At 69.3% G+C, this 55,516-nt stretch carries 56 protein-coding genes and 1 pseudogene; 29 read left to right on the top strand and 28 right to left on the bottom strand.

Annotated elements, in window-relative coordinates; all coding sequences use genetic code 11:
- The first annotated feature begins 155 nt into the window (after positions 1-155).
- From B1759_RS00290 to miaA, 4 genes are read left to right on the top strand one after another with little or no spacing between them, the layout of a single operon-like run.
- Positions 156-1,109, top strand: coding sequence for a tyrosine-type recombinase/integrase (locus tag B1759_RS00290; RefSeq protein WP_095513032.1), 954 nt, complete (start codon positions 156-158; stop codon positions 1,107-1,109).
- Positions 1,110-2,642 (top strand): NAD(P)/FAD-dependent oxidoreductase, encoded by a 1,533-nt coding sequence (locus tag B1759_RS00285; RefSeq protein WP_095513031.1) that lies wholly within the window; start codon positions 1,110-1,112, stop codon positions 2,640-2,642.
- The gene (locus B1759_RS00280; RefSeq protein WP_095513030.1) at positions 2,639-3,706 is read left to right on the top strand and encodes a ThiF family adenylyltransferase; all 1,068 of its coding nucleotides are present in this window, start codon (positions 2,639-2,641) and stop codon (positions 3,704-3,706) included. The genes B1759_RS00285 and B1759_RS00280 overlap by 4 nt, the downstream gene beginning before the upstream one ends.
- A complete protein-coding gene (gene miaA / locus B1759_RS00275; RefSeq protein WP_158225033.1) occupies positions 3,703-4,617 on the top strand; it encodes a tRNA (adenosine(37)-N6)-dimethylallyltransferase MiaA in 915 nt (304 codons plus the stop codon). Before B1759_RS00280 ends, miaA begins: the two co-directional genes overlap by 4 nt.
- Here miaA and B1759_RS00270 read toward each other — a convergent pair.
- The 13 genes from B1759_RS00270 to B1759_RS00210 form a co-directional block, all read right to left on the bottom strand.
- Entirely contained in the window at positions 4,533-5,828 is a 1,296-nt protein-coding gene (locus tag B1759_RS00270; protein WP_143537212.1) for a hypothetical protein, read from the bottom strand. The two genes, miaA and B1759_RS00270, sit on opposite strands and share 85 nt — an antisense overlap.
- Positions 5,829-5,860: 32 nt before the next feature.
- Complete coding sequence (locus B1759_RS00265) at positions 5,861-6,250, bottom strand: ATP-binding protein (RefSeq protein WP_095513027.1); 390 nt, start codon at positions 6,248-6,250, stop codon at positions 5,861-5,863.
- Positions 6,243-7,094 (bottom strand): glycosyltransferase family 2 protein, encoded by an 852-nt coding sequence (locus B1759_RS00260; protein WP_158225031.1) that lies wholly within the window; start codon positions 7,092-7,094, stop codon positions 6,243-6,245. Before B1759_RS00260 ends, B1759_RS00265 begins: the two co-directional genes overlap by 8 nt.
- Entirely contained in the window at positions 7,091-8,152 is a 1,062-nt protein-coding gene (locus B1759_RS00255; protein ID WP_095513025.1) for a glycosyltransferase family 4 protein, read from the bottom strand. The genes B1759_RS00260 and B1759_RS00255 overlap by 4 nt, the downstream gene beginning before the upstream one ends.
- Positions 8,152-9,219 carry a Xaa-Pro peptidase family protein gene (locus B1759_RS00250; RefSeq protein ID WP_158225030.1) on the bottom strand — a complete coding sequence of 356 codons (1,068 nt, stop codon included), beginning with the start codon at positions 9,217-9,219 and terminating at the stop codon, positions 8,152-8,154. Before B1759_RS00250 ends, B1759_RS00255 begins: the two co-directional genes overlap by 1 nt.
- The gene (gene guaB / locus B1759_RS00245) at positions 9,216-10,682 is read right to left on the bottom strand and encodes an IMP dehydrogenase (RefSeq protein WP_095513024.1); all 1,467 of its coding nucleotides are present in this window, start codon (positions 10,680-10,682) and stop codon (positions 9,216-9,218) included. The genes B1759_RS00250 and guaB overlap by 4 nt, the downstream gene beginning before the upstream one ends.
- A gap of 69 nt (positions 10,683-10,751) precedes the next feature.
- The gene (locus tag B1759_RS00240) at positions 10,752-11,594 is read right to left on the bottom strand and encodes a pseudouridine synthase (protein WP_158225029.1); all 843 of its coding nucleotides are present in this window, start codon (positions 11,592-11,594) and stop codon (positions 10,752-10,754) included.
- Complete coding sequence (gene scpB / locus B1759_RS00235; RefSeq protein ID WP_095513022.1) at positions 11,575-12,228, bottom strand: SMC-Scp complex subunit ScpB; 654 nt, start codon at positions 12,226-12,228, stop codon at positions 11,575-11,577. Before scpB ends, B1759_RS00240 begins: the two co-directional genes overlap by 20 nt.
- Positions 12,228-13,007, bottom strand: a complete 780-nt coding sequence (locus B1759_RS00230; protein WP_095513021.1) for a ScpA family protein — start codon at positions 13,005-13,007, stop codon at positions 12,228-12,230. Before B1759_RS00230 ends, scpB begins: the two co-directional genes overlap by 1 nt.
- 141 nt (positions 13,008-13,148) lie before the next feature.
- Positions 13,149-14,111: an NAD-dependent epimerase/dehydratase family protein gene (locus B1759_RS00225; protein WP_095513020.1), complete on the bottom strand. Its 963-nt coding sequence runs from the start codon at positions 14,109-14,111 to the stop codon at positions 13,149-13,151.
- A 111-nt stretch (positions 14,112-14,222) separates the two neighbouring features.
- Complete coding sequence (locus tag B1759_RS00220) at positions 14,223-15,476, bottom strand: pitrilysin family protein (RefSeq protein WP_095513019.1); 1,254 nt, start codon at positions 15,474-15,476, stop codon at positions 14,223-14,225.
- A gap of 60 nt (positions 15,477-15,536) precedes the next feature.
- Positions 15,537-16,997 (bottom strand): hypothetical protein, encoded by a 1,461-nt coding sequence (locus B1759_RS00215; RefSeq protein ID WP_095513018.1) that lies wholly within the window; start codon positions 16,995-16,997, stop codon positions 15,537-15,539.
- Positions 16,998-17,111: 114 nt separating this feature from the next.
- Positions 17,112-19,169, bottom strand: coding sequence for an acyl-CoA dehydrogenase family protein (locus tag B1759_RS00210; protein ID WP_095513017.1), 2,058 nt, complete (start codon positions 19,167-19,169; stop codon positions 17,112-17,114).
- Positions 19,170-19,332: 163 nt separating this feature from the next.
- Here B1759_RS00210 and pyrF point away from each other — a divergent pair, with 163 nt between their 5' ends.
- From pyrF to B1759_RS19535, 9 genes are all read left to right on the top strand, one after another.
- Entirely contained in the window at positions 19,333-20,160 is an 828-nt protein-coding gene (pyrF, locus tag B1759_RS00205; protein WP_095513016.1) for an orotidine-5'-phosphate decarboxylase, read from the top strand.
- 63 nt (positions 20,161-20,223) lie between these two features.
- A complete protein-coding gene (locus tag B1759_RS00200; protein ID WP_143537210.1) occupies positions 20,224-20,790 on the top strand; it encodes a hypothetical protein in 567 nt (188 codons plus the stop codon).
- A gap of 104 nt (positions 20,791-20,894) precedes the next feature.
- On the top strand, positions 20,895-21,359 hold the full coding sequence (yiaA, locus tag B1759_RS00195; RefSeq protein ID WP_095513014.1) for an inner membrane protein YiaA: 465 nt from the start codon (positions 20,895-20,897) through the stop codon (positions 21,357-21,359).
- A 45-nt stretch (positions 21,360-21,404) separates the two neighbouring features.
- Positions 21,405-21,911, top strand: coding sequence for an RNA polymerase sigma factor (locus B1759_RS00190; protein ID WP_095513013.1), 507 nt, complete (start codon positions 21,405-21,407; stop codon positions 21,909-21,911).
- Positions 21,908-22,660 carry a zf-HC2 domain-containing protein gene (locus B1759_RS00185; RefSeq protein WP_095513012.1) on the top strand — a complete coding sequence of 251 codons (753 nt, stop codon included), beginning with the start codon at positions 21,908-21,910 and terminating at the stop codon, positions 22,658-22,660. The genes B1759_RS00190 and B1759_RS00185 overlap by 4 nt, the downstream gene beginning before the upstream one ends.
- A 4-nt stretch (positions 22,661-22,664) precedes the next feature.
- Positions 22,665-23,210, top strand: a complete 546-nt coding sequence (locus B1759_RS00180; protein ID WP_095513011.1) for a DUF4252 domain-containing protein — start codon at positions 22,665-22,667, stop codon at positions 23,208-23,210.
- Positions 23,203-23,814, top strand: a complete 612-nt coding sequence (locus B1759_RS00175; RefSeq protein WP_095513010.1) for a DUF4252 domain-containing protein — start codon at positions 23,203-23,205, stop codon at positions 23,812-23,814. The genes B1759_RS00180 and B1759_RS00175 overlap by 8 nt, the downstream gene beginning before the upstream one ends.
- Positions 23,811-24,461: a hypothetical protein gene (locus B1759_RS00170; RefSeq protein ID WP_198948700.1), complete on the top strand. Its 651-nt coding sequence runs from the start codon at positions 23,811-23,813 to the stop codon at positions 24,459-24,461. The genes B1759_RS00175 and B1759_RS00170 overlap by 4 nt, the downstream gene beginning before the upstream one ends.
- A gap of 77 nt (positions 24,462-24,538) precedes the next feature.
- Positions 24,539-25,057 carry a hypothetical protein gene (locus tag B1759_RS19535; protein ID WP_095513009.1) on the top strand — a complete coding sequence of 173 codons (519 nt, stop codon included), beginning with the start codon at positions 24,539-24,541 and terminating at the stop codon, positions 25,055-25,057.
- 16 nt (positions 25,058-25,073) lie between these two features.
- Here B1759_RS19535 and B1759_RS00160 read toward each other — a convergent pair whose 3' ends face one another.
- On the bottom strand, positions 25,074-27,074 hold the full coding sequence (locus B1759_RS00160) for a thiamine pyrophosphate-dependent enzyme (RefSeq protein ID WP_095513008.1): 2,001 nt from the start codon (positions 27,072-27,074) through the stop codon (positions 25,074-25,076).
- Positions 27,075-27,143: 69 nt separating this feature from the next.
- Positions 27,144-28,607, bottom strand: a complete 1,464-nt coding sequence (locus tag B1759_RS00155; RefSeq protein WP_095513007.1) for a sugar transferase — start codon at positions 28,605-28,607, stop codon at positions 27,144-27,146.
- Between the two features lie 121 nt (positions 28,608-28,728).
- On the opposite strand from B1759_RS00155, the gene B1759_RS00150 reads away from it, so the two are divergent.
- Positions 28,729-30,414: a capsule assembly Wzi family protein gene (locus tag B1759_RS00150; RefSeq protein ID WP_095513006.1), complete on the top strand. Its 1,686-nt coding sequence runs from the start codon at positions 28,729-28,731 to the stop codon at positions 30,412-30,414.
- Positions 30,414-31,397 (top strand): phosphatidylglycerol lysyltransferase domain-containing protein, encoded by a 984-nt coding sequence (locus B1759_RS00145; protein ID WP_095513005.1) that lies wholly within the window; start codon positions 30,414-30,416, stop codon positions 31,395-31,397. Before B1759_RS00150 ends, B1759_RS00145 begins: the two co-directional genes overlap by 1 nt.
- Here the strand turns inward: B1759_RS00145 and B1759_RS00140 are convergent.
- From B1759_RS00140 to rsmB, 4 genes are all read right to left on the bottom strand, one after another.
- Positions 31,384-32,154, bottom strand: a complete 771-nt coding sequence (locus B1759_RS00140; protein ID WP_095513004.1) for a hypothetical protein — start codon at positions 32,152-32,154, stop codon at positions 31,384-31,386. The genes B1759_RS00145 and B1759_RS00140 overlap by 14 nt on opposite strands.
- 4 nt (positions 32,155-32,158) lie before the next feature.
- The gene (locus B1759_RS00135) at positions 32,159-33,226 is read right to left on the bottom strand and encodes a PorV/PorQ family protein (protein ID WP_095513003.1); all 1,068 of its coding nucleotides are present in this window, start codon (positions 33,224-33,226) and stop codon (positions 32,159-32,161) included.
- Between the two features lie 102 nt (positions 33,227-33,328).
- Positions 33,329-33,883, bottom strand: a complete 555-nt coding sequence (locus tag B1759_RS00130; protein WP_095513002.1) for a DinB family protein — start codon at positions 33,881-33,883, stop codon at positions 33,329-33,331.
- Positions 33,880-35,211 carry a 16S rRNA (cytosine(967)-C(5))-methyltransferase RsmB gene (rsmB, locus tag B1759_RS00125; RefSeq protein WP_095513001.1) on the bottom strand — a complete coding sequence of 444 codons (1,332 nt, stop codon included), beginning with the start codon at positions 35,209-35,211 and terminating at the stop codon, positions 33,880-33,882. Before rsmB ends, B1759_RS00130 begins: the two co-directional genes overlap by 4 nt.
- A gap of 73 nt (positions 35,212-35,284) precedes the next feature.
- Here rsmB and B1759_RS00120 point away from each other — a divergent pair, with 73 nt between their 5' ends.
- Positions 35,285-35,521, top strand: a complete 237-nt coding sequence (locus tag B1759_RS00120; protein ID WP_095513000.1) for a hypothetical protein — start codon at positions 35,285-35,287, stop codon at positions 35,519-35,521.
- Here the strand turns inward: B1759_RS00120 and B1759_RS00115 are convergent, their stop codons facing one another.
- Entirely contained in the window at positions 35,522-37,180 is a 1,659-nt protein-coding gene (locus B1759_RS00115; RefSeq protein ID WP_158225025.1) for a BamA/TamA family outer membrane protein, read from the bottom strand. It lies immediately after the preceding gene.
- 89 nt (positions 37,181-37,269) lie between these two features.
- Between B1759_RS00115 and B1759_RS19530 the strand changes: the two genes are divergently transcribed.
- From B1759_RS19530 to B1759_RS00100, 3 genes are read left to right on the top strand one after another with little or no spacing between them, the layout of a single operon-like run.
- A complete protein-coding gene (locus tag B1759_RS19530; protein WP_158225024.1) occupies positions 37,270-37,545 on the top strand; it encodes a hypothetical protein in 276 nt (91 codons plus the stop codon).
- Positions 37,545-38,702, top strand: coding sequence for an A/G-specific adenine glycosylase (gene mutY, locus B1759_RS00105; protein WP_143537209.1), 1,158 nt, complete (start codon positions 37,545-37,547; stop codon positions 38,700-38,702). The genes B1759_RS19530 and mutY overlap by 1 nt, the downstream gene beginning before the upstream one ends.
- 53 nt (positions 38,703-38,755) lie before the next feature.
- Complete coding sequence (locus tag B1759_RS00100) at positions 38,756-39,355, top strand: hypothetical protein (RefSeq protein ID WP_095512997.1); 600 nt, start codon at positions 38,756-38,758, stop codon at positions 39,353-39,355.
- Positions 39,356-39,736: 381 nt separating this feature from the next.
- Here the strand turns inward: B1759_RS00100 and B1759_RS00095 are convergent, their stop codons facing one another.
- Positions 39,737-40,081, bottom strand: coding sequence for an iron-sulfur cluster assembly accessory protein (locus B1759_RS00095; protein ID WP_095512996.1), 345 nt, complete (start codon positions 40,079-40,081; stop codon positions 39,737-39,739).
- Positions 40,082-40,280: 199 nt separating this feature from the next.
- Here B1759_RS00095 and sufB point away from each other — a divergent pair, with 199 nt between their 5' ends.
- The 6 genes from sufB (at position 40,281) to B1759_RS00065 (ending at position 46,197) form a co-directional block, all read left to right on the top strand.
- Entirely contained in the window at positions 40,281-41,744 is a 1,464-nt protein-coding gene (gene sufB, locus B1759_RS00090) for a Fe-S cluster assembly protein SufB (RefSeq protein WP_095512995.1), read from the top strand.
- Between the two features lie 88 nt (positions 41,745-41,832).
- Entirely contained in the window at positions 41,833-42,597 is a 765-nt protein-coding gene (gene sufC, locus B1759_RS00085) for a Fe-S cluster assembly ATPase SufC (RefSeq protein ID WP_095512994.1), read from the top strand.
- Between the two features lie 84 nt (positions 42,598-42,681).
- Positions 42,682-43,992 carry a Fe-S cluster assembly protein SufD gene (gene sufD, locus B1759_RS00080; protein WP_095512993.1) on the top strand — a complete coding sequence of 437 codons (1,311 nt, stop codon included), beginning with the start codon at positions 42,682-42,684 and terminating at the stop codon, positions 43,990-43,992.
- A gap of 61 nt (positions 43,993-44,053) precedes the next feature.
- Positions 44,054-44,410, top strand: coding sequence for an iron-sulfur cluster assembly protein (locus tag B1759_RS00075; protein WP_095512992.1), 357 nt, complete (start codon positions 44,054-44,056; stop codon positions 44,408-44,410).
- A gap of 125 nt (positions 44,411-44,535) precedes the next feature.
- Complete coding sequence (locus B1759_RS00070; protein WP_143537208.1) at positions 44,536-45,534, top strand: hypothetical protein; 999 nt, start codon at positions 44,536-44,538, stop codon at positions 45,532-45,534.
- A 243-nt stretch (positions 45,535-45,777) separates the two neighbouring features.
- Positions 45,778-46,197 (top strand): VOC family protein, encoded by a 420-nt coding sequence (locus B1759_RS00065; protein ID WP_095512990.1) that lies wholly within the window; start codon positions 45,778-45,780, stop codon positions 46,195-46,197.
- A 50-nt stretch (positions 46,198-46,247) separates the two neighbouring features.
- On the opposite strand, the gene B1759_RS00060 is transcribed toward B1759_RS00065, so the two are convergent.
- Genes B1759_RS00060 through B1759_RS00035 form a run of 7 tightly spaced genes read right to left on the bottom strand, consistent with a single transcriptional unit; the run spans position 46,248 to position 51,611 of the window.
- A complete protein-coding gene (locus tag B1759_RS00060) occupies positions 46,248-47,180 on the bottom strand; it encodes a YgcG family protein (protein ID WP_095512989.1) in 933 nt (310 codons plus the stop codon).
- Positions 47,180-47,833, bottom strand: coding sequence for a TPM domain-containing protein (locus tag B1759_RS00055; protein ID WP_198948699.1), 654 nt, complete (start codon positions 47,831-47,833; stop codon positions 47,180-47,182). Before B1759_RS00055 ends, B1759_RS00060 begins: the two co-directional genes overlap by 1 nt.
- Positions 47,833-49,035 carry a hypothetical protein gene (locus B1759_RS00050; protein ID WP_095512987.1) on the bottom strand — a complete coding sequence of 401 codons (1,203 nt, stop codon included), beginning with the start codon at positions 49,033-49,035 and terminating at the stop codon, positions 47,833-47,835. The genes B1759_RS00055 and B1759_RS00050 overlap by 1 nt, the downstream gene beginning before the upstream one ends.
- 25 nt (positions 49,036-49,060) lie before the next feature.
- Positions 49,061-49,702 carry a molybdenum ABC transporter permease gene (locus B1759_RS00045; protein WP_095512986.1) on the bottom strand — a complete coding sequence of 214 codons (642 nt, stop codon included), beginning with the start codon at positions 49,700-49,702 and terminating at the stop codon, positions 49,061-49,063.
- On the bottom strand, positions 49,699-50,385 hold the full coding sequence (modA, locus tag B1759_RS19525; protein WP_158225023.1) for a molybdate ABC transporter substrate-binding protein: 687 nt from the start codon (positions 50,383-50,385) through the stop codon (positions 49,699-49,701). The genes B1759_RS00045 and modA overlap by 4 nt, the downstream gene beginning before the upstream one ends.
- 14 nt (positions 50,386-50,399) lie before the next feature.
- Complete coding sequence (locus B1759_RS19520) at positions 50,400-51,296, bottom strand: zinc ribbon domain-containing protein (protein ID WP_158225022.1); 897 nt, start codon at positions 51,294-51,296, stop codon at positions 50,400-50,402.
- A gap of 3 nt (positions 51,297-51,299) precedes the next feature.
- On the bottom strand, positions 51,300-51,611 hold the full coding sequence (locus B1759_RS00035) for an HU family DNA-binding protein (RefSeq protein WP_095512985.1): 312 nt from the start codon (positions 51,609-51,611) through the stop codon (positions 51,300-51,302).
- A 121-nt stretch (positions 51,612-51,732) separates the two neighbouring features.
- On the opposite strand from B1759_RS00035, the gene B1759_RS00030 reads away from it, so the two are divergent.
- From B1759_RS00030 to B1759_RS00015, 4 genes and pseudogenes are all read left to right on the top strand, one after another.
- Positions 51,733-52,503: a glycogen/starch synthase gene (locus B1759_RS00030; protein ID WP_095512984.1), complete on the top strand. Its 771-nt coding sequence runs from the start codon at positions 51,733-51,735 to the stop codon at positions 52,501-52,503.
- Positions 52,504-52,667: 164 nt separating this feature from the next.
- A complete protein-coding gene (locus B1759_RS00025) occupies positions 52,668-53,855 on the top strand; it encodes a hypothetical protein (protein ID WP_095512983.1) in 1,188 nt (395 codons plus the stop codon).
- Positions 53,852-55,207, top strand: coding sequence for a hypothetical protein (locus B1759_RS00020; RefSeq protein WP_095512982.1), 1,356 nt, complete (start codon positions 53,852-53,854; stop codon positions 55,205-55,207). Before B1759_RS00025 ends, B1759_RS00020 begins: the two co-directional genes overlap by 4 nt.
- A gap of 38 nt (positions 55,208-55,245) precedes the next feature.
- A pseudogene (locus tag B1759_RS00015) lies at positions 55,246-55,516 on the top strand (hypothetical protein); the annotation flags it as partial.

Genomic DNA, 55,516 nt, shown 5'->3' with positions numbered 1-55,516 from the left:
CGAGCGCAGGCCGCCGAGCTGCCGAGGCGGGGCAACCCACCGACAGGAGCACTGACCTGTCCCCAATTCCCGATAACACTAATTATCGAACTGGCGCAGGGCTGCCGAAGCGCACCGGCTCTGCGTAACGTGTCCGTCCCCCGGATGAGATCGCAATGGATGCCCCCGACCCCTCAGCGGTAACCCTGCCGACGGTGCACGCCCGCCTCGGCCGCGCGTTCACGGCCCAGTCCGATCTGGTTCCGCTGTTTCTGCTCCGGTACGATCGCGAGAACACACGCCGCGCCTACGCCCGAGACATCGAGTCATTTTTCGGCTCGGCCACGGTCACGCTGGAGATGGCCGCGACCGTGACGTTTACGGACGTCAACGAGGCGCTTCATGCTCTGGACTCTCAAGGCAAAAGCCCTGCGACACAGCGACGCTTTCTCGCATCGCTCCGGGGGTTCTTCGGATGGCTCGCAGCCCTCGGCTTCATCGACCTCAATCCCGCCGATCGACACCTCGTCCGACGCATTCCGAAGTCTTCGGATGCCGACCGACTGGTGACCGTCCTTACCCGCGAACAGGCATCCAGAATGATGGATGCGATCGATCTGTCGAAGCCGTCGGGTGAGCGCGACTACACGCTCGTTCTGACTCTCCTGCACTGCGTACTGCGCCGTTCTGAGGCTGCAGCCCTGAATGTGGAGGATCTCGGCGCGATGGACGGCCACGCGATCCTCACCCTCCAGCGAGCGAAAGGTGGTGCCAATCAGATCGTCAAGGTCCCGAGACATGTTGCCACCCGACTCAATGTGTACATACGTAATAACGGATACATATCAGGGCCCGTCTGGCGGTCTGTGTCGAATCGAAATCGAGGTGAGAGACTCTCCGGCTCGGCGATCTACAAGATCGTCAGCGGGCTGAGCAAAGCGGCCGGTATCCGCAACAAGGTGGGAGCCCACACTCTTCGCCATACGGGGTGCACCCTCGCCATAGAAGGTGGCGCATCTCTTCAGCAAGTCCAGTCGCACGCCCGTCACAAAAACATAGAGACGACCATGCGATACATCCACCAGCGAGACAAGCTCGCGAACAGCGCGGCTGACTTCATCGACCTCTAAATGGACTACGACCTCATCGTCATCGGCGCGGGCCACAATGCCCTGATCTCCGCCGCCTACGCGGCCAAGGCCGGGTACCGGGTCGGCGTCTTCGAACGGCGGGCCATCGTGGGCGGCGCCGTGTCCACGGTGGAGCATGTTCCGGGCTACCAGTTCGACCTCGGGGGCTCCGCGCACATCCTCATCCGGCTGACCCCGATTGTTGAAGAGTTGGGCTTAGAGGATTACGGACTCGACTACCTCGAAGTAGACCCGTTGTTCTTCGCCCCGTACGAAGACGAATCGTCTGTATTCATCCATCGAGATGTCGACAAGACGTGCCAGGGGCTAGACCAACAGTTCCCCGGCGAAGGCGAGCGCTACCGACGCTTCGTGGACACGTGGCGGCCCTTCTCCCAGACCGTCCGCGACGTCTTTCTGTCGACCCCCAGTCCTCTCGAACTCGGCAAGGCGTTCGCCTTCGGTCCCTCCGCCGATCTCGACTGGCAGCGAGCGCTGACGGCGATCACGAAGCCATACGGCGAGGTGGTGGACCAGTACTTCACCGAGGAGAAGGTGAAGACGCCGCTCGTCTGGATGGCGGCGCAGAGCGGCCCCCCTCCTACCGAGACGCTGAGCGCGCCGTTTCTGCTCTGGCACCCGCTTTACCATGAGAGCGGCGTTGCCCGACCACGGGGAGGATCGGGGGGACTCACCAAAGCATTGGCGGCCATGATCCGCGCCCACGGCGGCGACGTGTTTACCTCGTCCCCCGTAGAGCGGCTCCTGGTCGAGCGGGGAAAGGTGGTCGGAGTCGAGGTCGATGGCGAGCCTGTCCTCGCAAAGGCCGTTCTGTCCGGGACCCACGTCCTGGAGACCCTCGACAAGCTGCTCCCGTCTGTCCACCGGCCTGCCGAGGCAGACACCATGCGGGTCGGGAACGGCTTTGGAGCCATCCTGAGGCTTGCGCTCGACCGGCCGCTGCAGTATGCCGCCAGTCCCGGGCTCGAGTCGCGAACGGCGCTCCAACTCGTCTGTCGGGACCGCCAGCAGATCCACGACGCGTATGCCGACTATCTGAAGGGACATCCAGCCGAAGACCCGCCCATCGTCGGGATGAGCTTTTCTGCGGTCGACGACACCCTGGCTCCGCCGGGCGGCGAGGTGCTCTGGCTCTGGGCCCAGTACTTCCCATACGAGATGACCGGCGGACGCACCTGGGACGCGATCGAGGATGAGGTGGCAGATCGGATACTCGACACGTTCGAGCCGTATGCACCCGGGACCAAGGCCTCGGTCGTGGGCAAGCTGTTCCAGCACCCCCTGTGGCTGGAGCGAGAACTGGGCCTGTTCCGAGGTAACGTGATGCACCTTGAGATGACCATCGACCAGATGTTCAGCCTGCGGCCTTCCATGGGCCTCAGTGACTACCGGGGCCCGGTCGACGGCCTCTTCCTGACAGGTGCCAGCATGCATCCTGGTGGCGGCATCATGGGTGCATCCGGGCGGAATGCCGCACGTGTCGTTTTGAAGTTTCTCGATTCCACACCATGACCGCTCCAGACACTCTCCGCTACGCCCGTCAGATCCGGCTGCCCGAGATCGGAATCGAGGGCCAGGCCCACCTGTCAGAGGCCTCCGTTCTGGTGGTCGGCGCGGGCGGGCTCGGGGCACCCGTGTTGCATCATCTCGCTGCATCAGGGGTGGGCAGAATTGGGATCGTCGAATTCGACGACGTGGACCTCACGAACCTGCACCGGCAGACCCTGTACGCGACTCCCGACGTGGGGCGGCCGAAGATCGAGGCGGCCCAGGAGCGTCTCCGCCTGATCAACCCTTCTGTCACAGTGGAGGCGCACGCGGCCCGGCTCACGGCCGCCAACGCGGATCTCCTCATCGGAGGCTACGACCTCGTGCTGGACGGTTCGGACACGTTCCCGACACGCTATGCGGTCAACGACGCGTCTGTGCGCACCGGCACGCCGAACATCTTTGCCTCTGTGAGTCGGTTTTCGGGACAGGCCTCGGTGTTCGGCACGGAAACGGGGCCGTGCTACCGGTGTCTTTTCCCTGAGCCGCCTCCGCCAGACCTGATTCCGAACTGCGAAGAAGGCGGAGTTCTGGGCGTCGTGCCTTCCCTCCTGGGCATGATTCAGGCCGCCGAAGCCATCAAGTGGATTCTTGGGATCGGCACGTCGCTCGTCAGGCGCCTTCTTCTGGTGGACGCGCTGACGATGGAGTTCCGCGAGATCGCGGTCGAGAAGGACCCCGGCTGTCCGGCATGCGGTTCTGGAGAGCTGCAAACTCCGGAGGCGGAGGTCGTCAGCGAGATCACTGTCGGCGATCTCCGAAAACGACTCGTCACCGGTGCCGGTCCAGTTCTCGTCGACGTGCGCGAGGCCACCGAACACCACGCCGACAACCTGGGCGGCCGGCTGATCCCGCTCGGGCAGCTAGACATCCGAGCGTTCGAACTGGACGACGTCCGTGACCGGGACATCGTGGTGTACTGCGCCTCGGGCGGCCGGTCGGCACGCGGCGCACAGGCTCTCCGGGATCGCGGATTTCGAGCCGTGTCGCTTCGCGGCGGCATGGAGGCCTGGAACGCCACGTCGTGAGCCCGCTCCTCATCATCGCCGGGCCGACCGGCGTCGGCAAGTCGTCACTCGCCCACGAGGTGGCAGGAATCGTCGGGGCGGAGATCCTGTCGGCCGACAGCCGTCAGGTCTATCGCGGGATGACCATCGGAACGGCGAAAGCGTCGGATGACGAGAGGGAGCAGCATCCGTACCACCTCGTGGACATTCTGGCCCCGGGCGTCCGCTGGTCTGCGGGTGGTTTTTTGGAAGTTGCCCAGAAGGCAATAGCGGACATTGAGCAGAGGCAACACCCCGTCGTGGTCGCCGGAGGATCGACGCTGTACGTGCATGCACTTCTGGAGGGGCTGGCCGACCTCCCCGCTGTCTCCCCATCGCTCGAAGCCCAGCTTCTGGAAGAGGTCGCCCAGCCCGACGGCGCCGAGCGTCTGTATGAGGAGTTGAGAACGGCCGATCCGGTAGCCGCTGACACGTTGGACCCATCCAAGACTCACCGATTGATTCGATTCGTCGGTCTGTGGCGCGAAACCGGGCGTCGGCCGTCTACCGCGTGGGAAGGCGTGGCTCCTCCCCATCCAGCGATCCTGGTCGTCCTGACGCGACCTCGGGACGAGTTGTACCGCCGCATCGACGCGCGAGTGCTTGACATGATCGAGGCGGGTCTGATGGACGAAGTGCAGTCGATCCTCGAGGCATCGCCCCATGCCCGGCCGACGCTGGAGGCGACGATCGGGTACCGCGAACTGCTTCCCGTCCTGGATGGGGAGCGACATCTCGACGAGGCGATCCGGCTGATCCAGCGCAACTCCCGCCGGTACGCAAAGCGACAGCTCACCTGGTACCGCCGCTACCCCGAGGCACGCTGGGTCGACGCGTCAGCCACGACGGCCGCTTCGCTGCTCGCGGAGCTCGCCCCATGGCCTGCAGGCTGAGGTCGGTCTTTCCAGGCCAGCACGGCGGCCCCACCCCACCCGACGGTGAGCACCAGCAGATCGGCTCCAGGAAGCACGTAGGGGATGTATCCGAGGGTTGATGTTGCGCAGATCCACCAGATCCAACGGTTTTCCAATAACGGATACAGGAACAGCAGGGGAAGCCAGTACCAGGGGTGCAGGGTGGCCGCTGTAAGCGTGAACCCCACCACCACGAGAGCGAGCGAGAGCAGCATGCCGCGTCGGGTCCCGTCGTCGACCAGCAGAGCGACACCGGCGGTACTCGCGAAGACGGCGGTCAATGCACCGCTCGCCCACCGCCCGGCGGCTTCACCGACGAGCGGATACAGGAGCGCTTTCAACGCCCGGTACGGTGCCGCGAAGGCATCAAGGGTGCCCAGGAACAACCCCAGCGACTCCCGAACGTGGCTCCCCGCGTCGGGCGACCAGACCGGGGCGGAGAGCAGCACGGCCAGGGCCGCGGAGGCCACAAAGCCCCACACCCCATCGCGTCGCCATGCCATCGGAAGTAGCGCGAACGGGTACAGTTTGGCGAGGGCCGCCACCATGACCCCGACCGAGGCCCAGGGCATGCGCGTGGCTCCAGCCCACAGCGCGGCCCCGAGTCCCGCGACGACGAGCGCCTCGGTGTGCCCCTGGCCCGCGATCTCGACCACAGCGAGCGGACTCCAGGCGTAGTACGCCGCTCGCGTTGCCCCGACCCGCCGAGCCAAAGCGACAATTCCTACGCCTTCGGTCAGGACGAGCAGCAGCTTCAGCATCCACCAGCTCGCTTCCCATCCTACCGTCCGGTACCCGAGTGTGGACAGACGGAACACCGCCTGGGATGCGGGGGGGTACACCGAGTAGTACGCCGGCGAGTTCATGGCCTCGAACACCGTCTCGCTCTGCCACGGGGCGAGAACAGGGTCAGAGGGGCGATAGTCGTATGGAGATACCTGCGCCTCTTGCGCGACCAGCCCATCCCACAGGTACCGGTATCCGTCGTCGGAGAGCGTCGGGAGCATGGGGAGCGCCAGCAAGCGCAGCACGACGGCCACACCGATCAGTCGACGCACCGATACGGTCGCCCTTCGCAGATACACGAACAGGCCTGCGCTGCCCACGAGGTGGATGGCGACGAACGCGACCCGCCACCCGGCACCTGCCTCGGGGATGCGAGCCGTCATCACGAGGGAGAGCACCAGCACGGCTCCGACCCCCAACGGTACCCACCGACGACTCATGAGCGCGCGCATACCGTCACGCACAGCCCCCCTCGGGCGTCGACCCGCACGGCGTCGGCGACGGTCCGAAGGATGTAGAGTCCCCGTCCTTCGGTGGCGAGAGGGTCGGATGGAAGTTCGGCGTCTGCGAGTCGGTCGGGGTCGGGACCGTCCCCGCCGTCGGACACGCAGACATCCAGGGTCGCACCGTCCAGGTCGAGGCGCACGCGGAGCAGATCGTCTTCGCCCCCGCCGTGCTCGACGGCATTCGCGAGGGCCTCTCCCATGGCCAGAGCGACGCGGGTCCGGTCTGCAGGAACCCAGCCTGCCTCGGTGACGAGCGCATCCGCGACCTCACACAGCTCGGCCACGGACTCGACGCGCCGGGGACGGCAATACTCAGGCACGGCGGGCGGCGCTCAGCGCGGTGGATGCGAGAAGGTAGCGAACCGCACGGCGTCGCCCGGGGCCGGCCGGGAGCACGCGTACTCCAGCGCGCAGCACGCCAGCGGCCAGAGGCGCGGCCCAGCCCAGGGCCCGCGCGCGACGGAAACGATCCAGGGCCCCGCTCGGGCAGGGCTCCTCGAACGCGGCAGCCGCCCGACCGAACGCGGCAGCATGGGTGAGGGCAAGCCGCAGATCCCCGAGGTCGTGCAGGCGCACAGTCGTGTCGGCGAGCCGGAGTCCATCCGGGTGCGCTCGGGCCAGACGACAGGCAAGCGCGACGTCTTCCCCGTAGGGCACCTCGGTCGGAAACTGCCCGCCGGCCTCGAACGCGGATCGACGGACCGCGCAGGCTCCCGACAAAAAGAACCGCCACGCGACCGCAACGCCTGGTGGGAGGCTGCGGGCAGGTCCGCGCGGGTGGTGGCAGACGTAGTCCTGAAACGGGTCGTCGGGATGCGAAGGCACGGGGTCGAGACGCGCCACGCTGGCCACGCCATCCGGCCCCATCGCCTCGGCGAGCGCGAGTGCAGACCCGGGGTGCGGCTCCACGTCGGCGTCGAAGAACACCAGCACGTCCCCGCGCGCTTCGCGAGCGCCTGTGTTGCGCGCGGCAGAGCGCCCCTGGTTCGCTTTCAGGGAGACCACCCGGAGGCCGGGCGTATCGGCAAGCAGAACCGCGGTCGAGTCTGTCGACCCGTCATCGACGACCACGACCTCCCCGACTCCTTCCAGCGCTGCGAACGCTGGCAGCGTGGTCGGCAGAATGGGCGCGCTGTTGTAGACAGGGACGATGACGGAGATCACGATGTCTCGAGGATGCGCAGCAGGGCCGACTCCAGCGCGTCGGCGGAGGCGGACCAAGACGTGCGGTCGACGGCGTCGCGGCCAGCCTCGGCCAGGCGAATCCGTAGGGCATCGTCCGCGAGGACGTCGAGGGCTCCTTGCCCCAACGCCTCACCGTCCCCGACCGGGACCGCCTGCATCGAGATACCGGCGGTGAAGCACTCCGAGACGCCGGGGTTCGCGCACGCCACGATCGCACACCCGCAGGCGGCGGCCTCCATCGGGACGAGCGGCCATCCTTCGCTCCGGCTCGGGTGGAGGAGCACCGCGGAGTCATTGTACAGGTCGCGGAGGTCAGCGAGGGCCGGGCGAATGTGGACCTCCACCCTTTCGGGGAGCCGATGGGACGGCGGACGGGCAGCGAAGACACGAATCGGAAGATCTGGCCGTACGCTGCGAATGTGCTCCAACGCCCTTAGGAGCACGTCCGGCCCCTTCACTGGATGTCGATGATACAACGCAATAACGGAACATTGTCTTTCGCCGAGAGGACGATCGAGTGCGAAGTCCACGGGGTCGATGGCATTTGGCAACACGGCCTCCACGGACTCGCCCGCAGCGTGGACCGCCTCGGCGAGCCAGGACGCGCAGGTGAGCCGTCTCATCGGGAGGTGCCAGGTTTCACGCGCCGTCGGGTCGGCGAACGTCTCGTCCCCCTGGATGAAGTAAACCGGCGCCCCGGCGGCCGGCGGCAGAGCCGCGACCGGCCGCGCCGTCTGGACGCCCGTCGCGATCACCACGTCGCCCGGGGGCACGGTCGTTCCACCGAGGCGGGGCACCACGACACTCCGTACTCCCGGTGCCGAGTAGTAGGCGTCGGTGCCCACTCCGTGGATCCGGTCGCGGACCTGCACCGCCCAGTCCACAGCGACGCCACCGAGCCCGGGGCGGGTCCGCCTCGGGGATACGACGGTGACCTCGTGGCCGCGCGCCGCGAGCATCCCCGCGTAGCGGTACACGACGGCCGCACCACCCATCGGAATGCGGATCGGGGCGGGCAGTGCGAACGTGATCCGCACTACAGCGTGAGGAGGTCCGTCGGTAGCGGCGTCAGGTTCTCACAGCCGCCCTCCCGGAGCACGATCACGTCCTCGATGCGGATGCCGAACCGCTCGGGGAGGTACACGCCCGGCTCGACGGTGACGGTGGCCCCGGCAGGCAGCGAGTGCGCGACTTGCTGCGAGAGCCGAGGCCACTCGTGGACCTCGATGCCCACGCCGTGCCCGAGACTGTGAGAGAAGTACTCCCCCAGTCCGTCCGCCTCGATGACGCCGCGGGCGACGGCGTCCAGCGCCCGACCCGTCATCCCGGCGCGGGCGGCCTCGATGGCAGACTCCTGTGCCCGGCGCACCGTTTCGTAGGCCGCGACCGCGACCTCGCCCGGGTCACCAATGGCGACAGTCCGCGTCAGGTCGGAGCAGTACCCGTCCAGGACTCCGCCCATGTCGATCACCACGAGGTCACCGGGCGCCAGAGTGCGGGACGAGGGTCGCGCGTGCGGCAGCGCGCCTCGCGGCCCCGCGGCGACGATGGGCTCGAACGACATCGCCGAGGCGCCTCGCTTAAGGTGCTGGTAGACGATCTCGGCGGCGATCTCTTGCTCCGAGATGCCCGGCGCGAGCAACGGCACGATGGCCGCGAACACCTCACAGGTCAGGGCCTGCGCCTGGCGGACCGCCTCGATCTCGACCTCGGTCTTGGCTGCGACCGCCTCCGAGAGCAGGTTCCGGACCGGACAGAAGTCCACTTCGGAAAAAGCCTCCCGGAAGCTGGTATGGTCTGCCAGGGTCACGTGCTCAGCCTGAAGGCCCATGCGCCCGGCATTCCCGATCAGCCCCCTCTCAGCCGCCCAGGCCGCGAGCGGACCGTCGGCCACGTGGACCTCGGCTCCGGCCACCTCGGCGGCCGCCTGGGTGGTATACCGTCCGTCGGTGACGAAGTGCGCCGTGGTCTCGGTGACCAGCAGCAACCCGTTGGAGCCCGAGAAGCCAACTGCCCACCGAAGGGCCGGCGGGTGGGCGATCAGCAGGCCGTCCACGTCGTGGGACGCGGCGAGGCGGCGGAGTGTGGCGATGCGGTCGCTCACGAGCGCGTCGAGTAGTTGGGTGATTCCTGCGTGATGGTCACGTCGTGCGGATGACTCTCGCGCAGGCCCGCGCTCGTGATGCGGACGAACTGGGCGCGCGCCTGGAGGTCCGGCACGGTCTCGCAACCACAGTAGCCCATCGCAGCGCGGAGGCCGCCGACCATCTGGTAGGTGATCTCGGACAGGAATCCCTTGTAGGGCACGCGGCCCTCGATGCCCTCCGGCACGAGCTTCTTGAGGTCGTCTTCGGCGTCTTGGAAGTAGCGGTCCTTGGACCCCGCCTCCATGGCCCCGAGCGAGCCCATGCCGCGGTAGTTCTTGTAGCGACGCCCCTCGTAGAGGACCGTGTCGCCCGGGCTCTCGTCGACGCCCGCGAACAGGCTGCCGACCATGACGGTCGAGGCGCCGGCGGCGAGGGCCTTGGGGATGTCGCCGGTCTGCTTGATGCCCCCGTCGGCGATGACGGGAACGTCGTACCGCTGGGCGGCCTCGGCGCACCGCAGGATGGCAGTCAGCTGCGGCACACCAACACCTGCGACGACGCGCGTCGTGCAGATGGAGCCCGGCCCGATGCCCACCTTGACCGCGTCGGCACCCGCGAGGATCAGGTCTTCGGTGCCCTCCGGCGTGGCGACGTTGCCCGCGATCACATCGAGGCCGTCGAAATCGGACTTGATGCGCTCGACCATCTTCAGGACGCCCTCCGAGTGACCGTGCGCGGTGTCGACCACCACAAAGTCGGTGCCCGCCTCGGCGAGCGCGGCGACACGCTCGGGCGTGTCCGGCGTCACGCCGACGGCGGCGCCCACCAGCAGACGGCCGAACTCGTCCTTGGCCGCGTGGGGGTGCTTCTTCTTCTTCTGGATGTCCTTGAACGTGATGAGCCCCTTCAGGAAGCCGTCGCCGTCCGTCACCGGCAGCTTCTCGATCTTGTGCTCCTGCAGGATGGCCTCGGCGAGGTCGAGCGTCGTGCCGACCGGGGCGGTGATGAGGCCCTGCGTCGTCATCACGTCCGACAGCAGAACATCGTTGTCGGGCTGGAAGCGCAGGTCGCGGTTGGTCACGATCCCGACGAGGCGGCGGTCGTCGTCCACCACCGGAATGCCGCCGATGGAGTAGCGCGCCATGCGGCTCCGCGCGTCGCCGACGGTGTCCTGCGGGCGGAGCACGATCGGGTCGAGGATCATCCCCGACTCGCTGCGCTTGACGCGCCGCGCCTCGCGCGCCTGCAGCTCCGCCGACATGTTCTTGTGGAGGACGCCCACGCCGCCCTCGCGCGCCATCGCGATGGCCAGGTCGGCCTCGGTCACGGTGTCCATAGCCGCAGACACCAGCGGAATGGCGAGCGAGAGGTTGCGCGTCAGCCGCGTCGCCGTGCGGACGTTGCGCGGCATGACGTTGCTGCGGGCGGGCACGAGCAACACATCGTCGTAGGTGAGGCCCTCGTAGGCGATTTTGTTCATGGAGGCAAGGGGCGTGAGGCACGAGGCATGGGTCGGAGGCAGCGACGCCTCGTGCCCCATGCCCCTGCCCTAGAACACAACGGGTTTGAGCTTGACGGAACGGCGGAGCGTGTTGACCTCGTGCGGCTCCAGGCGCCGCCAGCGGCCCGGGCGGAGGTCGACCAGATTGAGACCCGCGTAGCCGACGCGGTCCAGCGTGACGACCCGGCGGCCGATGGCCTCGACCATGCGGCGGACCTGCCGGTTGCGGCCTTCGTGGAGTTGGAGCCCGAACCGGCGGCGGTCGCCGTCGACGAAGGCGGCGTGGTCGGCACGAGCCGGACCGTCCTCCAGGTCGACGCCCCGGCGCAGTTTGTCGATGTCGGAGTCGGTCAGCGGCTTGTCGACCTCAACGAGGTAGAACTTGACGGCGCCGTGGCTGGGGTGCATCAGGCGATGCGCCAGCTCCCCGTCGGTGGTCAGCAGGAGGGCTCCGGTCGTGTCCTTGTCGAGGCGGCCGACCGGAAAGAGGGCCGACTTGAGTCGAGCCGGGATCGAGACCAGATCGAGGACCGTCTTGCGCCCGCGGTCATCCGAGACTGTGGTGAGCACGTCGAGCGGCTTGTTGAGCAGGATGTAAGCGAGGTCGGTCGGCTGGACCGGCTGCCCGTCCACCTCGACGCGGTCGCGGGTGGTGACCTTGACGCCCATCTCGGTCGTCATCTCGCCGTTAACCGTCACGCGACCATCGGCGATGATCGTATCGGCCTCGCGGCGGGCGGCGATGCCCGCGCGGGCGAGGAACCGGTTGAGGCGCATCGGCGCGTCCGGGTCGGGCCGGGAGGCCGTCTCGGGGGCGCTGGACTGGCGGTGCTTCCGCTCCGCCTGATGGCGGCGGCGGACGGAGTCGTTTTTAGGCGTCCGCTTCGACATGATCGGTGGGTTCGGGGGCGGACGGAGAGGTGAGGCCCGCGAGGAGCGCGGCACGCTCGCGGTTGAAGGCCGGGTCGGCGAGGATCTCCTCGATCTCGCGCGGGCTGGGCAGGTCGGCGGTCGCGTCGAGGCCGAACTGGTCGAGGAACCGGTCGGTGGTGGCATAGAGGAGCGGGCGTCCGACCCCCTCCCCTCGCCCGCAGATGGTCACGAAGTCCCGCTCCAGGAGTTGGCGGAGCGCATAGTCGGAGTTGACGCCGCGGAGGTGGTCGACCTCGGGGCGGGTGACGGGCTGCTTGTATGCAATAACGGCCAACGTCTCCAGCAGCGACTGGCTGAGCCGGCGGGACGCGTCTTCCTCGAACAGCGCCCGGACGAACGGGTGCACCTCGTCGACGGTCGCCATGCGGAGGCCGCCCGCCCAGCGCTGGATGCGGAAGGCGCGCCCACCGGTCCGGTAGGCAGCGTTGAGCCGACCCACCGCTGCCTCCACCTCCCCCTCGGACGCGTCGATCCCGGTGACCTCGCCGTATGCCCGCGCCACGTCCTCGGGGCGCAGCGGCACGTCGCTGGCGAACACCAGCGCCTCGACGGCCTGGTCGAATCGGTCGGGAAGGGCGACAGGCTCCATCATCAAGCAGCGGCGGAGATCGGGGGGTCCTCATCCAGCAGAGCGAGGTCGTCCACAGAATCGACGCCGGGGACGGGCTCGACGGCGAAGTCCTGCGGGTCGAGCCCGAAGACGAGCGAGATGGCCTGCCTCTGGGCGAGGTCGAGCACTGCGAGGAAGGTGACGATCACGAAGGCCTTGCTGCGACGCGCGACCAGCGCCTGGAACGACGCGCCGCCGCCGCGGATGCGTCCCAGCAACCAGGCCCGTTGCACGTCGAGGGCAAACGACTCGCGTTCGATCGCGTGGCGGATCTCCTCCGCCTCGGTCGCGGCGCGCTCGATGGCCTTGCCCAGTGCCTTGACGAGGTCGAACACCGTCGCCCGGTAGGTGACTTCGGTCGCGGGCGCGAGCGCCTCCCGCTCGTCGGCGGCCTGCCCGCGCGGGCGGAGCCGCTGGCGCGCTTCGAACCGGCCCGCCAGGACGCCCGCGGCCTCCTTGTAGCGGACGTACTCGATGAGCCGCTCGACCAACTCCCGACGTGGGTCGATGGGCTCGCCCTCGTCGTCCAGCTCCGGGCGCGGCATCAGCATCCGAGCTTTGATCTGGATGAGCAGCGCGGCCGTGTAGATGAAGTCCGCCGCGGCGTCCAGGTCCACATGCTCCAGCACGCGCACCGCCTCCAGAAACTCGTCTGCGATCCGGGCGATCGGGATGTCGTGGACGTCGATCTCGTCCCGCCGGATGAAGAAGAGCAGGAGGTCGAGCGGCCCTTCGAACTGGTCGAGCTGGACGCGATGCATGCGGGGGGACGGCTTTGCGGAAGCTACAGCGACGGGAGGGCCAGGGGTGAGGAGGGAAGCGGAAAGCGCAGTGCGCTCCCCATCCACCGGCTCCCCGAGGCGAACCGGCTCCTCCCCCCTCTCGGGCTCTCACGGGCGCCGCTACGCGCGCTCCTGCTCCTTGAACCAGGCCACCGTCTTCTCGAGGCCCGTCGCCACATCGACGGCGGGCATCCAGCCCAGCGCGTCCGACGTGTGCGAGATGTCGAGCACGCTACGCTGCTGCTCGCCCGCCTTCGCCGGCCCGTGGATCTCGTCCGCGCCCGCCTCGGTGAGGCGGTTGATGTGGTGAAAGAGCTGATTCACGTCGGTCTCGACGCCCGTGCCGACGTTGTAGATGTCCGTGGCCTCCTTCTCGAGCGCGGCCATGAACGCCGCCACGACATCCTTCACGAACACGTAGTCGCGCGTCTGGGTACCGGGGCCGTTGATGGTGATGGGCTCGCCGCGCAGCAGCCGCTGGGCGAAGATGGCCACGACCCCGGCCTCGCCGTGCGGGTTCTGCCGCGGGCCGTACACGTTGCCGAACCGCAGCGCGGCCGACTCGATGCCGTACGTCTGCCCGTAGAACCGCAGGTAGTGCTCGCTGACTAGCTTCGTGATGCCGTACGGCGACATCGGCAGCGTCGGGTGGCTCTCGGGCTGAGGGCCTCCGTCGTTGACCGACGGGTCAGGCTCGCCATAGATCGCGCCGCCGGTGGAGGCGAACGCCACCTTTTCCAGGCCCGTCTGGCGGCCGGCTTCGAGCAGGTTGAGGAAGCCGAGCACGTTCACCTCGGCGTCGAACTTGGGATCGGCGACCGAGCGGCGCACGTCCATCTGGGCCGCGAGGTGGCAGAGCGCGGCGAAGTTGTGCTCGCCGAACAGCGCCGCCGCTTCCCTGGAGCGGATGTCGAGCTCGTGGAAGACCGCGCCTTCGGGCACGTTCGAGCGGACGCCGCCCGACAGGTCGTCCATGACGTGGACCTCGCATCCTTCGGCCACCAGGCGCTCGGCGAGGTGGGATCCGATGAAACCCGCACCGCCGGTGACGAGGACGGGGCGATCAGAAAAACGGAACGGCATGGCGGTGCGACGGGGAATCGAAGGTCAGGAAGGAGCAGCGACTGCAGGAGGCCCTGCGGATCTGGGGCAAGATCGCATCCAGACCCGTCACCTGCCGCACCCTCGGTGGGCTTACCGATCCTCCGGCAGAATCACGGCCGTGCTCAGTTGGCCGGGCGCGAACAGCTCGGCGGCGAGTTCGCGGACGCCCTCCGCTGTGACCGCGTCGATCTCGCCCACCACCTCGTCCAACCCCACCGTCCGACCGTAGACCAGCTCCACGCGTCCCAGGCGCTGCATCCGATTGGAGGTGCTCTCCAGACCCAGCACGATTGATCCCTTGAGCTGGTGCTTGGCGCGGGTCAGCATCCGTTCGCTCACCGCGGTCTCGGCCAGCTTGGTCATCTCACGCTCGATCAGCGTCCGCGACCGCTCGATCCGGCTGGCGTCGGTGCCGATGTAGACGCCGAGGTCGCCCGAGTCGGTCTGTACGTTGACGAACGAGTAGACCGAGTAGCACCAGCCGTACTTCTCGCGGATGTTCTGATTCAGGCGGCTAGACATTCCCCCGCCGAGGATGGTGTTGAGCACGGACAGCGTCGTCCGTCGCTCATCCCGGGCTCCGAACGCGCGCGTCCCGAGCACCAGGTGGGCCTGCTGGATGGGCCGCTCGATGACGAGATCGGACGGCGTGTAGGACGTGGACGGGGCGCGAGTGGCCGGGTTGGGCGCCCGGTCGAACTCCTCCAGCAACCGCTCCACGTGGCGGACGACGTCGGCGTGGCGCACGTTGCCCGCCACGGCCACCACCAGACGGTCGGGGACGTAGTGCTGGCCGATGTACCGCGCCAGGTCGTCCTGCGTAAAGGAGCGAACCGACTCGGGGGTCCCGATCACAGGTCGGCCGAGCGGGTGGTCGGGATAAAGCAGTGCCTCGTAGTGATCGAAGACGTGGTCCTCGGGCGCGTCCTCGTACATCTTGATCTCCTCCACGACGACATCCTTCTCCTTCTCGATCTCCTTGGGCGGCAGCGTCGGCTGGGTGACGAGGTCGAGGACCGTCTCCATCGCCCGGCCGAGATGCTCGCTCAGCCCGCGGGCGTAGAAGCAGGTGTGCTCCTTCGACGTGAAGGCGTTGATGTACCCGCCGACCGACTCCATTCGCTGGTTGATCAGGTAGCCCCGCCGCCGCCGGGTGCCCTTGAACACCATGTGCTCGATGAAGTGCGTGATGCCGCCCTCCGGCTCGGCCTCGTCGCGGCTGCCCGCGTCCACCCAGGCGCCGACGGCGACCGAGCCTACGGAGGGGATCGTTTCGGTCAAAACCCGGACGCCGGACGGGAGGACGGTGCGGTCGATCGACGGGGTCAGAAGGAGTTCAGTCATAAGGCGAGCCGTATCCCCGGCGACTGGGACGGTTCCCCCGCCACCTGCGATTCGACGCGTCTACTCCCCCTCTCGGTCGGCCTCGTCCTCGGCCTGCCGACGGTCCATCTCACGCTGGATGCGCTGCAGGCCGTAGACCGACTGTCGGCGGTTCGGTGCGCGATCGAGCGAAGCACGGTAGGCGGCCTCGGCTTCGACGGGATCGCCGTACTCGAAGAGCAACAACCCGAGGAACTCGTTCGCGGGCACCGTCGGTGTCGGCGGGCCGAACATGAGCGGTGCGGCGCTCTCCAGGGCTGCGGCCTCGCGGACGAGTGCAATCGCCCGCTCGGGGTCCCCATCGAGGAGCGTCAGGAAGGCGTCCAGTTGCAGGACGGACGCGCGGGCCTGCCAGCCGGGATCGTCGGCCCCGTCCACAGCCGCGCGGAGGTCGTCGAGGACGGCGCGGGCCTCATCCATCCGGCCGAGGTCCGCCAGCCGCTCGCCACGCGCGAGGGCGTCCACGGCACGCGTGTTCAGGCTCGCCGACACGGGCGGGTCGTGGCTCAGCACCGGGTCGACCTCCGCGGCCCCCTGCACGGCTCGGATGCGGACGATGTGGGACAGCGACGTGCCGTCGGGAGATGCGGCGTGGTGCGCCTCGGCGAGAGCATAGAGGCTGTCGGTCAGCGCGTGGGCTTCGAGTTGGTCGGCCGCGTAATGCCACCACCAGAGCGCGTGCCAGCCATGGCCGTTGAGCGGTTCGCCCCGCCGGTCGGAGTTCGCTTTAGCGGCCTCGTAGCTGCGGCGGTTCATCGCGGCCACGTCCTCGAACAGGCCGAGGGCCATGTAGATGTGGCTCGGCATGTGGAGCGCGTGGCTCGCGGCGGGTGCGATCTGGTCGTACACCCGGGCCGGACGCAGCCCCAGCGGCGCGTGGACCGGGTCGTCGTAGGCGTGGATGAGGTAGTGTGCCGCACCGGGGTGCCGGGGGTTCTCGTCGAACACCTCCTCGGCGACGGCCGCAGCGCGCATGTAGGTCGCGAAGTCGCGGCCCTCGTGGGCTGTGCCGAGGATCGCCAGCGCGTAGAAGGCGCGAGCGTCGAGGTCGTCGTGGTACTCGCGGGCGAGGTGCTCCATGGCGACGGCGTAGGCGTCGTCACGAGACTCTTTGGCCCCGTCGCCGAAGAGGACGCCGAGCGTGTTGAGGTACATCCGCTCGCGTGGCGTCATTTCCACGCCGGTCTGGGCGTCGAGCCGGGCGAGGGGCTCCCGCGCCGCGTCGCGGTCCTGCCGCATCCAGACCGGATGGTTGTGGGTCATCGCCTCGCCCCAGTAAGCCATGACGAACGCCGGGTCGATGGCCTGTGCCTCGCGAAAGGCGTCGCGGGCGTCGTCGTACTCGAACGAGTGGAGCAGCAGGAGGCCGCGGAGGAACGGCTCCTGGGCGTCCTCGGCGCCCGAGTTGGAGAACGCGGTTTCGCCCAGCGTGGGCTGGGCGACGGCCGGGAGGGCGAGGAGCAGGAAGAGGAGGATGCGCATGGGGTCAGGCGTGCGGCGGGGATGCTGGAAGGTCGGCATCCGCTCGCGTCAAAAAACGACCCCGCCCGCCTCGGCGTCGAGGCGGGCGGGGCGGAGAGACGGAGGGGAGCAGGACTAGGCGTTCTCGGCCTCCGGGGCCTGCGCCTCCGCGACGGCGCCGTCGCCGCCGGTGTAGGCGTCCGAGAACCCGTCGGGGCGCGGCACGAAGGGAGCGCCCTCCTCGGGGAACTGCTTGATGAACTCCTCCTGGACGGGATGGCCCGTGCCCTTCGCGGAGGGGGACGACTCGTGGATGTAGTACTCCGCGTTGGGCAGGGTGTCGACCCAGTCGAGCGCCGCCGCGGCAGCACGCCGCATCGAGTCGTCCGAGTTGGTCGTCAGCCCGGCCACGTTGGCCTCGATGCGCTCGTGGGCGAGGTGCATGAAGTGGAGCCCGGCGAGCTTGTCCCGCTCCCACTTCGGCCCGTCGGCGCCCTGGGCGAGTTGCTGGTCGAGCTTCGAGAGGACGCACGACCACGCGAACATGAGGACCGCGTTGTCGGCCAGGCGGGCTTGCATCACCTGGGCGGTCACGATCTTCTCCTCCAGCCGCTTCGAGGCCAGCTTGAAGACGCGCGTGTGCGTCTGGGCATGGCCTGCGAGGCGCTCGGCGAACGACCGCAGCGACGGGTGTACGCGCGTCACCTCAGGCTTGGGCACCTTGAGGCCGAGGAAGATCTCCTTCGCCAACGGCGTGCCCGCCTTGATCGTCTGGGGCTTGAAGGCGCCGGAGAGGATGCGCGACACGTTCTCCTGGACCGTCTCGTCATCGCTCCACTGGACCGTGTTGAGGACGCCCAGCATGTACTCGGCGAGCTGCTTCCCTCCGTAGGCGAAGATGAACGACTGCATGACCTCGTTCGAGCCCTCCACGATGCGGTGGATGCGGTTGTCGCGCCAGAGGCGCTCGAACTCGTTCTCGGTCACGTAGCCCTCGCCACCCATGATCTGCATGGCCGAGTCGATGACGTTCCAGCCCTCCTCGGAGCAGAAGTACTTGCAGGCCGCCGTCTCGACCATGATGTCGCGGTCGTGCCGGTCGAGCATCCCGCAGACGGCGTAGAGCATCGCGTCCATCGCGAAGCAGAACGCGTGCATCTCGGCGACACGCTTTTGCACGAGTTCGAAGTCGGCCAGGGGACGCTGGAACTGGTAGCGCGTCTGGACCCACTTCGTCGACTGCTCGGCGGCCTCCTTGGCGGCGCCGGTGACGCCCGCCGAGAGCGTGCAACGGCCGTAGTTGAGACACGTAAGCGCCACCTTCAGGCCCTGCCCCTCGCGGTGCAGCAGGTTCTCCTTCGGCACGCGGACGTTCTCGAAGCGGATGCGCGCCTGCCACGTCCCGCGGATGCCCGCCTTGGAGCGGTTCTTCTGGAAGAAGCTGACGCCCTCCATCTCCGGCGTCACGATGAGCGCCGAGACGCCCTTCTTGACGCGGCCCGTCTTGGGATCGGTGACCTGCTGGTTGGCCATCACGGTGAGGAGGCCCGAGATCGCACCCGAGGTGATCCACTTCTTCTCACCGTTGAGAATGTAGACCTGCTCCTCCTCGTTCCACTCGCAGTGCGTCTCCTGTCCAGCCGCATCGGAGCCCACCTGGGGCTCGCTCAGGCAGAAGCCCGACAGCTTCTCGCGGGCGACCATTGGCAGGAAGCGGTCTTTCTGGTCGTCGGTGCCGAACAGCATCAGCGCCTTGCAGCCGATCGACTGGTGGGCGGACACCATCACGGCGGTCGATCCGCAGCGGCGGCCGATGGCCTCCAGCACTCGGTTGTAGCTCGCGACGCTGAGGCCGAGGCCCCCGAACGCCTCGGGGACCGTCATACCCATCACGCCCATGTCGAACAGCCGCTGGACGACCCACTCCGGGATCACCTGCTCCTGGTCGATCATGACGCGGGGATGCTCATTGTCGAGGTAGTCCTCGAGTTCAGCGAGCAGCGCGTCGGTCTTGGCCGTCTCCTCGGGGGAGGTCTCCGGATAGGGAAACACCAGTTCCTCGCGGATGCGTCCCCAGAAGAGGTTCTTGATGAAGCCCATCTCCTCGGGCTCCGGGCCGAGCATCGTCTCGGCTTCCTGGATCATCTGCTGGTCGCGGGCGGAGACGCCCTTCATTTTCGAGAGTACGGACATGGGAGAGGGGGAGCGGTGGGACGGAGAGCCGATCGTGTCGGCGACGGATTAAAACGGATGCGATCGGACACCTCCGACCGGAAGCGCTTTTCTGGTCCGGAATGTAGGCTTCGCCTCGATGAGACCGCTTGCGGGCCGTGCGAAGGAGAGGCGAGTTTGCGGCATGTCTGACTCCAACGCTGCGACTCCGTTCTCCGTTCGCCTCCAGAACGCGGTCGCCGACACCGGTGCGCCCGTCTGCGTCGGCCTCGACCCCGACCTGGACCGACTTCCCCCCTCCCTCTTGGGGACCGAGGCGGAGCGGCTGACGGCCTTTTGTCTTGCAATAACGGAATCGACGAGATCCCTCGCTGCGGCCTACAAGCCCAACCTCGCCTTCTTCGAGGCCCTAGGACCGGACGGCGCCGATGTGCTCGCCACGGTCTGCGACGCCGTCCGCGCCACGGGCCGCCTGCTGGTGCTGGACGGCAAGCGGGGCGACATCGGCAACACGGGCCAGCGGTACGCCAGCACCCAGTACGACCGCCTCGGGGCCGACGCGGCCACGGTGGCTCCCTACATGGGAGCCGACAGCCTAGCGCCCTTTCTCGCGCACGCTGGCCGCTGTGCCTTCGTCCTCGTGGCGACCTCCAACCCCGGTGCGGCCGATCTCCAGCACCTGTCGGTAGACGAGGAGCCGCTGTACCGACACGTCGCCCGGTTGGCGGCCGACACGGCGGTGCCCCTCGCTGGCGAAGCCGGCTTCGTGGTCGGCGCCACGCGTCCGGAGCTGCTGGCCGACCTCCGGGAGCGCCATCCTGAAGTGCCCTTTCTCGTGCCGGGCATCGGCGCCCAGGGAGGGTCGGCCGCGGACGTGCTGGCCGCCAATGCGGACGGGCCGATCCTGATCAACGCCAGTCGGTCGATCCTCTACGCTAGCTCCGGCGCGGACTTCGCCGGAGCCGCGGCCGAGGCGGCCCACCGCCTCCGGGACGAGCTGCGCGGCGCGTAGCGTCGTCTACCTTGACGCCACACACAGCACGGCGTGACGCCGTGTCGCCGACACCGCATGCGCTTGCCGACCCGTTCTGGGCTTTGCCTGGCTCTCCTCATCCTCACCGTGCCGGTGACGGCCCAGCCGGTCGCCGAAGCTTCGCCACACGGGATTCCCCACGTCCTGGAGGTGCGCGCAGACGAGGTGGTCACGCGCCGGGACGTCCGCCTCGGCGTGGGCGCCGGGACCACCGCCGAGGCCGAGGCTTCGCTTACGGTGCGGACGTCCTTCCTGGGCCCCCTGTCGCTCCGCCTCGGGGGGACCGTCGGCCTGACGGAGTTCGGGGAGCCCGTGGTGGGCGGCTTCGCGCTCGGCCTGGGGGTGGAGCAGCAGCGCGGCGACGTGGTCAGTTCCCTCTGGGTGACGGCGTGGCGCCAGACGAGCGCGGGCCCGGTGCAGAGCGGAAGTCCGATCGGATCCGCCGACCCGCTGCCGATCGTGAACATGCTGTCGGTGGGGACGGAGTTGAGCACCGCGTTCGAGGCGCCCGTCGGCGTCTTCGGCGGCCTGCGCGCCTACTTCTGGGACGACCGCGTCGAGGGGACCGTCAGCGGAGTGGCTCGTGTCGGCACGCGGGTTCGATTCTGAGACGCGGGCAGCCTGGGGCAAACGCGCCGGGTCGAGATGGTGCAGATGAACCACGGCGGAGCACGCTCGCCCCGTAGAACGGGCCTCACACTCCCCGTTCTGCCATGGCTCCCGCCACCCTCCGCCCGTCCGTCCCCTTCGTCGCCGCGTCCTGGATCGCATTTCTGACCGGCGCCATCGCGTTCATGGTCGGGCTGACGAACGCCAAGATGATGCTCAACGAGCAGGGCTACTACCTGACGGTGCTCCTGTTCAGCCTCTACGCGACGGTGTCGCTCTCCAAGACGGTCCGCGACCGCGATGAGGGCCTGCCGGTCACCCCCCTCTACCTCGGGATGAGCTGGGTCGCGCTCGCCGCCGCCGTCACGCTCCTCGTCGTCGGCCTCTACAACGCCGACTCGTTGGCCCTGAGCGAGAAGGGGTTCTACGGGATGTCGTTTGTGCTGGGTCTCTTCGGAGCCATCTGCGTCCAGAAAAACGTCCGCGACCTCGCCGTGACCGACGCTGGGCCGGGGCGCGCGGATGCCACCGAGGAGGCCGATGCGGTTTTCTCGACCGGTCGGGTGTAACTCCCCGGTTCGGGGCCGCGTCGTTCGCATGCACCCCGCACCTCCATGTCGCCCGACGCCCTCGTCCGCCAGCACGCTGATCTCGTCTACCGAGTCGCGCTCCGCGTCACCGGGACGGCGGACGATGCGGCGGACGCGGCACAGGACGCGCTGGTCAAGGTGTGGCGCGGCATCTCGAACGTGGAGGCGTCGCGACACCGCGCGTGGTGTGCCCGCGTCGCCCGCAACGCGGCGCTCGATCTCCTCCGGCGCCGTTCGGTGCGCCCCGCACCCGGCCGGGCCGAGGCCATCGCCGAGCCCGAGGCCTCCGACCTCCTCCCCGACGACGCGGCCGAGGCGGGCGACCTCCGGGTCGAGTTGGCCCGTGCGGTCGGCTCGCTCGATGAGCCCTACCGCTCGATCCTCGTGCTCCGCGAGATCGAGGGGCTGGCCTACGCCGAGATCGCCGACGCCCTCGACCTGCCTCTCAACACACTCAAGGTTTACCTCCACCGTGCCCGCCGCCGCTGCCGGGCCGCCCTCCTCGCCTCCGCACCCGAGCTGGTCCCATGACGACCGACTGCCTCCGCCTCGACGACTACCTCGACGGCCGGCTCACAGAGCCGGATGCCGAGGCGTTCGAAACCCACACCCTGACCTGCACCGACTGCGACGCCGCGCTCGACGCCGCGAATGGCCTCGACCTGTCTCCCCTCCGGGAGGTCGCGTGCCCTCCGGCCGTGCTTGACGCCGCGTTGCACGCCGCCCGCCGAGCGCCCGACCGAGCGCCAGTGGCAAGCGCCCGACGGTATCGGTTTCGGCTACCGCTGGTCGCCCTCGCCCTCGCTGCGGTGGCCGTCCTGGCCTTCGGCCTCGCCCGCGTCCTGGCGTCTGGCGCCCCCGCTCCCGTGGTCGCCGAGCAGATCCTCACGCCTCCGATCGCCCCGCCTGGCGAGGCCCTCACGCCGGAGCCCGAGGCGCCCCCGCTCGCCGACACTCCAGAGCCCGCCGAGGCACCGGAGCTCGTGGCCCCTTCTCCGCCTCTCCCGGAGCCGACCGCACCGCGCCGCGCTCCTGCGGCTCCGTCCCCGGTCCCGGCCGTCGCGCCTGCCCCAGAGCCGGCCGACGCGCCTCAGGACGCCATCGCGCAGCGGGACGCTCAGCCCGAGGAGGACCTCTCCCCAGAGGCCGTCGAGGCGGCTCAACGGGACATCGCCCTCGCGTTTTCTCTCGTCGCTGAAGCCCAGACCCGGGCTGGCGACGCCATCCGTACCCGCGCCGGCTCCGTGTCGGAGACCATCGATCAGACCCTTCCTTTCTAACACCATGAACCCACTCCTTCTGGGAGCGCTCGTCGCGTTCGCCCTCGCCCCCGCCCTCTCGGCACAACCCATCTCGGGAGCCGACCTGGACGCCCTCTTCGACTCTGAGCCCCAGGTCGAAGTCAACCTCTCCGGAGCCCTGCTACGGCTGGCCGCTGCTGCCACGCGCGAAGAGGAGCCTGAAGCATCGGCCATGATCGAGGGCCTCCGCCGCATCACCATCCGCATCTACCCAGCGTCGCTGTCCGACCGGCCCCTCGCCATTCGCACGCTGGAGGGCATCGGCCACCGCTTCGAAGACGACGGCTGGCTGACGCTCGTCCGTGTCCGCTCGCTGCCCAACGACGACGACAGCGACGGCGACGTTTGGGTCTACGTCCGAGACGAAGGCGACATGTTCGGTGGGCTGGCCGTGATGACGGTCGACGAAGAGGACGAAAACGTCGTCTTCGTGCTCATCGACGGGCTGATCGACCCGGCGCAGGTCGGGGCGCTGACACGACGCTTCGGGAACGTCGACATCGACGTGTACGAGGGCGACGATGAGTAGCCGCATCGCGGTCCTGCTGCTGGCGCTCTCGTTGTCCGGCTGCGTGTCGATCGAGATGGGCCGCCTGGCCCGCGAGGTCGAGCAGGAGGTCGAGCGTGATGGATCGGCGGAGATCGGTCGCGGCTTCGCCGTCGCGTTCGGGGGCGGCACCATCGGCACGAGCCGCTTCCTGGGCCGCCTCGTCGCGCCCGAGTCCACCGAGCCGTACCGGCGCCTCAGTGCGTCGGTGCGGCAGGTGAAGGTGGCGCGCTACCCGCTCGTCGGCACCATCGACGGGATGCGGATGGCCCGCCCTTCACGCCTCGACGCCTACGAGGCCGACGGCTGGCTGCCCATGGTCTCGGCCCGCGACTCGGCGTCCGCCACGTGGGTGCTCTACCGCGAGGACGCCGAGGGCCTGCGCCTGACGGACCTGCTCGCGGTCGTCGTCTCCGACGAGGAGTTGGTCCTCACGCGCATCACCGGCGACCTGACCACGCTCGCCCTCGAGGCGTTCCGGGAGAGCATGGGCGACTCCATCCTCCGCGACGCGCTCGACGACTCGGGCGTCCTCCCCACCGAGGTGGAACCGGACGACGGCCCGCCGGTCGATGCCGGACCATGACGCATGCCACCTCGATCCTCGCCAGCGCTCGCAGCATCCCCGACTTGGCGGTCGGCGTGGTGGAGGCGGACTTCCCCAGCCCTCTGGGTGAGATCCCACCCCTGCCCTCCGTGACCGACGCCCTCCGTCTCGATGCGGAGGCGCCCCTCCAGCGCGAGCCTGACGTCCGCGCCGCGGTCCGGGACCTGCTCCGGCGCGACGGCTACAAGCCGACCGGACGGGGCAAGCCAGCCTCGGAGTACCTCGTCAAGGCCGCGGAGGGCGGGTTCCTCGGCTCCATCAACGTGGCCGTCGACGCCTGCAACGTGGTGTCGCTCCACAGCGGGCTTCCGATCTCCATCATCGACCTGGACCTCACGGCAGCCCCGCTGTCCATCGGCATCGGCGGGGCGGATGACGTCTACGTGTTCAACGCCAGCGGCCAGGAGATTCGACTGAAGGGACTGCTCGGACTCCGCGACGCTCACGGCTTCTGCGCCAACCCGGTGCGCGACAGTCAGCGGACGAAGACGCATGCCGGGACCCGCCGTACGCTCTCGGTCGTCTGGGCGCCGCCCGCTCTCGCCGGCCGGCTGGCAGAGGCCGTGACGTGGCACGCGCGCCTCCTCACCGAGTCCGGTGCCGAGGTGAACGTGGTGGAGACCTGACCAGAAACCGACGCGGTCGTCAGCGAGGCAAACACGGTTCGCGGTAGGTTCCACGACCTGGACTCACCCTCTCGACCATGTCCCAACGCGTCCCACTCCTCGTCCTTCCTGCGCTCCTGGCCCTCGGCGCCTGCGGCGATGCCCCGAGCGGCACCGTCGACGCACCCTCCGACGTCACTCCGGTCGAGGCCGCCGCCCCAGCCGACCCGACCGTGTACACCGGCACGCTCGCAGAAGGTGACGAGACGCTGGAAAGCGGGGAGTATCTCGATTCCTACGAGGTCGTGGTTCGCGAAGGACAGTGGCTCCGTGTCGAGGTCGTCTCCGCAGACATCGACCCGTACCTGCTCATCCTCAGCCCCACCGGCGAGCAGACCGACGTGGACGACTCCGCCGCGGGCAACACCTCCATGACCAAGGCCGTCGTCGAGGCCGAGGAGTCCGGCGAGTGGACCGTCGTGGTGACAAGCTACGAGGTCGGAGAGACCGGCGACTACGAGGTGACGCTGGAGGTCTTGGACACCCGCCCGGACGATGCCCACGAGGGGCGTCAGGTCACCGAAGAGGACGTGGCGGACGACGCCATCGACACGTAGGGTCAGGCCGCGACGGTCAGTACGCGAGCGTTCGGCGGACGACCTCTGTCAGGCGCGCCTGCGCCGAATAGACCTCCTGCTCGATGGCCTTCGAGAAGGCGATCGGCAGGTCCGCCCCGCCCACACGGGCGGGGGGAGCGTCCAGCGCGGCGAAGGCCGCCTCGGCCACCTCCGCGGCGATCTCGGCCCCGAACCCGCCGGTCCGGGCCGCTTCGTGCAGCACGACCAGTCGGTTCGTCTTGCGCACCGAGGCGAGCACCGTCTCCCGGTCCCACGGTACGAGCGTGCGCAGGTCGACGACCTCCAGGGCGACATCCTCGCCCGACAGGCGGTCTGCGAGCGCGAGCGCCCACTGCACCCCGACGCCCCACGTGACGAGCGTCAGGTCCGCGCCCGGGCGGACCACGGTGGCCTCTCCCAGTGCGACGCGGTGGGGACCCGTCGGTACCGGGCCGCGGAGCGACCGGTAGAGCGCCTTGTGCTCGAAGACGAGCACCGGATTGTCGTCCTCGATGGCAGACCGGAGCAGCCCCTTGGCGTCGGCCGGCGTCGAGGGGACCACCACCTTGAGGCCGGGGATGTGGCAAAACCAGGCCTCGGGACTCTGGCTGTGGAACGGTCCCGCCCCGATGCCGCCCCCGAACGGCGCGCGGATGGTCACCGGCACCGCCGTTCCCCAACGGTAGTGGGTCGTGGTGAGGTTGTTGGCGATCTGGTTGAACCCGCACGTGATGAAGTCCGCGTACTGCATCTCGACGACCGGGCGAAAGCCGTCGATGGCGAGGCCGAGCGCGCACCCGAGCGCTCCGCTCTCGATGATGGGCGTGTTGCGGATCCGCTCCGCCCCGAAGCGCTCCAGGAAGCCCGCCGTCACCTTGAAGACGCCCCCGTACTCCGCCACGTCCTGCCCCATGAGGACCGTCGTGTCGTCGGCGTCGAACGCATCGCGGAGGCCGTCGCTGAGAGCGTCGATGAAGCGGACGCCGTCGTCCACCGGGCTCGACTCGAAGGTGGACTGTGGACGCGCCGGGGCGTACAGGTCGGCGTGCTCGTGCTCGGTCGTGGCCGTCACCTCAGGCTGCGTGAGCGCCCACTCGGCGACCGCCTCGATCTCCGCCTCGATTTCCGCGTCGATGGCATCGAGAACGTCGACCGCGACGCCGAGGTCGGCCAGGCGGGCTCGGTAGCGGTCGACAGGGTCGCGGGTCTCCCACTCGGCGATGAGTGCAGGAGGGACGTACTTGGTCCCGCTGGCCTCCTCGTGGCCTCGCACCCGGAAGGTCTTCATCTCCAGCAGCGTCGGCCCCTCCCCCGACCGGGCGCGGACGACGGCAGCGCCGACACTTGCAATAACGGAGTCGAGATCATTGCCATCCACCACCACGCCGGGCATCCCATAACCTGCCGCGGCATCGGCGATGTCCGTGACCGGAAGTGCGTCGGCGGTCGGCGTCGAGAGCCCGTAACCGTTGTTCTCGACGACGAAGATCACCGGGAGCGACCAGACCGCGGCCAGGTTCAGCGCCTCGTGGAAGTCGCCCTCGCGCGTCGCGCCCTCGCCCGTGAAGGCGACCGCGACGGCGTCCTCGCCGCGCAGTCGTGACGCCAGCCCGAGGCCGTCGGCGACGGGCAGCATGGCCGCGAGGTGCGAGATCATGCCTACGATGCGACGCTCGGGGAGCCCGAAGTGGAAGGTGCGGTCGCGGCCTTTCGTGAAGCCTCCCTCCCGCCCCATCAGCTGGCAGAAGAGTGGGCGCAGCGGCACGCCGCGCGTCGTCCAGACGCCCAGGTTGCGGTGCATGGGCAGCAGCCAGTCCCGGTCCTTGAGCGCGAGCGCGCACCCGACGGCGATGGCCTCCTGACCGTACCCGCTGAACCACTTCGAGAGCCGGTTCTGGCGGATGAGCCGGAGCATCTTGTCCTCGACGGCACGCGGGACGCGGAGCGCCCGGTAGCGGGCAAGAAGATCGGCCTCGGCCACGCGGGTGGCGGAGTCGACGGACGGGGCGACGGACATCGAGTCGGGGGGAGACACCCGAAGGTAGCCAGCAGGACGGAGCCGTCTCCGAACTTTGACCGCGGTGCCCTACCGCCCCTCTCCTGCCAGCGCCGTGCGGATGGTCCGGAACAGGATCTTGGCGTCCAGGCTCAGACTCATCGTTTCGATGTAGAACAGGTCGTACTTCAGCTTCTGGCGGACATCGTCGAGGTCGGTGTCGTACCGCCACTTGACCTGCGCGAGCCCTGTTACGCCCGGCTGGATGCGGTGGCGGCGGCTGTAGAGCGGGATTTGATCTGCGAGTTGCTCCACGAAGTACGGCCGTTCGGGACGGGGCCCGACGAGGCTCATCTGGCCCGTGAGCACGTTCCAGAGCTGCGGGATTTCGTCCAGGCGCAGCCGGCGCAGAATCCGGCCCACGGGCGTCACGCGGGTGTCGCCGCGCTCGGCCCAGACGGGGCCCGTGTGGCGCTCGGCATCGTCCACCATCGTCCGGAACTTGAGCATGGTGAACGGGCGCCCGAGGCGGCCGACGCGCGTCTGCCGGTAGATGGCTGGCCCCGGTGAGGTCGCGCGGACCAGCCCGCCGAGGATCAGCCAGAGGGGAGCCCCGACGACGAGGATGAGCGCGCTCACGATCACATCCACGATGCGCTTGGTCCGCCGCTCCCAGGCCGGCATCGGCTCTGGGAGCACCTCGATGAGGGGAAGCCCGTAGGTGTGCTCCGTCCGCGCCATCCCGCCGATGGCGGCATAAAAGTCGGGGACGAGCTTGAGCGTGACCGGCTTGCCGTCGCACACCCGAAGCACCTCGTCCAGCATCGCGTGGTCCTCGGTGCCCAGAGCCAGGATCACGTCCTGGACGAGGAGCCGGTCGATGAGCCCGGGCAGTTCGGCCACGGCCGCCTGGGGTGCCCCGGCGGCCGTCACCTCGATGGCACCAGCCGGGAGTGCATCCCCTCCGGGGAAGCGCTCGGAGATCGTCACCGGTCCGTCCTCTACCAGCACCGGCACCGCCGAGCGGTCTCGCAGGCGGACCGCGCCGACGATCTCGATGTTGGCCGCCGGATACCGCGCGAGGTCGTGGTAGAGCGTCTCGACACGGTCCGACCAGCCCACCACGATGGCGCGGTGGCGGCCGTAGCCGCGCACCACCAGCGCACGCTGCACCGCCCGCACCGCGAGCCGGATCGTCCCGACGGCGCCAAACTGGGCGAGAGCGTAGAGCCCGATGGCGGTCCGCAGTTCGCTGGCCTCCAGCCGGTCCACCACGAGCCCGAACAGCAGGGCGAGGCAGCCGAAAATCACCACCTTGACCAGCGTCGCCAGTTCGTCGAGGCGGCCCCGGGCGTAGCGCTCGGCGTAGAGGCCGGAGAACGCGAAGAGCAGCACCCAGGCGAGCACGAGCAGGCTCTCTCCGAGGACCTGCGACCCCAGCACCGTGGGGATCCAGTCCCAGCCGGGCGCACCCCAGACCACCGCCCCCAACACCGCAGCGGTGGCGAGGGCGTCCCCGAGGACGAGAGCCAGAATCTCAATGCGACGAGACAAGCGCGGCGGGCAGGAAACGCGTAGCGAAAGAGTCTCGGGGCAGATCGGGTTGGGGACAGGGCGAAAGTAGACGCCCCCTCGAGGGAGCGCAAGGGGCAATCGCCGGTCGATACCTTGCCGCATGCGTCGGCTCGTCGGGCTTCTCTCCTTGCTCCTCCCTCTCGGGGCGATCGCCCAGCCGGAGATCGTCCCGGCCGAGCACGCCGTGTACGACTGGATGGCCGACCTGCGCGTCGCAGGCACGTTGCCGGAGTACCGGCACGAAACGATCCCGGTCGACCGAGCCGCGGTCCGGCGCCATCTCGACAGTCTCACAGTGCGCGAAGACCGGCTGCCCGCGTCCGGTCGGTTCTGGCTCGCCGAGTACCGACGCGAGTTTTTCGAGCCGCTGGACGGCGTCCACAGCTACGTCGGCGACGGGGAGGCGCGGTGGCAGGACGCGAGCGCCGAGCGCACGCTGGGGTACTTCCGCGACGACGACTGGCGGGTCTCGATCTGGGGCGAGGGCGCCATCGAACACCGAGGCGTCGGGGACGTCAGGACGCCTGGGCGGGTCGGATTCGCACCCCTCGTCCGCATCGGCACCGGACGCAGCCGGAGCGCCCGGCTCACATTCGAGGCGAGCTACCGGAACTACATCGGGCTCTACACGAGCACGCTTTCGGGCACCATCACGGACGGCGCCAGGGACGTGCTCGCGGCCGACCCGGCGCTGGCGTCGATCTACTACGTCACCCGGGACCCGTCCAACATCCCAGGCGACTTCGACCGGACGAGCGCGTCGCTGCGCGTCGTGGGGGGGCCGTTCTCGGCGGAGATCGCCAACGAGCGACTCCGCTACGGCGCTTCTGTCGACGCTCCCCTCGTGCTGGGCGACCACGCCGACTACCTCCCGTTCGTCCGCCTCGGGCTGCGGACGCGGAGCGTCACGGTAGAGGCGGTCCACGCAGCCCTGAGCATCCCCTCGCAGTTCGTCATCGACGAGACGGACGGGGGCGACCTGTTCCTCGACAGCCCCGAGCGGTACCTCACTGTTCACCGGCTCGAAGTCCAGCCGACGGGTTGGTGGACCTGGGCGTACACCGGCATGGTGGTGTACGGGCGGCGCGGACCGGAGATCGCCTACCTCAACCCGCTTTTTCCCGTCAAGGCGGCCGAGCACGCGCTCTACGACCGCGACAACACCCTGTTCTCGCTCGAAACGACCGTTCGCCCCGCCCGCGGCGTCGAGGCCAACGCCACCTGGCTCGTTGACGACCTCGCGACTGCGACGCTCGGAGACGGCGACTACGGCAACAAGTGGGCGATCCAGGCCGGATTGAAAGCGACCCTGCCCCGCACCGGCGCGACGCTCTTCGGGGAGTACACCCGCATCGAGCCGTACACCTACTCCCACCGGTTCCGGGAGGACGGGGTCTACTTCAACGGCTACACGCACAATGGCCTCGGCCTCGGCCATCCCCTCGGACCCAACGCCGACCAGTGGCTGGCGGGCGTGAGCGTCTGGCTCCCGTTTCGCGCCCGCGCACGCCTCTCCGGCCGGTACGTGCGGAAGGGCGAGAACCCGATCGACCCCAGTACCGGTGTCGTGACCCAGGTCGGCGGCGACGAACGGTATGGCGAGGCCCCCGAGGATGGGCAGAAGACGTTCCTCTCCGGCGACCTGTACCGCGGCGCGGGCCTCCGTGGCCTCGTCGAGGTGGAGCCCGCACGCGGCGTCGCCCTCCGACTGTATGCGGACCGTCAGTGGTGGCAGGGCCGCGCGGCCGAGACGTTCCTGCGGGTCGGGCTCTCCGTCCGGCCCTGATGCCAAGCCTCCAGACGTGGACCGGCCCGCTCGGCGTGACCATCGACTACACCGAAATCCAGTCGTGGGGACGAGTTCGGGTCGCGGCAGGAGGTCCTTCCGGGCCGACGCCCCACCGTCCGGCCGCCGCCGCCGCGTTCGAGGCGCAGGCGCGGGCTGACAGGTGCCGCGTGCTCTGGTTCGGGGTGGAAACCCCCGAGGACATCGCACCGAACCGGCCGTCGCTCGTGATCGGAGCGGAGCCGGTGTGGGGCGCCGGCCGGTGGCCCGCGATGGTGACCCGAAAAGCGTCGGTGAGGGCGCAGATCCGACGGGCGGCCAACAAGGGAGTGACCATCGAGCCGTGGAGCTCTGACCGCGTCCGCGCGTCCGCCGAACTCCGCGCCGTCCTGGCCGACTGGCTCGCGCGACGCGGCCTCCCGCCGATGTCGTTCATGGCCGACCCGTTCGTGCTGGACGCTCCGGGCGACCGTCGGTTCTGGGTCGCGACACGAAACGACCGGGCCATCGGGTACCTGGCGCTTCGACCGGGGGACGAGGTGTTCGTCGAGTGGATCATCCAGCGGCGAGAGGCACCGAACGGCACCGCCGCGTTGCTGCTCGACACGGCACTCCGGGACTCGGGATGCCCGGCGTTCACGCTCGGCATGGTGCCCCTCTCCACCCATGCCCCACTGTCCGACACGGCGCCCTCGCTGCTCGTGCGCGGGCTCCTGACGTGGACACGCGCGCACGCGACGCGCTTCTACAACTTCGGCGGACTGGAGCGCTTCAAGGCCAAGTTCGTCCCCGACCGCTGGCGCCCCCTCCACCTCGTGACGACCGGACGCCCGATCTCTGTGTTCACGTTTCACGACGTCGCCGCCGCGTTCGCCGCGCCACGGGCTCCGACCCGCTTCGTTGGCCGAGCGCTGCTCGATGCCGCAGCCCACGAGATTCGCGACGCTACCGAGGCGGCCAGGGACTGGCTCAGTTCGCGCTGAAGCGGAAGGTCGCGTTCGTGGTCTGGTTCACCTGGAGCGCGTTGGAGGGCAACGGCTCGGCCCGGCACCGCGAGAGCAGCCCCTCCACCTGGGATTGCAGGGCCGCGTTGCGGCTCCCCGACACTCGGGCGGCTGCGTACGAGCCGTTGGGGCGGAACGTGATGGCATACACCACCTGACCCTGGATACCACCGAACGGGGGCGTCGGGCAGGTGTAGGACCGGTTGCCGAACTGGAAGCCGACCTCGGCCGGGGCGTCGCCTCCGGACCCGTTGCCGGACCCCTCAGCCGAGCCCGCGGTGGGTGAGTCGCCCTGGGAGGTGCCGGTGCCCGTCGTCGGGCGAGGCTGCGTAGGGGCCGTCGGAGCGGGGTCCGGACGGGTCGCGCGGGACGGCGGGTTGGGCCGAGTCGGACGAGCGTTGTCGCTCTGGACCGGGCGCGGAAGGGGCGGCTCGGCGCGCGGCGGCGTCGGGGTGCGCTCCGGAACTCGGACGCGCGTCGGGGCGGGCGGGGTCGGGCGCTCCGGCTCTGGCTGGGTCATCGACTCCGACGAGGACCCCGCCTCGGCGCGCTCCGGCGGACCGGTCATCACTGGGATCGTCGGCGCCGGGCCGAACTCGATCTCCGTCAACTGCGGCGGGAAGTCCGGGTCGGTGGCCTCCGGGGGGACCGAGAGGCCGAGCGCCAGCAGCAGGAGCACGACGCCGTGCAGCGTGACGCTGAGGATGAAGCCGTCGCGGTCGTCAGAGGACACCATGGGATTAGCGGGGGGACGCGCCGAAACGATACGCCAGCGAGACGCGATGCGAAAAGCCCAGTTCGCTGGTGACGCCCCCGAAGTCGCCAAAGCCGTAGTCGATAGCGAGCGCACCCAGTCGGACCCCTGCGCCCACCGACGGTGTGATCTGGGTCCCGAATCGCTCGCTCGTGGTCACGTCCGAGAGTCCGGCCCGGAAGGCGAGCAGGTCGCGGAACGTCAACTCGGCGCCCACGCGTGGCCGGAACGAGACCCCACCCGCGTCCAGCACGTAGGCCGACTGGCCGTCGAAGCCGAGGTCGAGGTCCGCGGCGGCCGTCAGGCCGATGTCGTCGGAGAGCGGGATCTGAGTGGAGGCGCCGAGGCGCGCGAGCGGCAGCACCAGTTCGGTGAGCCCCACCGGGCGGCTCGACGAGTCCACCTCGGCGAACCGGTCGGCGTCCACGGACCAGGACTGGACCATGCCGGTCGCGTCCTGCACCATCAGCCCGAGGCGGACGCGCCCGAGGTCGAGTTGCGCGCCCACGTCGAGCGAATACGCCCACGCGCTCGCGAAGTCGCCCACGCCGCGCCGGATCACCTTGGCGGACGCGCCGAGCGACAGCTTGTCGCCGACGCCCCGCGCGTAGGACACGAACAGCGCGTTGTCGGCGGCCGAGAAGAGCGTGACGTCGTCCGGGTTGATCTGGCCGGTCGCCGGGTCGTAGGCGTCGAGCGTGTTCGCAATGTCGTCCACGGCCGAGCGGATGAATGTGACGCCCAACGTCGAGCGGTCGGACAGCGGGTAGGCGCCTGCGGCGTAGTCGAATGCGACGGCGCCGTCGAAGCGCTCGGCGTGCATGTATGCGACCTCGGGCGTCCGCACCGCGTCCAAACCGGAGACGTTCCAGTAGCCCGCCGTGACGTCGTCGGCGTGGGCGATGTAGGCCCCGCCCATCCCGAGGGCGCGGGCCCCCACCCCGGCCGCCAGGTAGTCGGCACCGTACTTGACGACGGTCTGGGCCGACGCCGGAAGGACGAGCGACAGAAAGACGAGAGCGGCCAGCCAGGTGCGGCGCGGCGACAGAATCATGGAGTCAGAAGAGGACGACGTACCAGGATGCAGACGCGCGAGGTGGCTTGCGGAGGGGAACGGGACGGAAGATCGGTTCGTGCCGCGCTCGCGACAAGGCGTTCAGGCGGCCCCCTGTGTTGCAGCGACGGCCCGCTCCGCCTGTCCGACGTGGCGGAGACAGTGCTGGCCCATCGCCTCCAGGAAGACGCCGAGTTGGAACCGCATCAGCTTCAGGAACGGCGAGCGGATCTTGATGGCCGCCAGGTCCAGCCCGTCCGCGGCCTCGACGACGGCGACGTAGCGGTCGATGTCCTCGCGGAATCGCGTCAGCGAGCGGTCCAGGTCGATCTCCGAGACCAGTCCGGCCGTCTCCGGCGGCTTCATCGCCCCAGCGGTCGGCATCGCGCGTGTCCCCGGGCGGAGCATGTCCACGAACTTCCTCCCCGCCCAGCCATAGCGGAACGGCCCCGTGCCTCGCGGCGCGTTGGGATCGGCGACGGCGGCTTCCAGGGCCGGCAGGTAGCCCTTCGCGATCGTGTTGAGGTGCACCACGCACTCGCCAACCGACCACGACGACTCGGACGGCTTGGCGTTGTACGCCTCATGCGTCATGCCATCCGTGAGGGTGAGCAGGCGCTCACGCGCCTCGATGTAGGCGGCGGCGAGATCGGTCATGGGTCGGAGCGGCGGAGGCGAGCGGCAAAGGCGCCATCTGTCCCGTGGACGTGAGGCAGCGCGCGATAGACGTCCCCGTCGACGAGCGCAGCCGGAACGAGGGTCCCCACCGGGTCGAGAGAGTAACCGGGGTGGCGCGCGAGGAAGGCCGTCACCCGGTCGTCGTTTTCCTCCGCTTCCACAGAGCAGGTCGAATACACGAGCACTCCGCCGGGGCGAACGTGCGCCGCGGCAGCGTCCAACAAACGGTCCTGCAGGTCGGTCAACTCGGCGAGGGCCTCGGGGCTTCGGCGCCAGCGAAGATCGGCGCGCTTGCCGAGCACGCCGGTGCCGGAACACGGCGCGTCCAGGAGAACGCGGTCGTATGCACCGTCCCCATCCCACGTGGTCAGGTCTGCCTTCACCGGCCGGATGCTGGAGAGTCCGTGGCGGCGAGCAGCCCCAGCGATCAGCCCCACCTTGGCCTCGCTCACGTCCAGGGCAGCCACTTCCCCGTCGTCGCCCATTCGCAGCGCCGCGTAGACCGCCTTCCCCCCCGGAGCCGAGGCCGCATCGAGGACCCGCTCGCCTGGCTGGGGGGCGAGGACGTGGACCACGAGCCCGGCCGCGACATCCTGCACCGCGACCGTCCCCTCGTCCAACAGCCCGGAGCGCAGAATGGGCTGGAGCCGGTCCACCTCGACGAAGTCGTCGGCCCAGGGAGAGGGGCTGGCGGTCACGCCGAGGTCGGCGAGTCGAGCGGTCACGGCAGCGCGGGCGTCGGCGCCGCCCGTGAGGCGGAGGGTGAACGTCGCCGGGGCGTTGCTCGCCGCGAGAAAGGCACGGGTGGCACCCTCTCCCCACGCGTCGAGCCAGCGGCGGACGGTCCAGGTCGGGTGAGAGAACCGGACGGCGAGGTCGTCGGCGAGGTCGCCCGAGGCGGGCTGGGGGAGGGTCCCGGCGCGGCGGGCGCGGTCGAGGGCGCGGAGGACGCCGTTCGTGAGGCTGCCTGCCCCCCTGTGCAATACGGCCTTGGCGGTCTCGACGGCCTCGTTGACGGCCGCATGGGGAGCCGTCTCGCGGATCAGGAGGTCGTACGCGCCGATCCGGAGCACCTGAAGCAACTCGGGGTCGAGGTCCTGGAGCCGGCCACGGACGAACGCCGCCAGCACGAAGTCCAGCCAGCGCTTCTGCCGCGTCACCCCGGCCACGAAGTCGACCGCGCGGCGAGACACCTCGGGCGGATGGGAGCCGTCTGCGAGGCGGGCGACGTGTGCGCCGTCGTCCTCGACGCGGAGCAGGCGCTGGACAGCGAGGAGGCGGGCGGTGAGGTCCGGGGCGTCGGGCATGCCGAAAGCTAGCCGCGCGGACCCTCCGCCCCGGCGCCTCGTACGGATCTCCCCTTCTCTTCTCCCCCCTCTCATGGCGACCTGCGACACCTGCGGCAACGACTACGACCGCGCCTTCACCGTCACCCTCCACACAGGCGAGACGCTCACCTTCGACTCCGTCGAGTGCGCCGCTCAGCGCATCGCGCCGACGTGCGCCCACTGTGGCGTCCGCGTCCTGGGCCACGGGCTGGAGGCAGGCGCGGCCGTCTACTGCTGCGACCACTGCGCGAAGAAGGCTGGCATCACGGGACTCAACGACAGCGTCTGATCACAGCCCGACCTGGAGGCCGACGTGCACCTTGCCGCGCGTCGGCCCGAGGTCGGGATTGAGGGCGTACGTGACCGTCGCGAGCCCCAGGGCCGTCGTCACGCGGAGTCCTGCCCCATACCCGAGGAGCGTGCGGCGCTCGGCCCCCACGCCGGGGCCTGCGGGTCGGTCAAACCCACCCGCGTCGGTGAAGGCGAACACGTATGACGCGTCGTCGAACCGCACCCGATACTCGGCGAGGGCGCGGAGCGCGGACCGGGCCAGAAACTGATCCTCGTCGTATCCGCGAAACGACGCCGCACCACCGAGGCGGATGAGGTCGCCCTCGTCGATCAGCCCGTCCAGCCCTGCCTGCTGCTGAGTCACCGTCGCGTCGGCGCCGAAGACGAGTCCCTGCTGGGCGACCGTCGGGACGAAGATGCGTCCGCGGACGGTCAGACGACGACGGCTACCGGGTCCCGTCCCAAGCCTGTCGCCACCGCGCCGCCCCTGCTCGGCGAGCACATCGAGGGCGATCCCCCGTCGTGGTGTCCGGGGTCGGTCCAGCCGCGCGAACGCGATCCCGACGCCGACCAGCACGTCGTCGGTCCGACGCACGCGCGGGCGCCCGTCCACCAGGGTCGCGCCGTAGGTGCCCGGGCGAACCGCTTCGCCCGCGAGCGTCGCGACCAGGTCGAGCGTCGGGTCCAGCGCGTACCGCAGCGACACCGCGACGCGCTGGCGGGCCAGCGTCGAGTCGCGCGACGCTCCCTCGAACGCGAGGCCGACACTAAGCGGGCTGCCGAGCAGGAAGGGGTCGGACACGGCGACCGACACGGCCGAGGCGAGACCGGGCGTTCGCTCCAGGGACGCGCTGGCCGCCCGCCCACCGCCGAACAGGTTGCGCAAGTCCACGCGACCGTTCCCGACCACGCTGCCCCCACCCTCGCCCGTCGGTGGCAGGTAGCCCAGCACGACATCGAACGCACCCGGCGGGGCCTCCACGACGGGCACCTGGAGCAGCAGGCCACCGTCCTCGGCACGTGCGAGTGTCGGCTGGCCGACTTCAAGGTAGAGGCCGGTCGCGTCGAGGCGACGGCGGACCTGCCCCAGGTCGATCTGCGACGGGGGCGTGGGCTCGGTCAGTCCCGCCCGGCGTGACGCGAACGCCCGCGACGGGGACCGCGCGCCGACGAGTTCCACGCCCACCACCTCGGCCTCGGGCCCCTCGTCGACGCGGACGACGATGGCCACCTCCCGCCCGCCCGAAGCGATCTGGAGGTCAGGCACGAGGCGGGCCTCCACACGCCCGAGGCGAGCATACCGGGAGGCCGTCCGATGCAGGTCCTCGCGAAGCGCCCGCAGGTCGAAAACGCCTCCTTCTCGGCTCTGCCAGTCCGCCATCGGATCCGAGAGCGCCGCGCCACCCACCAAACGCAGCGACTCGATCCGCGCGCGGGGGCCTGCCCACACGAAGGCTGTGTCGGCACGGGTCGAGTCGAGGCGCGCGGTCAGAAAGCCTCGCGCGGACAGCGAGTCGAGCGCCCCCTCAAGAGTCGAGGCACGGGAGACGCCTGTGGAGTCCGCCGTGACGACGGTCCAGGCCGCCTGTGCGCAGACCGGCGCGCAGAACGCGAGGAGCCCGGCGAGCGCGAGCGCCCGTGGTACCTTTCGCCACACCGCGCCTCCGTTCCGTGCTCGCATTTCGGTTGGGACTCCTCGTCTGTGCCCTCGGCCTCGCGCCGACGGCCTCCGCTGAACGCGCCCCGATGGTGCGCTCGTCTGAGCAAGCTAGCCGCGCCGACACCCTGCGATACTCGGTGCGCGCGGGCGAGACCCTCATCGTCTCGTTACCCGCTCGCGCGGGCGGCGACGAGGTGACGTACGAGATCGACGAAGCCCCCGCGCTCTCGTGGCTCGTCGACCGCTCCTTCATGTGGCGCACGCTCGCTCGTGAGCGCGGCACGCTGCCGGTCCGCCTCCGCCGCCTCGTCTCCGGCCGCGCCGACGGCGAGGTGGTCCTGCTCGTCGAGATCACCGGCTGATGGCCGACGCGGAGGACGGGCTCGACGTCGCGCTGTGCGCAGCAGACACCGCGGAGGTTCGTCAGGCCTTTCAGGACGCGCTGCCCGCGTGGTTCGACGGTGCTCGCCGCCCGATGCCCTGGCGCGAACCCGGCCCCGACGGCCGACGCGACCCGTATCGGGTCTGGGTTTCGGAGATCATGCTCCAGCAGACACGCGTCGAGACCGCGATTCCCTATTTCGACCGCTTCATCGAGCGGTTTCCGTCCGTCGCAGACCTGGCCGTGGCCCCGCTCGACGACGTGCTGAAGCAGTGGGAAGGACTGGGGTACTACAGCCGGGCCCGCAACCTCCACCGAGCCGCACAAGGGGTGGTCGCCGAGCACTCCGGCGTGGTCCCCTCTGAAGAAGCCGCTTTTCGTGCGCTGCCGGGCGTCGGCCCCTACACCGCTGCGGCCGTGCTGTCGCTCGCGTTCGATACCCCGCTCGCTGTCCTCGACGGCAACGTGATCCGCGTCCTGACCCGTGTCTTCGGCATCCAGGCGGACGCGCGGAGCGGCAAGACCCGTCGCCGACTCCAGGAGCTCTCGGATGCACTCCTCGACAGGTCGCGGCCGGGACGGTGGAACGAGAGCGTGATGGAGCTCGGCGCGACCGTGTGCACCCCCCGGTCGCCCGCCTGCCCTGTCTGCCCGCTGCGGGCGATCTGCGCCGCCGCGTCACTCGGGACGCCCGAAGCCTTCCCTGTCGTCTCGAAGCGGGCACCCGTCCCCCACCACACCATCGCCGTCGGACTGGTGACCGACGAGGCCGACCGACTGTTCATCCAGCGCCGCCCCGAGGACGCGATGCTGGGGGGGCTGTGGGAGTTTCCCGGCGGGAAGGTCGAGCCGGGCGAAACCCTCGAGGAAGCCTGTGCACGAGAAGTGCGCGAGGAGGTCGGCCTCGATGTCGCTGTCGGCCCCCCTGTGGCGCGCGTTGAGCACGCCTATTCCCACTTCCGGATCACGATGCACGCCTTTCGGTGTCTATACCAGGGCGGCTCACCTCGGACCGAGAGCGGCGAACCCTGGGCCTGGGTCGCCGTGGACGACCTCGACAGGTACGCGTTTCCTCGTGCGAACGGCCGGATCATCGAGGCACTTCGGGAGCAGGTCCGCGCTCCCCGGTTGCTCTAGCGAATCCCCCGCTTGGCCGCGTCGTACGTTGCCCTCTCGCCCCGCTCGGTGCCATGGAAAGCCTCGTCGACCTCCTCCCGCTGCTGTTCATCGGGCTCTACTACTTGTTGTCGAACCGGCGGAAGGCTGCCGCGAAACAGGCTGCCCGTCAGCACGTCGAGGCGCCGCAGACGGAGTTGGTATCGGAGGAGGCCAGCGACCCGACGCCGTTCCAGACGTTTCTGCAACAACTGGAAGAGGCGATGGCCGAGTCGGCGGGAGGACTCCCGACCGAGAACGCTCCCGTGCCGACCGAGGAGCCCACGCTTCCCCCTCGGCCGGTGCCAGAGTTCCAAGGCCAGGAGTTCCATGCCGTCCCCGGCTCGTTCGACAGCGCGTCTGCCGTCGACCACGAACGCCACGGCTTCGGCGACGACAACCCGCTCTCAGAGGAGGCCTTCGAACGTCAGCCTGCCTTCGCCCCGCTCCAGCGCTCTGACTCTCGGGAGTATGACCCTCACGGACTCCGGCGGAAGAGCTCTGCTCGTCCGACCCTGTCGGATTGGAGAGCACGCCTTCGGGACCCGCGTGCTGCGCGAGACGCTTTCGTGTTGCAGACCATCTTCGGGGCCCGAGGCGGGATCCACGGCCCCTCGCAGAAACGAGGCCACTGATTCGGCCCCGCGAGGAGCGCGAGGAACCGCGTACACGACGAGCGACCCAGCAAACGCTAGTTAGGGCCGAACCCCCTTCCCTTCGACGGGTCTCCACAGCCTACGAAGAAAACGCTTTCACGCCCTCTGGAGGGCCGGTTACGGCCTCCATGGGGCCAGGAAATCCCCGACCGTGTGATGAAGAGATCCAAAAGGGCAATGCAATGGGCACCCGTTCGACTTTGGAGGCGTTGATTAGGTCAGGTGATGACGTGCCGTCCCACGTCCCACCCTTGAGCCCGCTGGCCCCGTAAGGCCAGCGGGCTACTTTTTGCGACTTGCTTCGATTCGTACCCAGAGCGTTACCGCCACGAGGCGTCCGAGCGCCCTACAGGGAGTCGCTCAGAGGCTGAAGGATTCCCCGCAGGCGCACGTCCGCACCGCCTGCGGGTTGTCGAAGTGGAAGCCCTTGCCCTCCAGGCCGTCCGTGAAGTCGAGCGTGGTGCCCTCGACGGTGACGAGGCTCCGCGGGTCGAGCACGAGCCGCAGCCCATCCACCTCGACGGTTTCGTCGACAGGGCCAGCGACAGTGTCCCAACCGAGGTCGTAGGTCAGGCCCGAGCACCCGCCGGGGACAACGGCTACCCGAAGGAAGGTGGTTTCCAGATCGATGTGTTCACTCACGGCGACGGCGGCCAGCCGCTGGCGGGCACGTTCGGTAATCGCAAACGGGGCGGTCTGGGTCATCACAGGGAGGGGGCTTTCAGGGACGCTTCACCCACTCCGGAACCATGCCAGGTGGGGTTCGGACCGAACTTGTCCACGACGCGCAAGGTCCGCCTGCGAATGAGGTTCACGCGAGACTGAGGGGCGCCTCTCGTTCGCCTCGTCTTGGTGGAACTGCGTCCGACACGCCCGGTTCGCCTCCCCACTCCAGCACTCCACCATGGCCACGTACACAGAACACGATTTCTTCGAGGACGTCGCCGAGCAGGGCTACAAGTACGGCTTCGTCACGGACGTCACCAGCGAGAAGGCACCCAAGGGGCTCTCCGAGGACACGGTGCGTTACATCTCGGCGCAGAAGGAGGAGCCCGAGTGGCTCCTCGAGTACCGGCTCAAGGCCCTCCGGCACTTTTTCAAGCTCTTGGAAGAGGGCAAGTCGCCCGACTGGGCACACCTGCAGGTCCCCGAGATCGACTACCAGGACGCGTACTACTTCTCCGCGCCCGGCTCGAAGGTGAAGTACGATTCCATCGACGACGTGCCGGAGGAGATCCTGGCCGACTTCGAGAAACTGGGCATCCCGCTCCGTGAGCAGGCCGCGCTCGCCGGCGTCGCCGTGGACGCCGTGATGGACTCGGTGTCCGTCGCGACGACGTTCAAGGCGGAGCTCGCTAAGGTCGGCGTCATCTTCTGTTCCTTCTCGGAGGCCGTCCAGAACCATCCCGAGTTGGTCCGCGCCAACATGGGCAAGGTGGTGCCCTACACGGACAACCTCTACGCAGCCCTCAACTCGGCGGTCTTCTCGGACGGCTCGTTCTGCTACATCCCGAAGGGCGTTCGCTGCCCGATGGAGCTTTCGACCTACTTCCGAATCAACGAGGCCAACACGGGTCAGTTCGAGCGGACGCTGATCGTCTGCGAGGACGGCGGCTACGTCTCCTACATGGAGGGCTGTACGGCGCCGATGCGCGAGGAGTACCAGCTCCACGCTGCCATCGTCGAGATCGTGGCCCACGACGACGCTGAGGTCAAGTACTCGACGGTCCAGAACTGGTACCCCGGCTCGGCGGAGGGCAAAGGCGGCGTCTACAACTTCGTGACCAAGCGGGCGCTCTGCTCAGGCCGGAACTCGAAGGTGACGTGGACCCAGTTGGAGACGGGCAGCGCGATCACCTGGAAGTACCCGTCCTGCATCCTCAAGGGCGACGGCTCCGTCGGCGAGTTCTACTCGGTGGCCTTCACCAAGGACTTCCAGCAGGCCGACACTGGGACCAAGATGATCCACCTGGGCAAGAACACCCGGAGCACGATCATCTCGAAGGGCATCTCGGCGGGGCAGTCCAACAACTCGTACCGCGGCCTCGTCCGCGTGAACAAGAACGCGACGGGAGCTCGCAACTTCAGCCAGTGCGACTCGCTGCTGATCGGCGACCAGTGCGGGGCCCACACGTTCCCCTACATCGAGATCCACAACGACACCGCCCAGGTGGAGCACGAGGCGACGACCTCGAAGGTCGGCGAAGACCAGATGTTCTACTGCCAGGCTCGCGGCATCTCGGAGCAGGACGCGCTCAACCTCATCGTCAACGGCTACGCCAAGGAGATCCTGGCCAAGCTGCCGATGGAGTTCGCCGTCGAGGCCCAGAAGCTCCTCTCCGTCCAGCTCGAAGGCAGCGTCGGCTAGCCGACCCCGCCCGCCTCGGCACCGAGGCAGACCCTCCTGACTTTCCTGAACCGCGCGCCGACCGTCGGCGCCGCACTCTGACTGACGAATGGCACTCCTTTCCATCGACAACCTCCACGCTTCCGTCGAGGAGACCGAGATCCTCAAGGGCCTCTCGCTCGACATCCAGCCCGGCGAGGTCCACGCGATCATGGGGCCCAACGGCTCCGGCAAGTCCACCCTGGCGGGCGTGCTCGCCGGCCGCGATGACTATGAGATCACGGAGGGCTCCGTCACGTTCGACGGTGAGGACCTCCTGGAGATGGACCCCGAGGAGCGGACTCGTGAGGGCCTCTTCCTGGCCTTCCAGTACCCGGTCGAGCTTCCTGGCGTCAGCACGCACCAGTTCCTGCGAACGGCCGTCAACTCGGTTCGCGAGCACCGGAAGCTGGAGCCTCTCTCGGTCGGCGACTTCATCAAGCTGATGCGTGAGAAGGCCGAGTTCGTCAACCTCGACCCGAAGCTCACCCAGCGCTCGGTCAACGAGGGCTTCTCGGGCGGCGAGAAGAAGCGCGCCGAGATCTTCCAGATGGCGATGCTCGATCCGCGCCTCGCGATTCTCGACGAGACCGACTCGGGCCTCGACATTGACGCCCTCCGGATCGTGTCGGACGGCGTCAACAAGCTGCGCGCCGAGGACCGGTCGTTCGTGCTCATCACGCACTACCAGCGTCTGCTCAACTACATCACGCCGGATTACGTCCACGTGCTCGTCGGCGGCCGGATCGTCCGCTCGGGTGGCCCCGAGCTGGCCGAGGAGTTGGAGGTGAAGGGCTACGACTGGCTGCTCGAAGAAGCCGCCACCGCGGCCTGAGTTCACCATTCTGGGGTTGGAGATCAGCGTTGAGCGTCTCCGAGCCCGGCCTCTGAACCACAGACCTCTGAACTCCGAACTCTGATGATCGATCTCGAAAAGGCTCCTGCCCTCCTCCGCCACGCCGTCGAGGCCCTCGAAGGCGCGTTCTCCGGCGACGGCGCTCCCGACCCGTTCGCCGATCGGCGTCAGGCCGCCCGCACCGCGTTCGAGTCCGCTGGGCTGCCGACGACGCGCCACGAGGCGTGGAAGTACACCGACCTCCGCCCAGCCCTCAAGCCGGACTACGCGCCGGCTGGCCGCGCCACTGCGACCGACGCCGACTTGGCTGCCGGGAGCATCGACGGGCTCGACGCCGCGCGCGTGGTGGTCGTCAACGGTCGCTACGACGCCGAGGCGTCCGACCTCGACGGCCTGCCCGACGGAGTCACGGTCGCGTCGCTCGCCCACACCCTCCGCACCTCGCCTGAGGTCGTGGCGGACACGTTCGGGGCGCACGTCGACCTGGGTCGCGATGCGTTCGCGGCGCTCAACAGCGCGTTCAGCCTGGATGGGCTCTACCTGTCGGTGCCCCGCGGGGTCGCCGTCGAGCGCCCCATCCACGTGGTCCACGTGCTCACGGCTGACCAGCCGACGATCGTCCAGACGCGGCACCTGATCGTAGTCGGCGAAGCCGCCGAGGCCCGCATCGTCGAGACCTACGTGGTCCGCGGCGACGCCGCCACGTTCCGCAACGACCTGACCGAGATCTCGGCCGGTGCTGCGGCTGTGGTGCGCCACATCCGCATCCAGGACGAGGGCGATCAGGCCAACGGCGTCTCGCTGGTCCAGACCTACCAGGAGCGCGACTCGGACGTGTCGACGCTGACGTTCACCTTCGCCACTGGCACGGTCCGCAACAACACCGTGATGGTGCCCGCCGGCGAGGGAGGGCAGTCGACGCTGGGTGGCCTCTACATCTGCCACGGCGACCAGCTGGTGGACACCAACACGCTGGTGGACCACGTCGCGCCGGGCTGCCAGTCGAACGAGCTCTTCAAGGGCATCGTCACCGACCGCTCGACGGGCGTCTTCAACGGCAAGGTGTTCGTGCAGCGCGAGGCGCAGCAGACCAACGCCTACCAGCAGAGCCAGGGCGTGGTGCTCTCGCCCGACGCGCATCACTACTCGAAGCCCGAGCTGGAGATCTACGCCGACGACGTGAAGTGCTCGCACGGGTCCACGACGGGCGCCATCGAGCCCGAGCACGTCTTCTACCTCCGCAGCCGCGGCGTCTCCGAGGCCGACGCGCGGGCCATGCTGCTCTACGCGTTCGCCCACGACGTGGTCGAGATGGTGACGCTGGAGCCGGTCCGCGACCACCTCGACGCCCGCATCGCCGAGCGGCTCAAGTAATCTGCGGTCGGTGGACCGTGCGCTGTCGAACGGTCCACCATCCGCACGTCCTACCCCTCCAATGACGCGCGACATCCTCCACGACGGCCGCGAGGCGGACGACTTCTCCGATCTGGAGACGGGCATGGTCCAGGTCATGCGGACGATCTATGACCCGGAGATCCCGGTCCCGATCTGGGACCTCGGCCTGATCTACGGGTGGACCATCGAGGACGGCGACGAGGGCAAAGACGTGACGATCAAGATGACGCTGACGGCGCCCAACTGTCCGGCCGCCGAGACGCTGCCCGCCGAAGTCGAGCAGGGCGTCAACGCGCTGGAGGGCGTCGCCCGCGCCTCCATCGACCTCGTCTTCGTGCCGTCCTACTCGATGGAGATGCTGAGCGAGGAGGCCCGCATGACGCTGGGCTTCATGTGACCCCGCGGGTCCCCTCTGCCGGGGAGGCCGACGGTTTCGCTCAGACGCAGATTGGAGGATCCCACCTCTCCGACACGATGCGTTTTCTGATCCTGTTGAGTCTGTGTGTGCTGTCTGCGTGCAGCATGAGCGAGCCCGACGAACCGCCTCCTCCTGCCCCATTGGAGACCTTCCAGGGCGAGCGGACGATCCGCTTCGAGGCGGTCCCGGGCTTTCCTCCTGGAACCCTTCTGGACCTGGCCTTCGACGGCTCGCTGACGGCGGCCGTCATCCTGAACGGCGCGGGCACCGCGCTCTGGCTGGAGGACGGCTCCGGCTGGCGGCGCCTCTTCACCACCGACGACCAGGCCCCGATCGCGACCGGGCCGACCGCCGTCTGCTTCTCGCCCGGGGGTGAGTTGTTCGTCGGCGGCGCCAACGCCTACTTCTGGCGGATCGGGCGCGATGGCACGACGCTGGCACGAGACCGGTTCAACGTTGTCGGCATCGGCCAGGAAGTCGGGGACTGGCCGGTGAAGCAGTGCCGGACGGCGTCGAACCGTGTCTTCGCCTCACTGGCCAACGACATCGGCTCAGACGGCGCGCTGCTGATGCGCCCGGCCGACTTCAGCCGACCGTCGGATTGGGAGCGGCCGCCTCTCCCCTTCCGCCCGGCCACCCGCGAATACCCGACCGTGGTGGACGTGGCCGTGTATGGACTCCGGGCCAGGTTCGTCTCCAACTCGTTCACAGAGGTGGTCGCAGGGATTACCTACGGCGCGTCGCGGCCGACCCTCACCGCGCACACGATCACGGGTCAGTACCAGTACGGCTCCTGGGTGAGCGACTGGCTGGAGCGCGACCGTCCACAGACGGTCCTCCCGTACGGGCCGCCACGCGCCTTCGCGGGGACCGAGGACACGGGTGAGGCCGTGCTGTTCCTCCGCGAGGACTCCAACCGGTGGCGCATCCTGATCCCCCCGCCTCCAGGCTATGCCGACCCGTTCGGGTACGACGGGATGGCCATTCTGAACGCACCCGAAGCGCAGGGCGTCGTCCGCACCATCGGCGTCGACTCGGAGGGGCATCTGTGGCTGGGAGGCTCCGCGATGCAGACGATGCGCTCGACGACACCGCTAAAGTGAGCCCGTCCTGCTGCAACAGTCGTCACGCTCAGGTCTCGCACGGAGGCTGAGGGAGAGGTAGGCTCACATCCGGGATCGCCCCAGGGAAATCCGTGTCGCCAGCGGATTAGACCCGAGGATGCGAGAAGGATCGTTCCACCAGAGCCGGGTAATGAGAGCCGTTGCCTGATGGCACGCCGCGTGAAGTCGATGGCACCGTCGCCTCGGCGGCCTCTCTCCCACTCTCGCGCCCGTTCCGCCTCGATGAACCTCACCGCTACCTCCCTCGATTCCGCGTACCGCCAGGCTGAGCGGACCCTCCGCAAGCCGAGTTCAGCGATCTGGCTCCGGAGCGTCTGCGTGCGGACCGCGCGGTTCGATGAGGCCCTCGACTTCTATGTCACCGCGCTGGGGCTGACGCTGGGAGGACTGGGCGTCCACCCGCTCACCGCGCAACCGCGCGCGCAGTTGCTCGACGCAGAGGGCAACCAGGTGTTTGAACTCGTCGAGTCGGCCGACGACACGGCGCGCGGCGTCCACGAGCTGGCGTTCGGGATGCCGCGCCGGACCGTGACGCTGCTCCGGGCGCGCCTCGACCTTCAGGGGATCGCGTACACGCCGACCGGCGACGCCCTCTACCTCCGCGACGTCGACGGAACGCTGCTCCGCATCGAAGCCCTGTAGCGACGCCGTAGCGCCCGCCTCGGTGTCTCGGTCGATCCCCGAGGCGGAGGCTACCAGCTGCCCGAGGCCCCGCCTCCACCGGACGAGCCGCCCCCGCCGCTGAACCCGCCACCGCTGCTCGACGATGCCGTGGGCACGGTATAGGACCGGCCATCGACGACGACAGTGGATGCGCCCCGGCGACGAGCCCTGGCAAAGGCCTGATGCTTCTTGCGGATGTGACGCCGCCTGGGTCCCCAGGTCGGGTGGGCTTCCAGCCACCGGTTGAGGCCGATCAGCAGGAACGCGAAGGCCACCGGGACGAGGATCGCCGCGAGCCACCAGCCCGTCAGGCGCCACGTCAGGAAGCCGAGGACGGTGCCCGTGAGCATCCCCATGGCAGCTGCCTTGGCGTCGCCGGCCGTCCCGGCGTCCCCCGCGCGAAGCATGGGGAGCACGCCACCGACCAGGATCATGAACCCGAAGACGAACGCGATCGACACGCTCTCCGCCCCCCCGTCGGCTGCCGCCTCGTACTCGCCGTCCACAGCTCGCAGGATTGCGTCCACGCCCGCCAGCACGCCGCCGTCGAAGTCACCATCGCGGAACCGGGGCACGATCTCGTTGCGGATGATGGACCCCGCGGTGGCATCCGTCAGCGCCCCTTCCAGCCCGTAGCCGACCTCGATGCGCAGCTCACGGTCGGCCACGGCGACCAGCAACAGCACGCCGTTGTCCCGGTCCGCCTGACCGAGGCCCCAGGCGCGGAAGACCCGCGTCGCGTACGCTTCCAGCACTTCCCCGTCGAGCGACGGGATCGTGAGCACGACGATCTGATTGGATGTCGAATCCTCGTGGGCGGCCAGCCTCGCCGTCAGGGCCGCCTCGGTGGCGTCGTCGAGGACTTCGCCGAGATCGACGACGCGTCCGGCCAGCCGAGGCACATCCAGCGCGTGCGCAGTCGGCGCGAACAGCAAGAAGCCAACGAGGAAGGCGCCCCGCATCACTCGTCCCGCACGCGCACGTCGTCCGGCAGCTCGTCAGTGTCGTCTGGACGAATGTCCACCCCTCGGCGGTGGAGGAGGTCGCCGCAACGCTCGATGGCCATCACCATACCGTCGGCGAGGGTCCGGGACCGGATCCCGTCGCGAATCAGCCCGACGACCTCCTCCCACTCGGCCTGTTCCACCTTCGCGTCGATGCCGGTGTCGCCGATGACCTCGATCCGGTGCTCGAAGAGCGAGACGAAGAGCAGGATGCCGGTCCGGTCGCGTGTATTGAACACCTCCTCTTCCAGAAACGCCAGAGCCGCGCGGCGGTGGACGGTCGTGTCCAGCGTCTCCATGCCGGCGAAGGCTCGCCGGACCGGTTCGAGCAGGGTTGCCAGCCCCCCCATCACGCCGCCGCCCGTCATGACGAGCGCGAGCGCCCAGGCGGAGTAGAGCCAGCCCAGCCCCCAGCCGTCGTACAGCCAAGCCGTAGCGAGGGCCAGCACCCCGGCCAGCAGCGCCCCGAGCGACGCGAGGCGCCAAGTGGCGACCGCGTAGTCCCCGCTGCGACGCACCACATACGGCACGATTTCGCCCGCGGTCCGGGTCTCGGCCTGGCTGACGGCGTCGCGGATGCGGGTCAGTTCGTCGTCGGTGAACAGCGGCATCAGGGAGAATCGGTTGGGGTCGAGAAACGGGCGGTGTCGGGCGAAGCCAGGAGTCGTTGCAGGAGGGCATCGAGCCGACCGGCGGGCGTCCGGGCGATTGCTGCCGCGAGTACCGCAGGGTCCTCCGGTCTCCGGGCGGGGCGGAACCGGCCCCTCAGGCCGTAGAGTTCGGAGACGGCGTCGGCGACCCCAGCTGCGGAGGCGGCGCGGTCGACGGCGCGCCGACGAGCCACCTCCACTTCAGCGGCCTGGAGGGGAGCGAGGAGGGCACGTTCGTCCGAGGACGTCGCGGAGGCCAGCCGGAGGCGAAGGGTCTCTCGCGCCGCGCCGAACCAGAGATCGGCCCGGGCGTCACGCCCGGCACGAGCCGCTAGAATCTCCCGAAGCAGCAGGGCGGCAGGGCGGTCCTCCCACCCGGCAGAGACCTCCCACTCGCTGACGACGCCTCTCCAGCCCGCCGGGAGGGGCTGGTCACCCTGCGTGGCAGGGTCGGCGCGCTCGAACGTCGGCCCACCGCCAGGGCGAACGGACAACCGGGACGCAATCATCGGTTCGATCCACTCGGGCCCCAACGCACCGACGAGGACGACCGTAAACGCGGCGGGCTGACCGAAGGCCTCCGCCAGCCGCCCGGCCCCACCATCGGCTCGGGTCTCGGGCAGGACGAGTCCCCACCGCGGCGCGGCATCTGCGACCATGTCGAAAGAGTCCACAGCGTCCGGCGGGGACGTGAGAAGCGAACGGATCGACTCGACCAGGTCGCTCAGCGAGTCGGATTCGCCGACGGCTTCCCGAGAGCCGGGGCCCAGGCGCGCGGTGAGCGCTCCCCACCGTCCCTCGCCGATGTGGGCGTACGCGGGACGGTCGCTCTCTGGGAGCCCAGCCCATCCGGTCGGCGCGTCGAGGCGCGCGTGGTAGCCCTCGACGGGGTACTGGACATAGACAACCGTCAGGCCGTTTTCGAGCGTCCACTCGATGAGTCCGGCGTCCTCGTACACCGCCCGGCGGGCGATCCTCCCCTCCGGGACCGGGGGCGGCACCACCGGAGGCTGGACCACCTCCACCTCGACGGCGACGGGGACCGGCGCGGGCGGCGGCGCCTCGCGCTCGATCTCGGGCACGGGAAGCGGAACCAGGGGTGCGGCGCTGCCTGCACATCCGGCACCGAACACGAGGAACAGGAGCAGGACGAGCGGTCGCATGATGGATCGTAGGCGTCCTCCGAAGCTACGGCGCCGCGCCGCGTCCCCACCGCCGGAGCAAGAGGCGCGACGCGCCCAGACTCACGGCCGCGAGCGCCACCGCCACCACCGCCAGCCTGACCGAGGCGGCCTCTCCTCCGACCTGCTGGAGGCGGCTGAACAGGGCCAGCGGGACGGTCTGCGTCCGACCGGGGAGGTTGCCCGCGACCACCAGCGTCGCCCCGAACTCGCCGAGGGCCCGCGCAAAGTGGAGCACCGCACCGGCCGCGATCGCCGACGATGACAGCGGGGCGACCACTCGCCACGCCACGTCCCACCGCGAGGCACCGTCCACCCGTGCCGCCTCGATCAGCACGGGATCCACCGACTCGAACCCCGCCCGCGCCAGTTGCACGAACAACGGCAACCCGACGATGGCCGATGCCAGCACGCCCGCCCACCAGGTGAACACCAGCGTCCGTGGGAGCACCAGAAGCAGCGCGTACCCCGTCACGACCGGCGGCAGGACGAGCGGAAGCAGCACCAGAAACCCGAGGACGCTCGCCCCGATCCCTCGTCGGTGCGCGAGGACCCAGCCGAGCAGGAGGCTGGGGCCGACCGCGAGTAGGGTGGCCGCCACGGCCACCCGGAGGCTCACGGCGACTGCCGCCCAGTCGGCCGGGCTCATCGGTCGAACCCGGCGTCGGCCCAGAGATCGCCTGCCTCTACGAGCGCGTCGAACACTCTGCGGCCCCGCGGTTCCTGCAGCAAGGCCGCCTCGAATACGATCCGGGCATGGGGCACCTCGGCGAGCACGCGCACTCGCTCGCTCGCGGTCGCGTCGGACGCGTAGACGATCGCTCGGTCCGCCGCACCCGTCTCGACGGCGGCGAGTGCGGCGCGCACATCCCCGAGCGGGACCACCCGGGTCGAGACGCCGTCCCACAGTCCGGCCGCTTCCAGGCTCTCTCGGGCATACGAGCCCGCTGGGACGTGGGTCGGGTCGGCCAGCGCAAGCCGGTCCGCCGAGGCCAGTGCCGTCGCCAGCGAGGCGCCCGCCGGGGCATCGGCCGGACCCACCAGCACGAGACGGCCCGTCGCGACGACGCGGCGCTCGACGACCGGGCCCCTGCGCTCGATCAGCCAGTCGATCCAGTCCGGGTCGGCCGTCACGAACACGTCTGCCGGTGCGCCCTGGGCGATCTGCCGCGCCAGCACCGAGCTGGCTGCGACGCTCACGAGGGTCGGTCGGCCCGCCTCCTTCTCTCGCTGGGCGACCGCGTGCACGACGTCCCCGGTCGAGGCGGCGGCGAGGACGACGGACGCATCGGGACCGCTCGCACAGCCGCCCCACAAGACCAACGCGGTCACCCACCCCCAGCCGGTCACCCGCCTGACTCGGAGTCGATCGTCGCCAGATCCTGTTCGGCGCGCTCGCGCACCGGGGTGCCCGGAGGCGCCAGTTCGAGGATCCGCTCCAGCGCCACGCGGGCACTGTCCACTCGCCCGATCATGAGGCGCCGCTGTGCGAGCAGGTAGGTCGCGTCGAGGTTGTCCGGGTCGGTCTCCAGCACCGTCCGGAGTTCCTGGATGGGCCGCATCGGGTCCGCAGGGTCGAAGGTGGCCGCCTCGGCGAGGGCGACGCGAACTCGCGGGTCCTCGGCGAGTGCGAGGCTTTTTTCGAAGTCCTCGATCGCCCGTCGCGCCCAGCGAACGCTCGACGTCGGATCCGTCTGGACCGACTGAAAGGCCGCCGTCAGGTAGTAGCGGCCGGACTCGTACCAGCCATCCGCGGTACCGAGCGCCGCGAACTGGTCGGCGGGAGTCTGGAGGGAGTCGGCCAGGGGCGGCGCGCCGTCCGGGATCGGCGCGGCCTGTCCGATCTCCGCCTGTGGGTCGGCGGGAGGCGCCGGCTCGGGGCGCGGGGCGAACACCGTCAGCAGGTAGAGGCCGATCACCAGCCCCGCCCCGATGCCGACGACGGCCAGCGCGCGACGCCCGGCATCGGACGACGGACGGACGGTGGGGGCCCCGTTGCTGGCCGGAGGCAGGACGACGGCGTCCTCCGCGTCGGTCGGCAGGGGCTCCCCGCAGGCGTTGCAGAAGCGCGAGCCTGCAGGAGCCACGTGTCCGCAATGCGGGCAGGCGTTTCCTGGGCCCGACTGGGCATGGTCTGGCGAGGGGGTGCCCTCCAGGGGAGTCGTCGTCACCGGCGTTCCGCAGAGGTCGCAGACGGCAGCCCCCGAGGGGACGCTCGCTCCGCACGAGTCACAGGCAGTCATGTGCTATCCCTCGGTCGAGCCTACGATGCGGTCCGCCCCTTCTTCCTCCACGCGCCGCCGGAACTCCTGGGCCGGCTTGAACACGGGGACCATGCGGCGCGGCACCGGGACCGGCTGGTCCGTGCGGGGGTTGCGGGCGGTGCGCGGTGCGCGCTCGACGGAACGGAACGTGCCGAAGCCTCGCAACTCGACCCGGTCCCCCTCGGCGACGGCATCGAGGACCGTGTGCATGAAGCCGTCCACGACGGCCTCGGTTTCGAGCTTGGTCAGCCCGGTCGCGTGAGCGATCAGGTCGACGATCTGAGCTTTGGTCACAGGTCTGAGTCCGGGCTGGGGGTCAATGATACGAGCCCTCGCTGAGGAACGGTGGCAGCCACCCCCGGTTCGGAGTTAGTTTTCACCCAGCCGAAATCGAGCTTCCCACCGTCCCCCATCGATGCGAGTACTGTTCGTCGCCGGCGAGGTCGCCCCGTTCTCCGAAACCACCCCGACCTCCCAGGTCCTCCGCACCCTCCCCGAGGCGTTGCAGGAACACAAAGAGGTCGAGCCGCGCATTCTGATGCCGCGGTACGGCGTCGTATCTGAGCGCCGGAACCGCCTCCACGAGGTGATCCGCCTGTCGGGCGCCGAGATCGAGGCCGGGTCCGCGAAGGACACGCTCAAGGTCAAGGTGGCCTCGATTCCGGGCATCCGGCTCCAGGTCTACTTCATGGACTCGGTCCACTTCTTCAAGCGGAAGGGGCTCCATGCGGACCGCCGCACGGGCGCCGACTTCGCGGACAACCCGGCGCGCGCGCTCTTCTTCGCCCGCGCCGCCTTCTCGACGGTCGAGAACCTGGGCTGGCGTCCCGACGTGGTCCACGCCGCGGGCTGGATCAGTGCCTTCGTGCCGCACGTGCTCCACATGGAGCTCGGCGAGAACGAGCTGTTCGCTGGCGTCCGCACGGTGTTTACGCCCGACGGGCCGGACGGCTACGTCCACGAGGTCACCGAGGCGGAGGTGCAGGAACTGGGCCTCCCAGCCGACATGGCCGGGCAGACGATGCGCCAGATCGGGCTCTCTACCGCCAACGCGGCGGCCTACGCGACGCCCGACGCGCCCGCAGACGGCGAGCCGGACGGGCCCCAGCTCGGTGACGACCCCGAGGCTCTCGCCGACATCGCGGCCGAGCTGTACGCCAGCCTCGACCCGGCACTGGCGGCCTGAGCGGCGTCGCACCGAGCGGCTTTTTTGCAGGAATCGCCCGGACAGGGCCCCGACGCACGGGGTAGGCTGTGAACCGGCGTCCCAATCCTCGCCCCTCCACGCGAAACGCTGGAGGGGTGCGTTGGGAGAGCGCCCGTCCTCTTCCCTGCCCGACTTTCCGCCCCGTGAGATTTCTCGTCGCCGCCTTCGCGGCCTGCACCGTCCTCTCTGCCTGCCAGGACCCCGCCGGGGTCGGCCTCGGCCTGATCGACGAGGAACAGCTCGACCCGAGCGTCCGCACCGTCGCCTTGTCCGGCCTCGGGACGACGCCTGACACGACCATCGCCATCGGAATCGCCGACGGCACCAACACGGACCTGCTCCAGACGCGTGTGCTCGTCGGCAGCGTCGTTGACCCCACGTACGGAGACGCCCGCGCCCGCGCCTACGTGGATGTGATCCAGGCGGCGAATCTGCCCAGCGACGCGACCGCCGAGGACGTGACCGCGGCCTGGCTCGTGCTGACGCAGAACTACGTCTACGGGGACACCACCACGACCCTCCCCCTGGAGCTTCGTCCGATTACGGAGACGTGGTTCGCCGACACCGACTACGCTCGAGACCGAACCCTCTCGACCGGGGACGTGCTCGCCACGACCGAGGTGTCGGTGGCGGACTCGCTCCGCCAGTTCGACCTGCCCGCGAGCTGGGTCGCTGCCAACGCGGCGACGCTCGTCGGGGACGGCTTCCTGGACGCATTCGAGGGCTTCGCCATCGACATCCCCGCCGACTACGTCCCGGCGCCGGGTGCCGTCTACGGGTTCAGCACGTTCGCGAGCACCGGCTCGGGCCTGCGCGTCGTCGTCGGCGAGGACACGCTCGTGTATCCGCTGTCGGAAGTGTTCAGCTCCGTCACCTCCGGCACCGCGTCGACGCCACCGCCGACCGCGCTCCCCGTCCGCAACAACTCGGGGCTGGCGGTCGGCTTCGAGGTGGACTTCTCGACGATCGGCGCCTCCGCGCTCGCGAGGGCGCGTCTCCGGCTTCCCCTCGACGAGAGCTTTGCAGCGGAGGGTCCGTTCGTTCGGCCGATCCCGGCCCGGTCGGTCCTGTATGGCATCAATGACGACGGACGCGTAGCACTGGCCGAGGTCCTCTACGTCGACGGCGAGCTGTCGGTCACCAACACCAGCATCCTGACACCGCTGGTCCAGCGGATCCTGCTCGACCCATCGACGGGGTTCGACCGGTACGAGGTGCTCCCGTCCTCCGGCACGACCTCTCTCGACATCCTGCCGATTCGCCTGCCGAGCGTCGGCACGACCGACCTTCCTCGCTTCACGCTGACGGTGGTCGGCGGGACGAGCTCATGACGACCCTCTCTTCCCGCGTGTCCCTCTTCTCGCTCCCCTCGGTGTCCATGCGCCCGTCCGCGCTCCTCCTGTTTCTCGTGTTGTCCATCGGGGCGCACGCTCAGGGCCAGAACAACTACGGCTCGATCTACTCCCTTTACGGTCTGGGGGAGCGCGTCGAGACGGGATCGTCCCAGTCCACGATGCTGGGCAACGCCTCCACGGCGCTCCGCTCGGGGACGTATGTGAACCTGTCCAACCCCGCGCTCTGGTCTGACCAGTCGCTGACCTCGTTTTCCGCCGGTGCCAGCCTGACGACAGTGACGTCCGAGGACGGCCTCTCGGACGGCACGAGCGTCGGGACCGCGGGAGACCTCTCGGCCCTGCACCTCGGGATTCCGCTGCTTCCGAACCGGCTTGGCCTGACCATCGCCTATCGCCCGTACTCCCGCGTGAACTATCGCGCCGCGGTTCGGGACTCGCTGTCGGTAGAAGGTGAAATGGAGGCCTTCACGCTCAACCAGGAGGGAGCGGGCGGTCTCCAGCAGCTCTCGGGCGGCCTCGGCGTCCGCCTCGGCAACGCCGTACAGCTGGGCGCGTCGGCGGACGTGCTCTTCGGCACGCAGGAGTTGCTGCAGCGGACTCAGTTCGATGACCGCGCCGGGTTTGCTGAGACGCGGCAGGCGCGTGTGACCCGGCTGCGGGGCATCACGGGCACGCTCGGGGCTGCCGTAACGGCGCGCAAGCTGGGCGCCGAGGACGACGCGCTCACGGTCGCAGCCGTCTTCACGCTCCCTACGACCCTCAGTGGCTCGCGGACCGTCACGCTCGGCGAGAGCCTCGACCGCGACACCCTCCTGACCGAAGACGGTAGCACTTCCCTGGATGGAGACGTCGACATCCCGCTCGGCGCGCGGGTCGGCGTCACCTATCTGTCGGGCCTGCGCTGGCTGGCCACGCTGGATGCCTCCTACGAGCCCTGGTCGGGATTCGAGAGTTCGCTCCCCGTCGGCGGCTACGACGCGTCGAGCGGGCTGGACCAGCTCCGCGACCGCTACCGGGTCGGCGGAGGCGTCGAGATCACGCCCGCAGGCCGGGACCGCCGAGCGAGCATGCTCCAGCGCGCGTCGTACCGGATCGGGGGCTATGCCGAGCAGGGGCTGTACGCCCCCGCCGGGCAGGACGTGACCACGTTCGCCCTGACCGGCGGCGTCTCGCTACCCAACCGCCTGACCGGCGCTCGCTTCGACCTCGGCCTCGAACTCGGAACCCGCGGTTCGACCGAGGGCGTACTCGTTCGCGATACCTTCCTGAAGGGCACCCTCACCCTGAACTTCGGGGAACGCTGGTTCATCCGGCGCCGGTTCGACTGATCTCACCCTTCTCTCTCTCACTCGACACACCTCGGCACATGCGTCCGACTCGCCTCGCTCTTCTCACGCTCGCCTTCAGCGCCCTCGCGGCGTGTAGCGCACCGCCCACCACCGGCGGCACCTCCACGGCGTCGACCAACACGCCGTACGTCCCGGACACCCCGACGGCCTACGGTCCTGGCGACTACTGCGCGGAGACGTACGTGCTGCTGCAGCCCACGACGCGCTCCAACTTCAGCCTCGGCTCCGAGTACTACCGCAACGGCGACTACTGCGCCGCCTACCCCTACATCAAGCAGATCCTCGCCA

The organism is Rubrivirga sp. SAORIC476 (genome assembly GCF_002283555.1).
Taxonomy (GTDB): domain Bacteria; phylum Bacteroidota; class Rhodothermia; order Rhodothermales; family Rubricoccaceae; genus Rubrivirga.
This window is presented reverse-complemented; position numbering and strand designations above follow the sequence as displayed.

What these genes read in the sequence shown, in the direction of transcription:
- B1759_RS00290 (WP_095513032.1), top strand. Translation starts at nt 156, where the DNA reads ATGGATGCCCCCGACCCCTCAGCGGTAACCCTGCCGACGGTGCACGCC.
- B1759_RS00285 (WP_095513031.1), top strand. Translation starts at nt 1,110, where the DNA reads ATGGACTACGACCTCATCGTCATCGGCGCGGGCCACAATGCCCTGATC.
- B1759_RS00280 (WP_095513030.1), top strand. Translation starts at nt 2,639, where the DNA reads ATGACCGCTCCAGACACTCTCCGCTACGCCCGTCAGATCCGGCTGCCC.
- guaB (WP_095513024.1), bottom strand. Translation starts at nt 10,682, where the DNA reads ATGAACAAAATCGCCTACGAGGGCCTCACCTACGACGATGTGTTGCTC.
- B1759_RS00240 (WP_158225029.1), bottom strand. Translation starts at nt 11,594, where the DNA reads ATGTCGAAGCGGACGCCTAAAAACGACTCCGTCCGCCGCCGCCATCAG.
- scpB (WP_095513022.1), bottom strand. Translation starts at nt 12,228, where the DNA reads ATGATGGAGCCTGTCGCCCTTCCCGACCGATTCGACCAGGCCGTCGAG.
- B1759_RS00230 (WP_095513021.1), bottom strand. Translation starts at nt 13,007, where the DNA reads ATGCATCGCGTCCAGCTCGACCAGTTCGAAGGGCCGCTCGACCTCCTG.
- B1759_RS00225 (WP_095513020.1), bottom strand. Translation starts at nt 14,111, where the DNA reads ATGCCGTTCCGTTTTTCTGATCGCCCCGTCCTCGTCACCGGCGGTGCG.
- B1759_RS00220 (WP_095513019.1), bottom strand. Translation starts at nt 15,476, where the DNA reads ATGACTGAACTCCTTCTGACCCCGTCGATCGACCGCACCGTCCTCCCG.
- B1759_RS00215 (WP_095513018.1), bottom strand. Translation starts at nt 16,997, where the DNA reads ATGCGCATCCTCCTCTTCCTGCTCCTCGCCCTCCCGGCCGTCGCCCAG.
- B1759_RS00210 (WP_095513017.1), bottom strand. Translation starts at nt 19,169, where the DNA reads ATGTCCGTACTCTCGAAAATGAAGGGCGTCTCCGCCCGCGACCAGCAG.
- pyrF (WP_095513016.1), top strand. Translation starts at nt 19,333, where the DNA reads ATGTCTGACTCCAACGCTGCGACTCCGTTCTCCGTTCGCCTCCAGAAC.
- yiaA (WP_095513014.1), top strand. Translation starts at nt 20,895, where the DNA reads ATGGCTCCCGCCACCCTCCGCCCGTCCGTCCCCTTCGTCGCCGCGTCC.
- B1759_RS00190 (WP_095513013.1), top strand. Translation starts at nt 21,405, where the DNA reads ATGTCGCCCGACGCCCTCGTCCGCCAGCACGCTGATCTCGTCTACCGA.
- B1759_RS00185 (WP_095513012.1), top strand. Translation starts at nt 21,908, where the DNA reads ATGACGACCGACTGCCTCCGCCTCGACGACTACCTCGACGGCCGGCTC.
- B1759_RS00180 (WP_095513011.1), top strand. Translation starts at nt 22,665, where the DNA reads ATGAACCCACTCCTTCTGGGAGCGCTCGTCGCGTTCGCCCTCGCCCCC.
- B1759_RS00175 (WP_095513010.1), top strand. Translation starts at nt 23,203, where the DNA reads ATGAGTAGCCGCATCGCGGTCCTGCTGCTGGCGCTCTCGTTGTCCGGC.
- B1759_RS00170 (WP_198948700.1), top strand. Translation starts at nt 23,811, where the DNA reads ATGACGCATGCCACCTCGATCCTCGCCAGCGCTCGCAGCATCCCCGAC.
- B1759_RS19535 (WP_095513009.1), top strand. Translation starts at nt 24,539, where the DNA reads ATGTCCCAACGCGTCCCACTCCTCGTCCTTCCTGCGCTCCTGGCCCTC.
- B1759_RS00160 (WP_095513008.1), bottom strand. Translation starts at nt 27,074, where the DNA reads ATGTCCGTCGCCCCGTCCGTCGACTCCGCCACCCGCGTGGCCGAGGCC.
- B1759_RS00150 (WP_095513006.1), top strand. Translation starts at nt 28,729, where the DNA reads ATGCGTCGGCTCGTCGGGCTTCTCTCCTTGCTCCTCCCTCTCGGGGCG.
- B1759_RS00145 (WP_095513005.1), top strand. Translation starts at nt 30,414, where the DNA reads ATGCCAAGCCTCCAGACGTGGACCGGCCCGCTCGGCGTGACCATCGAC.
- B1759_RS00140 (WP_095513004.1), bottom strand. Translation starts at nt 32,154, where the DNA reads ATGGTGTCCTCTGACGACCGCGACGGCTTCATCCTCAGCGTCACGCTG.
- B1759_RS00135 (WP_095513003.1), bottom strand. Translation starts at nt 33,226, where the DNA reads ATGATTCTGTCGCCGCGCCGCACCTGGCTGGCCGCTCTCGTCTTTCTG.
- B1759_RS00130 (WP_095513002.1), bottom strand. Translation starts at nt 33,883, where the DNA reads ATGACCGATCTCGCCGCCGCCTACATCGAGGCGCGTGAGCGCCTGCTC.
- rsmB (WP_095513001.1), bottom strand. Translation starts at nt 35,211, where the DNA reads ATGCCCGACGCCCCGGACCTCACCGCCCGCCTCCTCGCTGTCCAGCGC.
- B1759_RS00120 (WP_095513000.1), top strand. Translation starts at nt 35,285, where the DNA reads ATGGCGACCTGCGACACCTGCGGCAACGACTACGACCGCGCCTTCACC.
- B1759_RS19530 (WP_158225024.1), top strand. Translation starts at nt 37,270, where the DNA reads ATGGTGCGCTCGTCTGAGCAAGCTAGCCGCGCCGACACCCTGCGATAC.
- mutY (WP_143537209.1), top strand. Translation starts at nt 37,545, where the DNA reads ATGGCCGACGCGGAGGACGGGCTCGACGTCGCGCTGTGCGCAGCAGAC.
- B1759_RS00100 (WP_095512997.1), top strand. Translation starts at nt 38,756, where the DNA reads ATGGAAAGCCTCGTCGACCTCCTCCCGCTGCTGTTCATCGGGCTCTAC.
- B1759_RS00095 (WP_095512996.1), bottom strand. Translation starts at nt 40,081, where the DNA reads ATGACCCAGACCGCCCCGTTTGCGATTACCGAACGTGCCCGCCAGCGG.
- sufB (WP_095512995.1), top strand. Translation starts at nt 40,281, where the DNA reads ATGGCCACGTACACAGAACACGATTTCTTCGAGGACGTCGCCGAGCAG.
- sufC (WP_095512994.1), top strand. Translation starts at nt 41,833, where the DNA reads ATGGCACTCCTTTCCATCGACAACCTCCACGCTTCCGTCGAGGAGACC.
- sufD (WP_095512993.1), top strand. Translation starts at nt 42,682, where the DNA reads ATGATCGATCTCGAAAAGGCTCCTGCCCTCCTCCGCCACGCCGTCGAG.
- B1759_RS00075 (WP_095512992.1), top strand. Translation starts at nt 44,054, where the DNA reads ATGACGCGCGACATCCTCCACGACGGCCGCGAGGCGGACGACTTCTCC.
- B1759_RS00070 (WP_143537208.1), top strand. Translation starts at nt 44,536, where the DNA reads ATGAGCGAGCCCGACGAACCGCCTCCTCCTGCCCCATTGGAGACCTTC.
- B1759_RS00065 (WP_095512990.1), top strand. Translation starts at nt 45,778, where the DNA reads ATGAACCTCACCGCTACCTCCCTCGATTCCGCGTACCGCCAGGCTGAG.
- B1759_RS00060 (WP_095512989.1), bottom strand. Translation starts at nt 47,180, where the DNA reads ATGCGGGGCGCCTTCCTCGTTGGCTTCTTGCTGTTCGCGCCGACTGCG.
- B1759_RS00055 (WP_198948699.1), bottom strand. Translation starts at nt 47,833, where the DNA reads ATGCCGCTGTTCACCGACGACGAACTGACCCGCATCCGCGACGCCGTC.
- B1759_RS00050 (WP_095512987.1), bottom strand. Translation starts at nt 49,035, where the DNA reads ATGCGACCGCTCGTCCTGCTCCTGTTCCTCGTGTTCGGTGCCGGATGT.
- B1759_RS00045 (WP_095512986.1), bottom strand. Translation starts at nt 49,702, where the DNA reads ATGAGCCCGGCCGACTGGGCGGCAGTCGCCGTGAGCCTCCGGGTGGCC.
- B1759_RS19520 (WP_158225022.1), bottom strand. Translation starts at nt 51,296, where the DNA reads ATGACTGCCTGTGACTCGTGCGGAGCGAGCGTCCCCTCGGGGGCTGCC.
- B1759_RS00030 (WP_095512984.1), top strand. Translation starts at nt 51,733, where the DNA reads ATGCGAGTACTGTTCGTCGCCGGCGAGGTCGCCCCGTTCTCCGAAACC.
- B1759_RS00020 (WP_095512982.1), top strand. Translation starts at nt 53,852, where the DNA reads ATGACGACCCTCTCTTCCCGCGTGTCCCTCTTCTCGCTCCCCTCGGTG.